This is a genomic window from Shewanella sp. BJSY2023SW007, assembly GCF_047314525.1.
Classification (GTDB): domain Bacteria; phylum Pseudomonadota; class Gammaproteobacteria; order Enterobacterales; family Shewanellaceae; genus Shewanella; species Shewanella chilikensis.
Genome location: NZ_JBKORL010000074.1, coordinates 57,550 through 115,220 on the forward strand (window position 1 = coordinate 57,550; position 57,671 = coordinate 115,220).

The 57,671-nt window shown below is 52.2% G+C and carries 48 protein-coding genes and 6 tRNA genes (1 of these 54 running past the window's edge); 23 read left to right on the plus strand and 31 right to left on the minus strand.

All coding sequences use genetic code 11. The annotated features are described in order from the left end of the window. Positions 1-336 carry the 3' portion of an ankyrin repeat domain-containing protein gene (locus ACMHXE_RS12085; RefSeq protein WP_101057525.1) on the plus strand. 168 nt of this gene lie to the left of the window's left edge, so 336 of the gene's 504 nt are visible here — the last part of the coding sequence; its start codon lies beyond the left edge, outside the window; its stop codon occupies positions 334-336. Between the two features lie 454 nt (positions 337-790). Here ACMHXE_RS12085 and ACMHXE_RS12090 read toward each other — a convergent pair. The 8 genes from ACMHXE_RS12090 to astE all read right to left on the minus strand — a co-directional run bounded on the left by ACMHXE_RS12090 (position 791) and on the right by astE (position 9,729). Continuing rightward, positions 791-881 (minus strand) — tRNA-Ser (locus ACMHXE_RS12090). Positions 882-1,102: 221 nt separating this feature from the next. Continuing rightward, positions 1,103-1,190: transfer RNA gene (locus ACMHXE_RS12095), tRNA-Ser, on the minus strand. A 166-nt stretch (positions 1,191-1,356) separates the two neighbouring features. Beyond that, entirely contained in the window at positions 1,357-3,357 is a 2,001-nt protein-coding gene (locus tag ACMHXE_RS12100; protein ID WP_413732333.1) for a methyl-accepting chemotaxis protein, read from the minus strand. A 162-nt stretch (positions 3,358-3,519) separates the two neighbouring features. Continuing rightward, positions 3,520-4,587, minus strand: a complete 1,068-nt coding sequence (nadA, locus tag ACMHXE_RS12105) for a quinolinate synthase NadA (RefSeq protein ID WP_413732335.1) — start codon at positions 4,585-4,587, stop codon at positions 3,520-3,522. Between the two features lie 167 nt (positions 4,588-4,754). Further along, a complete protein-coding gene (locus tag ACMHXE_RS12110) occupies positions 4,755-6,359 on the minus strand; it encodes a dihydrolipoyllysine-residue acetyltransferase (protein WP_413732337.1) in 1,605 nt (534 codons plus the stop codon). Between the two features lie 10 nt (positions 6,360-6,369). Beyond that, positions 6,370-7,347 carry an alpha-ketoacid dehydrogenase subunit beta gene (locus tag ACMHXE_RS12115; RefSeq protein WP_071476039.1) on the minus strand — a complete coding sequence of 326 codons (978 nt, stop codon included), beginning with the start codon at positions 7,345-7,347 and terminating at the stop codon, positions 6,370-6,372. 2 nt (positions 7,348-7,349) lie between these two features. Continuing rightward, positions 7,350-8,528: a thiamine pyrophosphate-dependent dehydrogenase E1 component subunit alpha gene (locus tag ACMHXE_RS12120; protein WP_101056655.1), complete on the minus strand. Its 1,179-nt coding sequence runs from the start codon at positions 8,526-8,528 to the stop codon at positions 7,350-7,352. Positions 8,529-8,691: 163 nt separating this feature from the next. Then, a complete protein-coding gene (astE, locus tag ACMHXE_RS12125) occupies positions 8,692-9,729 on the minus strand; it encodes a succinylglutamate desuccinylase (RefSeq protein ID WP_413732340.1) in 1,038 nt (345 codons plus the stop codon). Positions 9,730-10,025: 296 nt separating this feature from the next. Here astE and msrA point away from each other — a divergent pair, with 296 nt between their 5' ends. Beyond that, the gene (gene msrA, locus ACMHXE_RS12130) at positions 10,026-10,505 is read left to right on the plus strand and encodes a peptide-methionine (S)-S-oxide reductase MsrA (RefSeq protein WP_224866288.1); all 480 of its coding nucleotides are present in this window, start codon (positions 10,026-10,028) and stop codon (positions 10,503-10,505) included. Between the two features lie 70 nt (positions 10,506-10,575). Here the strand turns inward: msrA and pgm are convergent, their stop codons facing one another. After that, positions 10,576-12,243 carry a phosphoglucomutase (alpha-D-glucose-1,6-bisphosphate-dependent) gene (gene pgm, locus ACMHXE_RS12135; protein ID WP_101056658.1) on the minus strand — a complete coding sequence of 556 codons (1,668 nt, stop codon included), beginning with the start codon at positions 12,241-12,243 and terminating at the stop codon, positions 10,576-10,578. A gap of 37 nt (positions 12,244-12,280) precedes the next feature. Beyond that, entirely contained in the window at positions 12,281-12,835 is a 555-nt protein-coding gene (seqA, locus tag ACMHXE_RS12140) for a replication initiation negative regulator SeqA (protein ID WP_224866290.1), read from the minus strand. 300 nt (positions 12,836-13,135) lie between these two features. Between seqA and ACMHXE_RS12145 the strand changes: the two genes are divergently transcribed. The 6 genes from ACMHXE_RS12145 (at position 13,136) to efp (ending at position 16,982) form a co-directional block, all read left to right on the plus strand. Then, complete coding sequence (locus tag ACMHXE_RS12145) at positions 13,136-13,912, plus strand: alpha/beta fold hydrolase (RefSeq protein ID WP_335922151.1); 777 nt, start codon at positions 13,136-13,138, stop codon at positions 13,910-13,912. Positions 13,913-14,011: 99 nt separating this feature from the next. Further along, positions 14,012-14,233, plus strand: a complete 222-nt coding sequence (locus ACMHXE_RS12150) for a DUF2788 domain-containing protein (protein WP_039033014.1) — start codon at positions 14,012-14,014, stop codon at positions 14,231-14,233. 14 nt (positions 14,234-14,247) lie between these two features. Continuing rightward, the gene (gene ybfE, locus ACMHXE_RS12155; RefSeq protein ID WP_025010403.1) at positions 14,248-14,517 is read left to right on the plus strand and encodes a LexA regulated protein; all 270 of its coding nucleotides are present in this window, start codon (positions 14,248-14,250) and stop codon (positions 14,515-14,517) included. A gap of 54 nt (positions 14,518-14,571) precedes the next feature. Continuing rightward, positions 14,572-15,099, plus strand: coding sequence for a flavodoxin FldA (fldA, locus tag ACMHXE_RS12160; protein ID WP_039033015.1), 528 nt, complete (start codon positions 14,572-14,574; stop codon positions 15,097-15,099). 77 nt (positions 15,100-15,176) lie between these two features. Continuing rightward, positions 15,177-16,373 carry an elongation factor P maturation arginine rhamnosyltransferase EarP gene (earP, locus tag ACMHXE_RS12165; RefSeq protein ID WP_413732343.1) on the plus strand — a complete coding sequence of 399 codons (1,197 nt, stop codon included), beginning with the start codon at positions 15,177-15,179 and terminating at the stop codon, positions 16,371-16,373. Positions 16,374-16,418: 45 nt separating this feature from the next. Then, positions 16,419-16,982 carry an elongation factor P gene (gene efp, locus ACMHXE_RS12170; protein WP_025010405.1) on the plus strand — a complete coding sequence of 188 codons (564 nt, stop codon included), beginning with the start codon at positions 16,419-16,421 and terminating at the stop codon, positions 16,980-16,982. A gap of 79 nt (positions 16,983-17,061) precedes the next feature. On the opposite strand, the gene ACMHXE_RS12175 is transcribed toward efp, so the two are convergent. After that, the gene (locus tag ACMHXE_RS12175) at positions 17,062-17,679 is read right to left on the minus strand and encodes a riboflavin synthase subunit alpha (protein ID WP_224866292.1); all 618 of its coding nucleotides are present in this window, start codon (positions 17,677-17,679) and stop codon (positions 17,062-17,064) included. A 33-nt stretch (positions 17,680-17,712) separates the two neighbouring features. On the opposite strand from ACMHXE_RS12175, the gene ACMHXE_RS12180 reads away from it, so the two are divergent. From ACMHXE_RS12180 to ACMHXE_RS12195, 4 genes are all read left to right on the plus strand, one after another. Next, positions 17,713-19,089: an MATE family efflux transporter gene (locus tag ACMHXE_RS12180; RefSeq protein ID WP_101056663.1), complete on the plus strand. Its 1,377-nt coding sequence runs from the start codon at positions 17,713-17,715 to the stop codon at positions 19,087-19,089. A gap of 138 nt (positions 19,090-19,227) precedes the next feature. Beyond that, positions 19,228-19,304, plus strand: a tRNA-Val gene (locus tag ACMHXE_RS12185). Between the two features lie 38 nt (positions 19,305-19,342). After that, positions 19,343-19,419 (plus strand) — tRNA-Val (locus ACMHXE_RS12190). A gap of 225 nt (positions 19,420-19,644) precedes the next feature. After that, positions 19,645-22,347, plus strand: coding sequence for a bifunctional acetate--CoA ligase family protein/GNAT family N-acetyltransferase (locus ACMHXE_RS12195; RefSeq protein ID WP_413732346.1), 2,703 nt, complete (start codon positions 19,645-19,647; stop codon positions 22,345-22,347). Positions 22,348-22,434: 87 nt separating this feature from the next. Here ACMHXE_RS12195 and ACMHXE_RS12200 read toward each other — a convergent pair whose 3' ends face one another. The 3 genes from ACMHXE_RS12200 to dmeF all read right to left on the minus strand — a co-directional run bounded on the left by ACMHXE_RS12200 (position 22,435) and on the right by dmeF (position 25,927). Continuing rightward, positions 22,435-24,060 (minus strand): phosphoethanolamine transferase, encoded by a 1,626-nt coding sequence (locus ACMHXE_RS12200; protein ID WP_287591095.1) that lies wholly within the window; start codon positions 24,058-24,060, stop codon positions 22,435-22,437. Between the two features lie 357 nt (positions 24,061-24,417). Then, positions 24,418-24,855: a MarR family winged helix-turn-helix transcriptional regulator gene (locus tag ACMHXE_RS12205; protein WP_101056666.1), complete on the minus strand. Its 438-nt coding sequence runs from the start codon at positions 24,853-24,855 to the stop codon at positions 24,418-24,420. A 13-nt stretch (positions 24,856-24,868) separates the two neighbouring features. Next, entirely contained in the window at positions 24,869-25,927 is a 1,059-nt protein-coding gene (gene dmeF / locus ACMHXE_RS12210; protein ID WP_413732349.1) for a CDF family Co(II)/Ni(II) efflux transporter DmeF, read from the minus strand. A 253-nt stretch (positions 25,928-26,180) separates the two neighbouring features. Between dmeF and ACMHXE_RS12215 the strand changes: the two genes are divergently transcribed. The 3 genes from ACMHXE_RS12215 (at position 26,181) to ACMHXE_RS12225 (ending at position 29,905) form a co-directional block, all read left to right on the plus strand. Then, positions 26,181-28,244, plus strand: coding sequence for a PhoX family protein (locus ACMHXE_RS12215; RefSeq protein WP_413732351.1), 2,064 nt, complete (start codon positions 26,181-26,183; stop codon positions 28,242-28,244). Between the two features lie 283 nt (positions 28,245-28,527). Beyond that, complete coding sequence (gene eco, locus ACMHXE_RS12220; RefSeq protein WP_413732353.1) at positions 28,528-29,073, plus strand: serine protease inhibitor ecotin; 546 nt, start codon at positions 28,528-28,530, stop codon at positions 29,071-29,073. Between the two features lie 136 nt (positions 29,074-29,209). After that, on the plus strand, positions 29,210-29,905 hold the full coding sequence (locus ACMHXE_RS12225; protein ID WP_413732355.1) for a tRNA/rRNA methyltransferase: 696 nt from the start codon (positions 29,210-29,212) through the stop codon (positions 29,903-29,905). 19 nt (positions 29,906-29,924) lie between these two features. Here the strand turns inward: ACMHXE_RS12225 and ACMHXE_RS12230 are convergent, their stop codons facing one another. The 4 genes from ACMHXE_RS12230 to ACMHXE_RS12245 form a co-directional block, all read right to left on the minus strand. Further along, positions 29,925-31,379 carry an efflux transporter outer membrane subunit gene (locus ACMHXE_RS12230; RefSeq protein WP_413732357.1) on the minus strand — a complete coding sequence of 485 codons (1,455 nt, stop codon included), beginning with the start codon at positions 31,377-31,379 and terminating at the stop codon, positions 29,925-29,927. Continuing rightward, positions 31,376-34,516, minus strand: a complete 3,141-nt coding sequence (locus tag ACMHXE_RS12235) for an efflux RND transporter permease subunit (protein ID WP_413732359.1) — start codon at positions 34,514-34,516, stop codon at positions 31,376-31,378. The genes ACMHXE_RS12230 and ACMHXE_RS12235 overlap by 4 nt, the downstream gene beginning before the upstream one ends. Further along, positions 34,517-35,800 carry an efflux RND transporter periplasmic adaptor subunit gene (locus ACMHXE_RS12240; protein ID WP_335917477.1) on the minus strand — a complete coding sequence of 428 codons (1,284 nt, stop codon included), beginning with the start codon at positions 35,798-35,800 and terminating at the stop codon, positions 34,517-34,519. 102 nt (positions 35,801-35,902) lie between these two features. Continuing rightward, entirely contained in the window at positions 35,903-36,697 is a 795-nt protein-coding gene (locus ACMHXE_RS12245) for a tRNA-uridine aminocarboxypropyltransferase (RefSeq protein WP_101056673.1), read from the minus strand. Between the two features lie 566 nt (positions 36,698-37,263). On the opposite strand from ACMHXE_RS12245, the gene emrD reads away from it, so the two are divergent. Next, positions 37,264-38,484, plus strand: a complete 1,221-nt coding sequence (emrD, locus tag ACMHXE_RS12250) for a multidrug efflux MFS transporter EmrD (RefSeq protein ID WP_268249201.1) — start codon at positions 37,264-37,266, stop codon at positions 38,482-38,484. A 147-nt stretch (positions 38,485-38,631) separates the two neighbouring features. Here emrD and ACMHXE_RS12255 read toward each other — a convergent pair. From ACMHXE_RS12255 to dnaQ, 4 genes are all read right to left on the minus strand, one after another. Continuing rightward, positions 38,632-38,708, minus strand: a tRNA-Asp gene (locus ACMHXE_RS12255). Between the two features lie 51 nt (positions 38,709-38,759). Beyond that, a tRNA-Asp gene (locus tag ACMHXE_RS12260) sits at positions 38,760-38,836 on the minus strand. A 101-nt stretch (positions 38,837-38,937) separates the two neighbouring features. Beyond that, on the minus strand, positions 38,938-40,257 hold the full coding sequence (locus ACMHXE_RS12265; RefSeq protein WP_165565119.1) for a TIGR03503 family protein: 1,320 nt from the start codon (positions 40,255-40,257) through the stop codon (positions 38,938-38,940). An 8-nt stretch (positions 40,258-40,265) separates the two neighbouring features. Further along, on the minus strand, positions 40,266-41,012 hold the full coding sequence (gene dnaQ / locus ACMHXE_RS12270; protein WP_039033209.1) for a DNA polymerase III subunit epsilon: 747 nt from the start codon (positions 41,010-41,012) through the stop codon (positions 40,266-40,268). Between the two features lie 72 nt (positions 41,013-41,084). Here dnaQ and rnhA point away from each other — a divergent pair, with 72 nt between their 5' ends. Beyond that, positions 41,085-41,561 (plus strand): ribonuclease HI, encoded by a 477-nt coding sequence (rnhA, locus tag ACMHXE_RS12275; protein WP_100143809.1) that lies wholly within the window; start codon positions 41,085-41,087, stop codon positions 41,559-41,561. Here the strand turns inward: rnhA and ACMHXE_RS12280 are convergent. After that, complete coding sequence (locus ACMHXE_RS12280) at positions 41,558-42,472, minus strand: LysR substrate-binding domain-containing protein (protein WP_413732363.1); 915 nt, start codon at positions 42,470-42,472, stop codon at positions 41,558-41,560. The genes rnhA and ACMHXE_RS12280 overlap by 4 nt on opposite strands. Positions 42,473-42,477: 5 nt before the next feature. Beyond that, complete coding sequence (locus tag ACMHXE_RS12285) at positions 42,478-43,221, minus strand: class I SAM-dependent methyltransferase (protein WP_101056891.1); 744 nt, start codon at positions 43,219-43,221, stop codon at positions 42,478-42,480. A 116-nt stretch (positions 43,222-43,337) separates the two neighbouring features. Between ACMHXE_RS12285 and gloB the strand changes: the two genes are divergently transcribed. From gloB to ACMHXE_RS12300, 3 genes are all read left to right on the plus strand, one after another. After that, positions 43,338-44,150, plus strand: a complete 813-nt coding sequence (gloB, locus tag ACMHXE_RS12290) for a hydroxyacylglutathione hydrolase (protein ID WP_335921662.1) — start codon at positions 43,338-43,340, stop codon at positions 44,148-44,150. Positions 44,151-44,402: 252 nt separating this feature from the next. Continuing rightward, entirely contained in the window at positions 44,403-45,956 is a 1,554-nt protein-coding gene (locus ACMHXE_RS12295) for a LysM peptidoglycan-binding domain-containing protein (RefSeq protein WP_240904962.1), read from the plus strand. 166 nt (positions 45,957-46,122) lie between these two features. Further along, the gene (locus tag ACMHXE_RS12300; protein ID WP_101056894.1) at positions 46,123-47,673 is read left to right on the plus strand and encodes a methyl-accepting chemotaxis protein; all 1,551 of its coding nucleotides are present in this window, start codon (positions 46,123-46,125) and stop codon (positions 47,671-47,673) included. Positions 47,674-47,860: 187 nt separating this feature from the next. Here ACMHXE_RS12300 and rnd read toward each other — a convergent pair whose 3' ends face one another. From rnd to tsaB, 7 genes are all read right to left on the minus strand, one after another. Continuing rightward, a complete protein-coding gene (gene rnd, locus ACMHXE_RS12305) occupies positions 47,861-48,970 on the minus strand; it encodes a ribonuclease D (protein WP_101056911.1) in 1,110 nt (369 codons plus the stop codon). A gap of 71 nt (positions 48,971-49,041) precedes the next feature. Continuing rightward, positions 49,042-50,715, minus strand: coding sequence for a long-chain-fatty-acid--CoA ligase FadD (fadD, locus tag ACMHXE_RS12310; RefSeq protein ID WP_101056895.1), 1,674 nt, complete (start codon positions 50,713-50,715; stop codon positions 49,042-49,044). A gap of 206 nt (positions 50,716-50,921) precedes the next feature. Continuing rightward, complete coding sequence (locus ACMHXE_RS12315; protein ID WP_413732367.1) at positions 50,922-51,815, minus strand: alpha/beta fold hydrolase; 894 nt, start codon at positions 51,813-51,815, stop codon at positions 50,922-50,924. 21 nt (positions 51,816-51,836) lie between these two features. Beyond that, positions 51,837-52,682, minus strand: a complete 846-nt coding sequence (locus ACMHXE_RS12320) for a class I SAM-dependent methyltransferase (RefSeq protein WP_404830171.1) — start codon at positions 52,680-52,682, stop codon at positions 51,837-51,839. A 126-nt stretch (positions 52,683-52,808) separates the two neighbouring features. Beyond that, positions 52,809-53,516 (minus strand): M50 family metallopeptidase, encoded by a 708-nt coding sequence (locus tag ACMHXE_RS12325; RefSeq protein ID WP_413732369.1) that lies wholly within the window; start codon positions 53,514-53,516, stop codon positions 52,809-52,811. Continuing rightward, positions 53,503-53,805, minus strand: coding sequence for a hypothetical protein (locus ACMHXE_RS12330; RefSeq protein ID WP_101056898.1), 303 nt, complete (start codon positions 53,803-53,805; stop codon positions 53,503-53,505). Before ACMHXE_RS12330 ends, ACMHXE_RS12325 begins: the two co-directional genes overlap by 14 nt. Before the next feature lie 59 nt (positions 53,806-53,864). Continuing rightward, positions 53,865-54,581, minus strand: a complete 717-nt coding sequence (gene tsaB / locus ACMHXE_RS12335; protein ID WP_071476593.1) for a tRNA (adenosine(37)-N6)-threonylcarbamoyltransferase complex dimerization subunit type 1 TsaB — start codon at positions 54,579-54,581, stop codon at positions 53,865-53,867. A 169-nt stretch (positions 54,582-54,750) separates the two neighbouring features. Here tsaB and ACMHXE_RS12340 point away from each other — a divergent pair, with 169 nt between their 5' ends. From ACMHXE_RS12340 to ACMHXE_RS12350, 3 genes are all read left to right on the plus strand, one after another. Continuing rightward, positions 54,751-56,046 carry a hypothetical protein gene (locus ACMHXE_RS12340; RefSeq protein ID WP_101056899.1) on the plus strand — a complete coding sequence of 432 codons (1,296 nt, stop codon included), beginning with the start codon at positions 54,751-54,753 and terminating at the stop codon, positions 56,044-56,046. 175 nt (positions 56,047-56,221) lie between these two features. Then, positions 56,222-57,151 carry a zinc dependent phospholipase C family protein gene (locus ACMHXE_RS12345; protein ID WP_413732371.1) on the plus strand — a complete coding sequence of 310 codons (930 nt, stop codon included), beginning with the start codon at positions 56,222-56,224 and terminating at the stop codon, positions 57,149-57,151. 50 nt (positions 57,152-57,201) lie between these two features. Further along, on the plus strand, positions 57,202-57,636 hold the full coding sequence (locus ACMHXE_RS12350; protein WP_248952780.1) for a hypothetical protein: 435 nt from the start codon (positions 57,202-57,204) through the stop codon (positions 57,634-57,636). Positions 57,637-57,671: the final 35 nt, after the last annotated feature.

Consider the following 57,671-nt stretch of genomic DNA (forward strand, 5'->3'; position numbering starts at 1 on the left):
TGCCAGGCTTTGGTCAAGCTGGGAGCCGATATAGATAGCGGAGACAGTATCAGTGGCAGCAGTCCAATCCATAGAGCTGCGTCGAATGGCAACCAAGATATTTTGAACTACTTCATCGGCCTTGGAGCAAGACTCGATATTTCTGAGCCAGACCGTAATCCCCTTTTTACTGCAATTCATTATGGCCACTTCCATATTGTAAAGCGGTTAGTTGAGGCGGGTATAGATACCCAAATCCGTTATACCGGCCAGACGATGAAGGACATGGGAGCCCTTGAGTTTGCCCTTGAATGGGGGCGTACTGACATTGCTGATTATATCCAATCCGTTAGCTAACTTACCTCCGCCACTATTTTATTTTTATTGACAGTAAGCTCTACAGATTAGTGACAACCATATTTTACAGGCACCACCAGAGCGTTAATTCAACAAGGCCACAGTCAAAGGGAATCATCCAAATAAAACGCCCGTTTACAAAGCGGGCTTCTCTGAATATGGCAAAGGAGCAGGGATTTGAACCCTGCATGACGGCGCTATAAACCCAGCAATCCTCAAAGCAGTGCCAAGCCAATCCGTATCATCAAAACTGATGATACGAAAAAGCCCGCCTATTGCACAAGCGGGCTTCTCTGAATATGCCAAAGGAGCAGGGATTTGAACCCTGCATGACGGCGCTATAAACCCAGCAATCCGCTAACCGCCTATACCAGGCTATACCAGGCTAATCGCTATCATCAAAACTGAGATGCGAAAAAGCNCGCCTGTTTACACAAGCGGGCTTCTCTGAATATGGCGGAGGAGCAGGGATTTGAACCCTGGATGGGCTATAAACCCATGCCGGTTTTCAAGACCGGTGCATTCAACCACTCTGCCACCCCTCCGGAACGAGGCGAATAATATATCCAACATAAAGGCGTGTAAACCTTTAATAAATCATTTCGCTCCAACTGCTTATTCGTTAGGCAAAGCGGTTTTTAGTTGAACAATCCAGCTTTGTAAGCCCTTGAAAATGTGCTGACGATATAGAGTTCCCAGTTTTGCCGCTCTAATGAATATGCTTAAAAAAGCAAAAACCCGACCATAAGGTCGGGTTTTTTTAATCTGGCGGTGAAGGAGGGATTCGAACCCTCGATACGTTGCCGTATACACACTTTCCAGGCGTGCTCCTTCAGCCACTCGGACACCTCACCGCATCGATACTATTTACTGTGTGTATCAACACATTCACCAAGAGACATATCTCTATCCCCTTGATGGAGCGGTACTTTACGCAAAAGGCGAATGCCGGTCAAGCAAAAATCCTCCTTAATCTCCGTTTGCGCGTTTGCTGAGCAGCACGGTTCATAAATGGTTCAATCAATGTTCATTGAGCCTGAATTTACTCACTTCATCGCTCATCTTGTTGGCGTCTTTAATCAACAGCTCATTGAGTTTGCCAAGCTCATTGGCAATATCCTGGGTATTGCGGTAGATATCGCTGATCTGCATCGCATTGCGATTCACCTCTTCTGATACGGCAGACTGCTCGTGGGTCGCAGCAGCTATCTGTTCATTCATGCTATCGATAACTTCCACGTGCTCAACTATGCGCCTGAGCTCCTCACCGGCGCGGTTTGCCTCATCAACACTGATACCAGCCTGAGCCTTGCCTTTGGCAATAGCGGCTACCGCCACTTCGGCGCCCTGTTTGAGCCTTTCTGTCATATTCCGGATATCTTCGGTGGAAGATTGTGCCCGCTGCGCCAGATTGCGCACCTCATCGGCCACCACGGCAAAACCGCGGCCCATTTCGCCGGCCCTGGCGGCTTCGATGGCGGCATTCAAAGCCAGGAGATTGGTCTGCTCAGCTATGCCACTGATGACCTCCAACACACTGACAATGCCGTGAATATCTTTATCCAGTTTGGAGATGGTCTCTGCGGCATAACTGATTTCTTCAGCCAGTTCATTGATAGCCGATGCCGTGCGCCCCACTTCCAGGCTCCCTTCCCTGGCCTCAGTGCTGGCTTGATTGGAGGCTTCAGAGGCCCGTACTGCATTGGAGGCAATTTCCTGTACTGTGGAACTCATCTCTGTCATCGCCGATGCCACTTGCTCTGTCTCGCTGTAGCCAACCGCTACATCAGCCTGCATCTGGGTCGAGTGCTGTTCCATCTGTTGTACCACTCCCAGCAAGGTCTTGCTGCTGGAGCGAACCCGCAGTATCACCTGCTCAAAGTCGGTCATCATACTGTTGAAGGACTCGGCCAGCTCGCCAAACTCATCTTTGCCCGTATGGGGCAAGCGCACACTCAAATCATAATCTGCCCGAGCTCGGGTCACCCCCTGGTGCAATTCCCGCAAACTGCCGTGTAGATACTTAAGAATAATGCTGGAAACAAGACTGACAATGATTAAACCAAACACCATAATCCCAAGTACTATCCAGGTCTGGTTAGTAGCATTTTGCTGTTTGCTCAAGGTCTCGGCCAGGAGTTTATTCGACAGTTTCCGCTCAAATTCATGTAACAGATTGATGCGTGCTGTCGACTGATTAAACCAAGTTTCCGGAGACTGGGACTTGAGATCCTCGGCTTTCTGGCCATAAGCCAAGTCCCTCAAACGAGCGACTTCGGCAACAGCAGCTTGCGCTTGCAATGCCTGTAAATCCTTGAGTGCGGTTTCATCAGCCAAGGCCACAAACCTTTCCTGGTAAGCATTTTGCTCGGAGACCAGAGTGATAAATTTACGGTAGACACCGGGTTTGAACTCACTTTGACCGAAGGTAGAGCTGAGAACTGCCCGCTCGATACCGGCACGTTCCTTCATCTGCAAAAACGCCGAGAATGCTGCAGCTTGCATGGCAATTTGTTGATCGCCGCCCTTCTGCACACTGAGATCGACTATCGAAAGCAGTAATCTATTCAGCTCAGTGTAAAATGCCACTTCTTCAGCAACGCTTATCCCTTGTCTATCAACCTGGCTGCGAATTTCTCTCAAGCGGGCAATGCTGCTTCTGACCTGTGCTAAATCCGTAGCAAAATCGGCGGGAAGCTGATGACTATTCAGAAATTCATTAAATTGTTGTAACTGTTTGTCGGTCAGTTGCCGCTGGCCAGGCAACTTGTCGGCAAAACTTTTGCCCTTGGAACCAAGATAACCTGCGCTCATGCCGCGCTCTTTTTGCAGTTCATGTACCAGCGCCGAGTTGACCGCTGCAAGCTCACTGAGATCCAGCACTTCTTCCAGGCCATTGGCGAGCGACAATCGATCGCTGAACAATAAAATACCAAATAGAGTTGCCGCGATAAAAGGCGGCAGGATAACCAAGAGAAATTTGTGTTTCAGAGGGAGATTTTCAATCCATTGCCATTTCATTGATGCATCCTTTAAGCAGCTAACTTACTCATTTATTACTATGAAATTCAATTTTCAGCATACGTTGGCAAGTATAGTCGATGCTAATGGATGTCAATGGAAAAAGAGCCTACAAATGTAGGCTCTTTATTGGCTTGTCGAATAAAAAACAGTTTGAGCTATTCAGGCGTTGCCTTTGACCTGCATATTGAGGGTTTTGGCAAAATCCAGCATCCGGGTCAGAGGCACCAGAGCGCCTTTACGCAGCGCTTCATCGACGAAGATCTCATGTTGGCTGCTGTCCTGGTTTTCCAGCGCGCTGGCAATCGCCTTGAGACCATTCATTGCCATCCAGGGGCAGTGAGCACAGCTGCGGCAAGTGGCACCTTCACCGCCGGTTGGGGCTTCAATCAGGGTCTTGCCCGGCGCGGCCTGTTGCATCTTGTAGAAGATGCCTCTATCGGTGGCCACGATAAAGGTATCATTGTCCATGGTCTGGGCAGCTTTGATCAACTGACTGGTTGAACCTACGGCATCGGCCATTTCCACAACACTCGCCGGAGATTCAGGGTGAACCAGAATAGCGGCGTTCGGATGCTGCGCTTTTAATTGACGCAAGGCCCTGGCCTTGAATTCATCGTGAACGATACACTCGCCCTGCCACATCAACATCTCGGCACCGGTTTGCTTGGCAATATAACTGCCCAAGTGACGGTCTGGCCCCCAGATGATCTTCTTGCCTTCGCCGTCCAGGTGTTCCACGATTTCCAACGCTATGCTGGAAGTCACTACCCAATCGGCCCGGGCTTTGACCGCAGCCGAAGTATTGGCATAAACCACTACCGTGTGATCCGGATGCGCGTCGCAAAAGGCACTGAACTGCTCATTAGGACAACCAACATCCAAAGAACAGGTGGCTTCCAGAGTCGGCATCAGAATGGTTTTTTCCGGGCTCAGGATCTTGGCGGTTTCCCCCATAAACTTAACCCCGGCAACGATGAGCGTTTTGGCGGGATGATCACGCCCAAAACGCGCCATTTCCAGCGAGTCGGAAACGCAGCCACCGGTTTCCTCGGCCAGAGCCTGAATTTCAGGGTCCGTATAGTAGTGGGCAACCAGCACGGCATTCTGCTCTTTGAGCAGTTGCTTGATCCTGGCTTTGTATTCGCTTTTTTCCTGTTCAGACAAGGGAACCGGTTTGGGCGGGAACGGATATTGAATATTTTCTATGCTTGGTGCTACCTGACTCATAACAGACCCAATGCGACTAATACTGTTGGCAATTATACGAAATCTGCCATCAAATCGTAACCACTTTGTGCTCGGGATCAAATAAAGCCACTGCCTTAAGAAGGCAAGAAGAGTGCAGCTCCCGAAACACACCTAAAACAAGGCCCCGCATTGCGGGGCCTTCAAGCTTATCTCATCGCCAACAGCATTTCCTGCGGCTGCTCGAGATACTGTTTCCACAGATTACAGAAGCGGGCAATGGTGCCGCCATCTATCACTCTGTGGTCACCTGACCAACTGACTTGCATCAGTTTACGGGCTTCTACCTTACCCTTGGCATTGAAACGCGGCAGGGTTTGCACCTTACCCAAGGCCACAATCGCCACTTCGGGTTTATTGATAATAGGTGTTGCCACAGTGCCGCCCAGCGCGCCTATATTGGAGATAGAGATGCTGCCATCTTTAAGATCGGCAGGTGCCACTCTACCTGAGCGCGCGGCCTGGGTCAGACGAGTGACTTCGGCGGCAACATCCAGAATCGACTTATCCTGCACATCCTTGACGTTGGGCACCAACAAACCGACCTTGGAGTCAACGGCCATACCTATGTTATGACGGCCAAGATAGGTGAGCTCAGTGCAATCGGCGTTCACTCGGCTGTTGATCACCGGAAACTCGGTCAGCGCCAGCGACATGGCCTTCATAAAGAAAGGCATCATGGTCAGCTTGAGCTCGTCATTGGAGTACTTGGCCTTCATCGCTTCACGAAGGGCGATAAGCTCGGTCAAGTCCAGCTCTTCGCAGTAAGTAAAGTGCGGAATGCTGGAAACTGATTCCGTCATCATCCGCGCCATCACAGCGCGAACGCCCTTGATAGGCTCTACCCTGTCGTTTGCGGTTGCCGCTGCGCCGGTTTGCACTTGGCCCTGTGGCAAAGTTTGGGGTTGGGCTTGCGCCTGAGGAGTCGCCCCCTTAAGGAAACGCTCGATATCCTCTTTGTAGACCCGGCCGTTTTTGCCGCTGCCGGGCACTTTGGCGATATCGACATCCAGGCTGCGAGCCATACGTCTTACCGCTGGGCTCGCCAGTGCCTTGCCTTGGGGCACCATACTGCTGCCAGCAGTTTGCGAGCCGCTCTGGGCTTGAGTCTGGGCTTGAGAGACGGCAGATGCTGAGCCTGATGGAGCACTTGCTGCAGCGGTTTGAGCCACAGGTGCACTGCCTGATTCTGCGGCAACTTCAATGGCAAACAGTGGCTGATGCACTTGGGCCAACTGCCCCTTACGGTAGTGCAGCTTGACGATTTTACCGGCCTTCATCGCCGGGATTTGCACCAGTGCCTTGTCTGTCATTACATCGCAGATGGGTTGATCTTCAACCACAGTGTCGCCTTCTGCGACCAGCCACTCCACCAGTTCGCACTCGACTATGCCCTCGCCGATATCCGGCAGCATAAAGTCTTCCACCTGCCTGTCGGCGCTAGCCGTAGTGTTAGTGCTAGACGATGCGGCAGTATCGGCGCTGGCTGCAGGTACAGGCGATTCGCTGTCTGCAGCGTCCACTTCCACGGCATACAAAGGCTCATGCACCTTGGCAATTTCACCCTTGGCGTAATAAAGCTTACTGATAACACCGGGGAAAGGCGCTGGAATTTGCACCAGTGCCTTGTCTGTCATCACATCACAAACAGGTTGATCTTCGGCGACGGTATCGCCCTCAGCCACCAACCATTCCACCAGTTCACACTCAACAACACCTTCGCCTATGTCGGGCAAAATAAAATCTTTAATCATCCTGGCTCTCCTAAAAATTCACCGAGGCCTTGATGGCTTCAAAGGTTTTAAGCGCATCCGGCATATATTCTTTTTCGTGGATCAGGGGATATGGTGTATCCAGACCACAAACCCGGCTGATGGGCGACTCCAGGTACAGGAAACATTCCTGTTGGATGGTAGCGGCAATTTCACCGGCAAAACCACCGGTCAGCGGCGCTTCGTGGTTGATAAGCAATCTGCCGGTCTTTTTCACCGACTCGGCCACGGTTTCCACATCCCAAGGCGCGAGAGTACGAAGGTCGATGACTTCACAGTCGATGCCTTCCTCCTTGGCCATATCGGCCGCCTTCTCAATGATTTCCATCTGCGCGCCCCAGGCGAGCAGAGTAATATCTTTACCTTCACGAACCACTTCGGCTTTACCCAGCTCCAATTGATAATCGCCTTCCGGCACATCGCCGACAGAGGCGCGGTACAGGCGCTTGGGCTCGAAAAAGACCACTGGGTTGTTATCGCGAATGGCGGCCAGCAGCAAACCCTTGGCTTGGTAGGGGTTACGGGGAACCACCACCTTAAGACCGGGTGTTTGGGTAAAGTAGGCTTCCGGTGACTGGGAGTGATAATGACCGCCGGCAATGCCGCCGCCATAGGGGGTTCTGAAAGTCAGGCCGCCGACATCAAACTCGTTGCCGCTACGGTATCTGAACTTGGCCGCTTCGTTGACGATTTGATCGAACGCCGGGAAGATGTAGTCGGCAAACTGGATTTCCGCTACCGGCGTCATGCCGTTGGAAGCCAGGCCGTTGGCAAAGCCGGCAATCCCCTGCTCGGTAAGTGGAGTATTGAAACAGCGCTCACGGCCAAACTTTTCCTGCAAACCGGAAGTTGCCCGGAACACACCGCCGAAATGGCCTACGTCTTCACCGAAAACCAGCATCTTGTCGTCGGCTTCCATCGCTATGGTCAGGGCATTATTGATGGCCTGTAACATATTCATCTGTGCCACGCTTATGATCTCCCTGCTGTTTTAGGATAGGCTTTCGGATACTTGGCAACGTGGGCCTTAAGCTCGGTTAATTGCTGCTTGAGCGCCGCTGTCGGCTGATCAAAAACATCTTCTATGATGGCTTCTATAGTTGGTGCCGGAACCTTTTCGGCCACTTTTACCGCGGCCAGCACTTCCTCGCGATACTTCTCATACAGCTCGGTCTCGTCGCTTTCCTTGAGCCAGCCTTTGTTGATCAGCCACAACTTGAAGCGTTTCACAGGGTCGTGCTGTTGCCACTTGGCTTCTTCTTCTTTAGAGCGATAACCGGATGGATCGTCGGAAGATGAGTGGGCGCCCAGGCGGTAGGTCATGGCTTCAATCAGCACAGGCGCGTTGTTTTCAAGCGCGAAGGCTCTGGCTTGCTGCGTTGCGGCCAGAACCGCCAGCATATCGTTACCGTCGACTCTGATGGTGTGCATGCCATAACCAACGCCGCGGCTGGCTATGCCGTTACCGGCGTACTGCTCTTCCGTAGGGGTTGAGATGGCGTAGCCGTTGTTGCGGCAGAAGAAGATGACCGGCGCTTTGTGAACTGCGGCCATATTAAGACCGGCATGGAAATCACCTTCAGAGGCGGCACCTTCACCGAAGTAACAGATAGCGACATTACGCTTGCCCTGCATCTTCAGCGAGTAACCTACACCGGATGCCTGCGGGATCTGAGTCGCCAGCGGTGAAGAGATGGTTTGATAGTTGAGTTCACGGCTGCCGTAGTGAATAGGCATCTGCCGACCTTTGCCCAGATCTTTCTCATTGCTGAACATCTGGTTCATAAACTGCTCAGTGGTAAAGCCGCGATAACGCAGTGCGGCATGTTCGCGGTACTGGGCAAGGATCACATCCTTGTCATCCAGCGCGGCGGCACTGCCGATAACGGCGGCTTCTTCACCGATACAGGTCATGTAAAAACTGATCCTTCCCTGACGCTGGGCGCCCAACATACGTTCGTCCAGGACACGGGTGAAGACACAGGTATCGAATATCTTGCGTGACAGGGCTTCATCTATGACGGGCAATACTGCCTCTTCATAGGTGGTGCCGTCGGCCTGAAGTATTTTGAGTACAGGGATATGCAGCGAGTCCTTGTTCAAAAAACTCACCCGGTGCACAGTCTCATTCATCTTTGTTGCGTTGCTCATAGTGTGCTCTTGTTATCTCTGGGTTTGTCCGGCTCGAAACCGGCCCTACCGATTTTTTCAGTACGCGCCCCGAACATTACGTTAACGTAAACTAGCAAGCAACTCCCACCTTGGATGCTTTGCCAACTAGCATGGGAGCGGCGCGTATATATTGGTTTACAATTCAGGCCAATGGCACCTCTGTGGCCTGAACCAGGCAGATCACCGTTCGTTGGCCAATGGGCACCTTGGCGTTGGGAAACACCACGGCTTCCGAGTCCTGCTCTACTCGAATATCCCGGCCCGCTTCCCGCGCCAGCACATATCCCTTGGGGAAAGCGGTGAAGTTTTCCACATCGCTGGCAAAGGTAAATTCAAAGTCGTCGGCCTGCTTATTGATGACCCTACAGACCTGATAGATATTGACCCGCTCAAGCGCCTGCTCCTCGAGTTCGAGCGATTGCTTGCAGATCAAACGACTCAGCATCTCCCGGGTGGCGATAAAACGTGTCATATCGTTTTGTCCCATGGGGTAAACCTTGCCAAGTTCAATGGTAAAGGCGTCGGCGTCAAACTGATTTGACGAGAAATAGCTGAAAGTGGTTGTGGGTTCGTGATGGAGCAACAGGGTATCGACTCCGGCCGCCTCCAGGAACATCAATTGTTCACGGCTGTAAGCCCTACCTGGTCGATAGGGATAGATGGCAAACTTTTCATGCTTGGAGCCGCGAATGGCGGTGTGCAGATCGTAATGGATCCTCTGTCTTGCCCCTTGTGGTGCGTCTTCGAAGAAACGTGTGACATAAGTTTCCAGTTTCTTGGCGCGGATCCGCTCCGGGTTCACCAGCCCGGGCGGATTGGAATGTTCGCCACTGAACAGCCGGTTGAGGTTTTCATCGACAATACGAGTGCCACGGTTAATTGCCGCCGGGTTACCGAACATGAAAAGTACTCGCTGCCCTACCCGTATCTCTTGCTTTAACAGCGACTTGATAATGCCATTACACAGTTCGATAGGTGCAGTTTCATTGCCGTGTACCCCGGATGACAACACGATATCTTTATCACTCTGGTTGTTCAGAGGTTCAAACAGCAAGACTCCTGTGTCCCAAATCGCTATCCGGGTGTGGTCGCCAAGCGTGCCACTGATACTCTCCAATGAATTGGGGTTATTCAGAGTCAATGACAGGAAGTCAGGATTATCCTTCAGGGCTTGTAACACGAAATACTCCTTCTTATTGCCGATTTGGCTGTTGTTTCCATTAACGCTGTCTCCTGGGAACTTGTTGCAATGCGTTTGCTTGTTGAGACCAGCGCCAGAGAGCAAGATTTCATAGTACCACAGCTTATTAAATTGGTGATGTGACTAAAGCTATCCAATGCCAGGCTCGCGAACTGGTTTCAGATAGTTCTTATCTAACTAAGGAGCAAAAAAGCCACTCCGACAAATACACCACTTGCGCCGGAAAAACTTATCACGCATAATTTTGGCCATCTGGACATCTAGAGGTAAATTCAATGGCGATAGCAACATTCGGTGGCGGTTGTTTTTGGGGGGTAGAGTATTTCTTTCGCCAAGTGCCCGGGGTATTAAACGCCAGCAGTGGTTATATGGGCGGTGATGATAGAATCAACCGCTATGAAGAGGTAAAACAGGGAAACAGCGGCCATGCCGAAGTGGTTCAGGTGGAGTTCGATGAAGCCCAGGTTTCATTTACCGAGCTGCTGCAAGTTTTCTGGCGTAATCACAACCCCACCAGTCTCAATCGCCAAGGAGGCGATATCGGCACTCAGTATCGGAGCGTGATTTTTTTTCATAGCAAAGAGCAGAAAGAGCAGGCTGAGGCCTCAAAGCTGGCGTTAGCTCGTAGTGGTAAGTGGGGAAGTCGGCACATAGTGACGGAAATTGTTCCAGTGAAACAGTTTCATCGCGCAGAAGAATATCATCAGGATTATATCCAGAAGAATAACCTGCCCAGTTGCCATCTTGAATATTGATCCCCGGGAATAAAAAAGCGCAGCTGTGTTCACGGCTGCGCTTTTTTACTCAGCAGGCAATCTCTTAAGCTCAGTTCGGCTTGCCTTTTAGGGCGCTGGTTATCAGAGCTCTCGCCTGTTCCAGTATCTGCTGCAGATGCTGCTCACTGACAAAGCTTTCGGCGTAGATTTTATAGAGTGCCTCAGTGCCTGATGGTCTTGCGGCAAACCAGCCGTTGTCGGTTAGCACCTTGATACCGCCAATGGCACCATCATTGCCGGGGGCCTTGGTCAGTACCGCCTCAATCTTGTCTCCGGCCAAAGTCTCTGCCCCCAAGGTCTCTGCATTGAGGGTGGCAAAACGCGCCTTTTGCTTGGCATTGATGGGGCTGTCTATCCGTTTGTAGAAGCAATGACCGTGTATCGCAGCCAGTTCTGCATAACGCTCGGCTGGGTTTTTGCCGGTTACGGCGAGGATTTCAGCGGCCAGCAGCCCGAGAATAAAACCGTCCTTGTCCGTGCACCAGGTTGTGCCGTCACGCCGAAGGAAGGCGGCACCTGCGCTCTCCTCGCCACCAAAGGCCAGACTGGCGTCACTCAAGCCACTGACAAACCACTTGAAACCAACCGGCACTTCACAAAGCTTGCGACCATGTGAGGCAACTATCTTGTCTATCATGCCACTGGAAACCAAGGTCTTGCCGATTTGCAGCGTCTGCGGCCAATCGGGTCTATGCTCCAGCAGGTAATCTATCGCCACCGCCAAAAAGTGATTGGGATCCATCAGCCCTGTCTCTGGGCAGACTATCCCGTGTCTGTCGTAGTCGGGATCATTGCCAAGGCAGATATCGAACTCATCCATGTGCTTAAGCAGGCCTGCCATCGCAAAAGGCGATGAGCAGTCCATGCGGATTTTGCCGTCTTTATCCAATGGCATAAAGCCGAAGCTGGGATCGACCCGGTCGTTGACCACTGTGATATTCACGCCATAACGGTGGGCAATATGTGGCCAGTAATGGATGCCTGAGCCGCCCAGGGGGTCGACACCTATGCGAATGCCGGCATCTTTGATGGCTTGCATATTCACCACAGAGGCGAGATCGCCAACATAGGGTTCAATAAGATCGGTTTCTTTGATGAGTCCGATACTGGCGGCTACGCCGTAGTTGAGTTTCCTGACCCCTTCCAGCTGCGCCTTGAGATAATCATTGGCTCGCTGCTCAATCCAGGCAGTAATCTCACCTTCTGCCGGCCCACCATGGGGCGGGTTGTACTTAATTCCGCCATCCTGAGGCGGATTGTGGGACGGAGTAATAATAATGCCATCACTGAGCTCAGCGGCTTTTCGGTTTGCGGTAACATTTCGGTTTGCGCTAACTATGGCATGGGAGATGACAGGCGTAGGCGTAAAGCCTTGGCTCTCTTGCACCACCACTTTAACATTGTTGGCCAGCAAGACTTCGATGGCTGATATATAAGCAGCCTCGGACAAAGCGTGAGTGTCCATGCCCAGATAGAGCGAACCTTCAATCCCCTGAGATTGGCGATAATCTACCACTGCCTGGGTAATGGCCCAGATATGGTTTTGATTGAAGCTGCCATTGAAGGAGCAGCCCCTGTGTCCTGAGGTGCCAAAACACACCCTTTGGGCAGGATCATCACAGTTGGGGACAATCCTATAATAATGGCTCATCAGCCGCGGAATATTAACCAGATCCTTCTGCATGGCCCTTTTACCGGCCCGCTCATGAATAGCCAAAATAGTGCTCCTTGATGACAGATGTTGATAAACAGATTTACGCTTTAAGCGGCAGCGCCAGATCGGCTATCGTTTTGGCCTTGTCGCCATCGCAGCCCATCTTTTCCAGTACTTCGGTCAAAATAGTGTGCTTCTTGGCAGTGTTGTTATTGGTAGTTACCCAAAAACCACTGCTGCCGACTTCTTTGGGGTTGGCTGATTTACTGGCCTTGAGCAGCGCTTCCTTCGAGGTGGCAAAGTAAAGACGGTCGCGCCCTTGAACCTGAAGTACCTGCTCAAACCCATGTTGATCCTGGTTATACAGGCATTCAAGGGCAAACAGAAAACGGCCAACAGCACCCTTTTGGGCTTCGATAGCCGCACTGGTGAATAGATTGTCAAAGTCCAGGGTTGACTCGGCCTCGGGTAATGTATTGGGACGATAACCCTGCTCCATGCTTGGCTGGCTAATGTCAGCCGGAGCCTTGGGTTCAACAGCAGTCGCATCCAAGCCCAGCAGTCGACGAAGAATGTCCGATGCACTTTCACCTATCCTTTCGGTTTTCCCGGCAATAAAGCGATACAGTTCCTCATCCACCTCAATATATTTCATGGCCCGATTCCTTTAGTTTCAACTTGTTCTATGTAGCCATTATGACATTGCCGTCACAGCACTCGTGGGCATGGCTACGAGATTTGGCTCAAAGTATGCCATAACTCGCCTGCGGGGGAAGGCTGAATCGCGCCAAAATGAGATAATTGGCTTACAAACCTAAGACTTGCACTGCAATTTGTTGAAAAAGCAACCAAAGCGATGTTTAATCCGCATCCATCCTTGTCAAATACCGGCCTTTGTCGCAGAATTTGCCCCCTGCTGAAATACTGGCAACAAACTCACTGTGAAGGGGGCTGTATGCACTTTATCTCGACCGGAAGCGGTAGTCCGGTATTGCTGATCCACGGCTTATTCGGTGATTTGGATAATCTCAAATCGCTCGGGGCCCTGCTTGAGCAAAATCACCAAGTGATAAGAGTCGATTGCCCCAATCATGGTCAGAGCGAGCATTGGCCGCAAATGGATTATCCCGGGCTTGCAAACGCGCTTGTGTCCCTGCTTGATGAACTGGCAATAGACAAGGTGCATCTGGTCGGCCATTCCATGGGCGGCAAGATTGCCATGGCAACGGCGCTGGCTTATCCGCAGCGGGTACAATCCCTGACCGCCGCCGATATTGCGCCTGTGGCCTACTCGCCGAGACATGAAACAGTGTTTGCCGGCCTGAGCAGTATGCCGCTGGATATAAAAGACAGACGTCAGGCGCTGGCACATCTTTTAAATCATGAGATCGACGAGGCGACGGCGCAGTTTCTGCTCAAGAGCTTACGCCGCAGCGAATCCGGCTTTGAGTGGAAGATGAATCTGCCGGGGCTGATTGCCAGTTATCCGGCTATCATAGGTTGGCATAATGGTTCTGAACGCTGCGGCGGCCAACTTAGCTATCACGGGCCCACCTTGATGATCCGGGGCAGTGAGTCAAACTATGTGACCGCCGCCTACAAAGAAGATATTGTGGCTCAGTTTCCTAAGGTCAAAGCCAAAACCTTGGAAGGGTGCGGACACTGGTTGCACGCCCAAAAACCGGCGATATTCAACCGTATTGTGTCTGAATTCATTGACAGTAACGATTAATATCCAAGCCCTTGCTGAGGGTAAATGCGGTAGCAGCCCCTGAACCAATATGCTATATTCGCGCCTCTTTTTGGCTAGGGGACACCGGGAGGCTGCAGCGTGTTGAACCAGTATATGCAACAGATAGAAGCCGTTGGACTGGATCTGTTTTTCGCAGCAATTTTCTTTTTTATCGGTATGGCCATCAGGGATGTACTCAATCAGGGTAACGTGCCTAAGTTTGGTCGCTTTATTGTTTGGTTGGTACTCTTCCTTGGCTGTGCAGGCTTTGTCGTCAAGGGGATAATTCAAATGACCTGGGAAGGCTCAGGTATAGGTTAAACATCAGATTTCAAATGGCAAAAGAAGCAACAGATAGAACAACCATAGACCTTTTTGCCACTGAAAAGCGCCGCGGACGGCCCAGAAGCAATCCTCTGCCCCGCGAGCAGCAGCTCAAGGTGAATAAACGTAACCAGATCATGCGGGATCGGGCGAAGGGTCTGAAACGAATAGAGTTAAAAGTGTCACAAGATTTATATGACGCCTTGAATGAGAAGGCTTTGGCCAGTAACATCAGCCGCAGCCAGTTAATAGAATTGATCCTTCAGGAGCAGCTAGGTTAGCCCCTGTCAGGAAAGATCGAAGTAAATAGCGAACTAGACATTAAAGGAAAGACAATGGCAACTGTAGGTCTTTTTTTCGGTAGCGATACAGGTAACACCGAAGCTGTAGCCAAGATGATCCAGAAGAAACTGGGCAAGAAGATGGTTGAGGTGAAAGATATCGCCAAGAGCACCAAAGAGCAGATCGCCGAATACGACCTGCTGATCTTCGGGATCCCAACCTGGTACTATGGTGAAGCTCAATGTGACTGGGATGACTTCTTCCCTGAGCTGGAGCAGATTGATTTTACCGATAAGCTGGTAGCCATTTTCGGTTGCGGCGATCAGGAAGACTACGCCGAGTACTTCCTTGATGCCATGGGCATGATCCGCGATATCGTTGAAGAGCGCGGCGCGATAGTCATTGGCCACTGGCCGACTGACAGCTATAATTTCGAAGCTTCTAAAGGGCTGGTTGATGATAAGCACTTTGTCGGTCTGGGTATAGATGAAGACCGCCAGCCTGAATTGACCGAAGAGCGTGTCGACGCCTGGGTTAAGCAGATTTACGAAGAGATGTGCCTGGCCGAGCTGGAAGACTGATATTCGCTCCCCGGTAACTCTCCGGCGGCCTATATGGCCGCCTTTTTATTGGCTATTACTCAGGAAACAGAAACAAGATGCAAGCCGATAATCTGCGTCATTGGGATATCTTCTGTACTGTGGTGGACAACTATGGCGACATAGGCGTGACCTGGCGCCTGGCGCGACAGCTGGCCGGCGAATATGGCATTGAAGTACGTTTGTGGGTCGATGACCTCAATAGCTTCGCGCACATTTTACCCGAATTAAACCCGGCACTTGTCAGTCAACACTTTGGTGGTGTTGAAGTCATCCACTGGCGCGCTCCCCTCCCCCAAATCTGGCAACCTGGCGAAGTATTGATAGAAGCCTTTGCCTGCGACTTACCCTCGGAAGTGCTGACAAGCTTGCCAGAGCTCGCCAAGGCGCCGAAATGGATAAATCTGGACTATCTCAGCGCCGAGAGCTGGATAGATGATTGCCACGGGCTCAGTTCGCCGGCACTCAAAGGGGTCAAGAAGACCTTTTTCTTCCCGGGCTTTACCCCAAAGTCAGGCGGACTCATCTGCGAGCAGTCCCTGTTTAGCGAGCGTGATGCCTGGCAAGCAAAGCCTGAACATGCCATGGCACACTTGGCAAAGATGGGGCTTAGTGATATTGGCACTGATGATTATCTCATCAGCCTGTTCAGCTACGAGACCCAAGCCTTACCTGCGCTGCTTGAGCTTTGGCAACAGAGTGAGCGACGGGTTCAATTGTTAGTCCCCAAAGGGCGCAGCCTGAGTTGTATCGCGCCTTTACTTGAGCAATTTAACCAAGATTCAGGACCCAAGGTCGACTGGCAAAATCCTGCCAGTTGGCAAGCGGGCCAGAGTTTCAGCCGCGGTGCACTCAAGGTGCAAGTCCTGCCGATGACAGATCAAAACGGCTATGATCGCCTGTTGTGGAGTTGCGATTTCAACATAGTTCGCGGGGAAGACTCTTTTTTAAGAGCTCAGTGGGCCGCCAAACCTTTTATCTGGCATATCTATCAGCAGGAAGAACAAGCACATCTGCTAAAATTGGATGCTTTTATGGCACGATACTGCGATAATCTGCCTCCCCTTGCCGCCCAAGTCTGGCAAACGCTGAATACCGCGTTCAACTGCGGCCAGGGAGCCCAAGCCAGCCAAAGCTGGCTGGCACTGAATTCTGCCATGCCGACATTGATGCAACACGCAAAAAAATGGCCGGCTGAAGCAATAAATGAAGCAGATCTGGCAAACAGGCTAGTGCTAATGGCCAAAACCCGCTAAGATTCTGCGCTGAATTGAAAAACCGCTTATATAGGAACATACGTAATGAAGACTGCTCAGGAAGTCCGCGCAGGTAACGTTATCATGGTTGACGGCAACCCTATGGTTGTACTCAAGACCGAGTTCAACAAATCCGGCCGTAACGCTGCTGTGGTAAAGATGAAGCTGAAGAACCTGCTGCAAGGTTCCGGCACTGAAACTGTATTCAAGGCTGACGACAAGCTGGAAGATATTCAGCTCGAGCGCCTGGAGTGCACCTACTCTTACTTTGCTGATCCTATGTATGTCTTTATGGACTCAGACTTCAACCAGTATGACGTTGAAGCCGAAAACATGGGTGATGCCATCAACTACATAGTTGATGGAATGGAAGAGATCTGTCAGGTCACTTTCTACGAAGGCAAAGCCATCTCTGTAGAACTGCCTACCACTATCATTCGCGAAGTAGGTTACACTGAACCTGCCGCCCGTGGTGATACCTCTGGTAAGGTAATGAAGCCTGCTTCTATCGTAGGTACAGATCTGAAGGTGATGGTTGCCGACTTCGTTAAAGAAGGCGACAAGATCGAAATCGATACCCGCACCGGTGAATTCAAGAAACGCGTCTAATTAAAGACTTTCTTTAAAAAAGCCAGCATTAAAGCTGGCTTTTTGTATTTGAGTTATTTCTCACTTCATCTAGAGTAACTCAATTATCCAGGCTACGCTGAGCCAGTACGCGCTCAACCGTATCGACTATGGTTTGAGTCTGACTGTCGATTTCAATATTCAGCCAATCCCCTTCCCGATAATCCTGCAGATTGGTCAGTCTGAGGGTCTCGGGAATTAGATGCAACATAAAGCGATTGCCTTGGACCTCGCCGATAGTCAGACTGCAACCATTGATACCGATAAAACCTTTATAGAAAATGTATTTCAACCAGGCTTCAGCCACTTCCAATTGCATATTGTAATGGCTGTCACTGACGTCCAGTTGCACCAACTGCGCTTGGGTATGCACGTGGCCAGAGAGAATATGGCCTCCCAGCTCGGCGCCAAATTTGAGTGACCTCTCTATATTAACCTTGTCACCCACCTTAAGGCCGACCAGATTAGTCACTGCCAGAGTCTCTTCCATTACGTCGAAAAACGCCCTATCATCAGCAAGCTGGGTTACCGTCAGACAAACGCCGTTATTGGCGACACTCGCTCCTATTTCCAATCCCTCGCGCAAGGCAGGAGGCAGAGCGACTTCGAGGGTATTTAACCCCGGCTTTTTCTCGATCGCCAGGATTTCACACTTGGCTTGAACAATACCTGTAAACATTTTCTCACTCGCTTAGTTGTTAGGGCTGCTTTCATGAATCACACCGGCTTTCAGGCCAAACGCTTAGTTCAACTGGCTTTGCCTGTGCTTATAGCACAGCTTACCCAGACAATGATGGGGTTTATCGATACCCTGATGGCCGGCAGAGTCAGTGCTGTCGACATGGCAGCCGTCGCTGTCGGAACCAGTCTCTGGCTACCTGCCATTTTATTCGTTCAAGGCCTGTTACTGGCATTTACTCCCATGTTCGCCCATCATCATGGCGCAAACAACCAAAAGGCGATTCAGCCACTTGCCTTTCAGGCTGCCTATATTGCCATAACAGGTGCCTTGGGTGTGATGCTGTTTCTGGCATCTGCGCCACATATTTTGGATTGGATGGAACTGGAGCCCGAACTCAAGCGCCTGACCATAGGTTATCTTGATGGCATTCTCTGGGGTGCACCGGCCTTTGTGCTCTATCAAGTGCTTAGGGGCTGCAGCGAAGGGATTTCCTATACACTGCCGACCATGGTCATCGGCTTTGTCGGTCTGGCGGTGAATATCCCGGCCAACTATATCTTTATCAATGGTCACTTCGGCATGCCCGCAATGGGCGGCGCGGGCTGTGGTGTCGCTACCGCTTTGGTATTTTGGGCCATGTTGTTTGCCATGGCCATCTATATGCAGTGGCATAAACGCTTTGCCGAACTGGCACCTTTCAAAGCATTTCATAAGCCTCATTTACACACCATTGTTGAGATGACCAAACTGGGCATGCCTATTGCCATGGCGCTGTTCTTTGAAGTCAGTCTGTTTGCGGTGATAGCCCTCTTACTGGCACCTCTTGGTGCTACTGTCGTGGCCGGGCACCAAATTGCACTGAACTTCTCCTCAATTGTGTTTATGTTGCCACTCTCAATTGGGATTGCCGTTTCAATTCGGGTCGGTTATTACCTTGGGCGTGGCCAGAGCGATGTGTCGGCACTGGTGACCAAGGTGGGATTGTCCATCGCCTTCTCTCTGGCCATGCTCACCGCAGTGGCGACTGTGGTATTCAGGTATGAGATAGCCCTGCTCTATAACGACAACCCCGAAGTAGTTGCTCTGGCTGGAAGCCTTATGCTGATGGCCGCCCTGTATCAACTGTCCGATTCAATTCAGGTGGTTGCCGCCGGTGCCCTACGCGGCTACAAGGATACCCGCAGCGCCTTTTTCATCACCTTATTTGCCTATTGGGCTGTAGGGATGACCCTGGGTTATGTATTGGCGTATACCGATTTTCTGGTACCCGCCATGGGGGCCCACGGATTTTGGATTGGGCTTATCGCTGGTTTAACCGTAGCGGCCATACTCTTTGCCATTCGCTTGAGATATATACAGAAAAGCGGCAAACAGTTTGACGTCATCTCAGATGAGGCGACGAATTAAACCAAATGCGATCAAAGCCTCGGCAAGTTGTGCAGCAATTCGCCACTCAATAAAAAAATGTGTTTTTTTACTTGCAACTAGCGGCTGCTCGCCCTTAATATAGCGCTCGTTCGAGGGCGACAGCCTAAAAAACACAGTACACCCGTAGCTCAGCTGGTTAGAGCACTACCTTGACATGGTAGGGGTCGGTGGTTCGAGTCCACTCGGGTGTACCACTATCTTCAGATTTTCAAAAAAATGAAAATCATGCGATACACCCGTAGCTCAGCTGGTTAGAGCACTACCTTGACATGGTAGGGGTCGGTGGTTCGAGTCCACTCGGGTGTACCAAACAACCTGCTTAAAGCAGGTTTTTTTATGTCCGAAATTCCCCCTTACCTTCCATGCCAGTTTACTTTTCCTTCGACTCTGACCTTTCATTGCCGCTGAGAGAGTAACCACCTCTACTGAATGATATTTTTTGTAAATCAAGCCCGACTTTTTGCATATTGCTTACTTGCTCAGGCCATGGAATCATGGGGCATAGACCAAAGTCCTTTGTCGACAGGGAAATCCATGAGCCAACGTACTCTGCACACGCTGTTCAAACCCGGTTCCATCGCCGTCATTGGTGCATCTAATCGCGACAAGCGAGCAGGTAATGTAGTAATGAAAAACCTGCTCTCGGGAGGCTTTGCCGGGCCGATTATGCCGGTCACCCCCAAGTATCACGCTGTCATGGGCGTGCTGGCCTACCCCAATATTGAATCTTTGCCAATCAAACCAGACTTGGCCATCATCTGCACCCGCGCCTCCAGCGTACCTGCAATAGTGGAAACCCTAGCCCAATTTGGCTGCAAAGTGGCGATCATCATGGCCTCCGGCATGGCCGATGAATTAAACGAACAAGGCGAAAACCTGCTTGAACTGACCCAAGGTAACGCCAAACGTTACGGCATGCGACTCCTCGGTCCCAACAGTTTAGGAATGATGTTGCCACCTCTGGGCCTCAATGCCAGTTTGGCCCACGCAGGCGCGCTGCCCGGCAAGATAGCCTTTGTGTCTCAGTCTGCAGCCATCTGCACCACAGTGCTCGACTGGGCCAACAACAAAGGGATTGGCTTCTCTTCCTTTATTTCGCTTGGCGATGCCACTGACATAGACTTCGATGAATTGCTGGATTTTCTCGGCCGTGATTCCCGTACCAGCGCCATCATGCTCTATATAGATTCGGTCAATGAGAAACGTCACTTCCTGTCGGCAGCCAGAGCTGCAGCCCGGCATAAACCTATTCTGGTGATCAAATCGGGTCGCAGCGCCGAGGGCGGTAACGCTGCCAAACTGCACACCGGAGGTATAGCCGGTAATGACGCAGTCTACGAGGCCGCCTTTCGCCGCGCCGGTATGCTACGAGTCACCGACTTGGTTGAACTGTTTGCCGCACTCGAGAGCCTGGCTCACCTCAACCCACTCAATGGCGAGCGTCTGTGTATTCTTTCCAACGGTGGCGGCCCCGCCGTGCTGGCGGTGGATGAACTGGTACTCAAAGGTGGCAAGTTGGCGCAGTTGTCCGATACCACTGTGGAGAAACTCTCTCAGCTGTTGCCCTCTACCTGGTCCGGACAAAACCCGGTGGACATCATAGGCGATGCCGGTGCCGAGCGTTACAGCCAGGCGCTGTCTGTGTTGATGGACAGTGATGAGCTGGACGCCATCTTGGTGCTGCACTCCCCTTCGGCCCTTGGCGAAAGCGTCACCATAGCCGATGCCTTGATTGACACTGTCAAACAACACCCTAAACGTAATCGGGTAAGTATACTTACCAACTGGAGCGGGGAAGATGCCGCTTATCGGGCCCGAAAACACTTTTCCAAGGCCGGGATCCCAACATATCGCACACCCGAAGGCGCGGTGCGCGCCTTTATGCATATGGTGGAATATCGCCGCAACCAAAAACTACTGCAGGAAGTCCCACAATCGATACCGGATTCGATTCCCGCGGATAGCGCTACCGCCAGAAGTTTACTGCAACAAGCCATTGCCAAAGGCAAACGGGTACTGGAAACCCATGATGCCCGCAACATACTCAACGCTTATGGCTTGGATACCATAGATACCTGGTATGCCAAAGATGCCGCCGAGGCTGTCGCTATTGCCGATAAGGCGGGCTACCCTGTGGCATTAAAAGTGCAATCACCGGATATCTTGCATAAATCAGACGTTCACGGTGTGATGCTGAATCTGACATCAGCGAATGAGGTCAATCAAGCTGCAGCGGCCATTGTCGAACGGGTCCACACAGCTAACCCTGCCGCTTCGGTCGAGGGCATGATAGTGCAGAAAATGGCACTTACCGCAGGCGCACAGGAGCTCAGAGTTGCGGTAATAAGCGATCCTGTATTTGGCCCTGCCATCATGCTCGGTGAAGGCGGCTCCGAATGGGAACCGACCCGGGATGCCGCCGTCGCTTTGCCGCCACTGAATATGGCGCTGGCTCGCTATATGGTAATCCAGGCACTCAAGACCCAAAAGATCCGCGATCGCCACTTACCCCAAGGCTTGGATATGCGCGCCTTGTGCCAGATGTTGACTCAGATCTCGCAGCTTATTATCGATTGCCCCGAAATCGAAAGCCTGGATCTCAATCCTGTATTGGCGGCGGGCGATAAAATTACTCTCTTGGATGTCAATCTGCGTCTGAATCCGGAAGTCACGGATAATGCCGGCCGACTGGCAATTTTACCCTACCCCAAAGAGCTGGAAGAAAAAGCCAAACTGCGTAATGGCCTTGAGGTGATGTTGCGGCCGATATTGCCGGAAGATGAACCCAAGCATCTGGACTTTGACAACTCGCTGACTGATGAAGACAGATACAAGCGCTATTTCGGGGTGCGCTCGCGTATGACCCACGAAGAGATGGCGGTACTGACCCAGATAGATTACGCCCGTGAAATGGCGTTTATCGCCACCATAAGAGATGACAATGGCGAAGAGGAAACCTTGGGTGCCGTGCGAGCCTCCATCGATCCGGACAACACAGAAGCGGAATTTGCCATGGCGGTTCGCAGCTCCCATCAGGGTATCGGCATAGGCAAGTTGCTGCTGGAGAAGCTGATTAACTACTACCGCACCACGGGCACTCAGGTGTTAACCGGCTTCACCATGTTCGAAAACCGCAATATGGCCAGTCTCGCCAAGAGCCTTGGCTTTACTGTCACCTTTGATATGGAAGAACACCTGATCAAGATGCACATGGAACTGACCGGCAAGGACACCTAACCCTTCTATATTGAAGGTGAACAAGCACACCTCAAAACCAAGAACCCGGCGAATGCCGGGTTCTTTTGATAATTTGAGCAGACTCGCTCAACGGCGACAAAGGGCTATCAAGTCCAACTCAGGCTGGTAAACCTTGCTGCTGACATCGAATAGCCCCAACAGCGTATCGAACAGGTTGTCATGAGAAACACTCTTGGCGGCGGCTTCCCTTGCCAGGCAGTCATCATTCAGCCCCAGTTGCTGCTTGAATTGCTTGGAAAACCAAGCCAACCAAGGCACCCTGGTTTGTTCACTTGGCGCTATGGCGTAGGGAGAGCCGTGCAGATACATGCCCTTCTCCCCCAAGGATTCACCGTGATCGGACAGATACATCATTGCCGTATCATAATCGCCACTGCTGCCTTTGAGCTGCTCGACCACCTGAGAGACGATATAGTCGGTATACAGAATTGTGTTGTCATAGGTATTGGTGAGCTGCTCGCGGCTGCAGTTTTGAATGTCACTGCGCTGGCAATCCGGGGTAAAACGGCGATATTGCTCCGGATAGCGCAGATAATAGGTAGGTCCGTGACTGCCGATGATATGCAACACTATCAGGCGATCCTGGCCATTGTTCGGCTGCAACAAGGCTTGTTTGAGTTCATCAAGCAGTACCTGATCCTGACAAAACTGCCCATCACACAGCTTAGGGTCGGCGTTCAATGCTATCAACCTGTTTTCCACCCTGTCACACGCCCCTTTACAGCCGCTGTCGTTATCAAACCATTGCACTTTCACACCGGCATGGTTGAGCACATCCACAGCGGTATCCTGAGCCTTGGCAGCGCGGGAGTCATAATCTTCCCGGCTCATTCGGGAAAACATACAGGGTAAGGACACCGCAGTGGCCGTGCCACAAGAGCTGACATCTTTAAATACCAGTGGTGAAATCGCCTTGGTGTAGACATTGGTTGGCCTGTCATAACCATAGTATTGGTAATTTTGTGCCCGTGCGGTTTCACCGACCACCAGCACCATCAGTCTGGGTTTAGTTTCACCGGCTGGTTTTACCTGCTTGGCATCTGTACCCAACTTTTGATATTCGAGCGGCTTTTGCAGGTAGTGCTGATTGATGTATTTGGCCGCCGAGCCGACAAAATAGGTGGGCACTATGTAGCGTTTGATTTCATCATTATTGCGACCAAAAGCCAGATAGTTCTGCATATAGAAAAAGGCTATCACCACTATGATGAGGAGGTTCGCTATGATGTACAGCGCCTTATATACCAGCTCCTTGCCTAGGGGCTTATAGTCAACCTGAATACGATACAAGAGTAGTGCAGGCAGCGCCCCGGTCAACAGCAGGTTTAATATTGATGCCCAGTTCACATAAGTCATGGCTTCGGCACTGTTGGTTTGAAAAGTGTTTTCAATCATGCCGGTATCAAATACCACGCCATACTTGAATGTGGCAAAAAATACCCCAGATGAACACAGCAGCAACACAATAAAGAAAGGTTTGAGAATATATTTAAAACTGAACAGGGAAAACAGTATCCCCAAGATTGAAATTAAGAAGATGGGAATGGTCGCCACAAACAAAGGGTCCACATGCGCTTGGTTCTCGAGTCCCTGTTTGACTATAGTAAAAAAAGGCACATTGAACACGGCCACAAAAAACAGTGCCAGTACAAAGGTCAGGCGATTGACAGAGATGGGATTCAATACACTCATTCCTAAATGACGGTTAAAATTGACGCAAGACCCAACAATTTCAACTTGTGGTTAACTAAATGTTAATCTAACAATTTTATCTTAAGGTTCCCTTATCGGTTCCGACTTCGCGCATGGGGCCGAATTAAGCTTTCAGACTCTGTGCCAATAGGAAAGTTCGCGATGCACCATACGCTAAAACTGCGGGATAAAAGGTTAAAAGAATCATTTGACAACTCAACAACCGCTTTGCATGCAAATGTCCCGCAATTGTAAGTTGCGCAAGCTCTATCAGTGTTCGGCGATTATTAATATCCTAAAAAAGAAAGCGCCCAGAAAAGGCGCTTTGTGGTTTTATATCAGGGTAAACAGTCGCAATTAAAATTCGCTGTTGAGCCGCTTGAAGAATCCAAGCAGTTGCTCCAGCTCAGCATCACTGAATTTCGCCGTCATCTCACGGGTTAATTGCAGATGCAAGGCATCATGCTCCTTAAACATCTGCTCGCCTTTTTCGGTTAAGGATACCTGGATGGCGCGTCTGTCATTTTCCAAGGGCTGACGCTCGGCCAGGCCCGCCTTAACCAAACGCTCTACCTGCACAGTCAAGGTGCCTGTGGTAATACCGAGCTTTTCCGCCAGTTCCTTCATCTTCATAGGGCCGTGAGCGCCCAGGATCTCCACTGTGTGGATCTGCGCCAATGAAGCGCCTTGGTCTCTGACTACGCTCTGCTCCCAGGAGGATAGACGCTCATAAAACTCTATGATGGCGTGGTTGATTGACTGTTGCAGCGAATCCTGCCGCTGTTGCTGTTTCATCTATTTTTGCACCTCAATGATGATGGTGGTGATGTCCTGCCTCCGTGTGGCTCACTTGCTCACGCTCATTGGCTCTCGGCGTTGCCGCCTTATTGCAGTCAGCACACTGATTAACTTCAATGGTTAAATGATCTATGCGGTTAAAGTCCGCCAGCAACTCATGATAATAGTCGGTACTGTGAGGAGCGTGGCTCACCAAAGAGATCATGGCGGCGTGATGATCGGCACTTACCGGCCACACATGAATATCGGTTACCTTGTGATCTTTTTCGGTTTCTATCCGTTCCACCAACTTGCGACTGAACTCGGCTTCAACACCTGCATCGAGCAACACGGGACTGGTCTGACTGATAAGTCCCCAAGCCCAGCGGCTGATGATAACAGCTCCGACAATTCCCATCACGGGATCGAGCCAATTCAATCCAAAATATTTACCGGCCAACAGCGCGCCAATTGCCAACAAGGAGGTCAAGGCATCGGCTAATACATGGAAATAGGCTGCGCGCAGATTATGATCTTTGTGGCCGTGGCAATTCCCATGGTCGTGGTTATGGGCGTGAGTATGTCCATGGTTATGCCCATGACTGTGGCTGTGGCCATGATCATGACCGTGGTGATCCTTGAGCAAAAACACACTGACGATATTGACAGTTAAACCTATGATGGCCACCAAAATCGCCTGGTCAAAATGAATATCTTCCGGATACAGGAGTCTGGAGCCGGACTCTATCAGCATTAACAATGCCACTAACCCCAGAGCTATAGCACTGGTAAAACCGCCGAGCACACTGACTTTACCTGTACCGAAAGCAAATCTGGGGTTGTTGGCATGTTTCCTGGCGTAAGAATAAGCAAACAGTGTCAGCATGAATGCCGCAGCATGAGTTCCCATATGCCAACCATCAGCCAGCAGCGCCATAGAGCCATATATGGTACCGGCAACGATCTCGGCCACCATGGTAACCACAGTCAGCAAGAGCACCCACTTGGTACTCTTCTCTCCCTGCTCATTATGGTGGGTAAAATCATGCTTATGCTGCCAGCGCGTGGTGGTGTGAAACTCTGAACTCATAGTAAGCCACTCTTATATTTTGACACTCAAACTATTTGATGAGCAAAGCATCTCCTTTTCCCTTCCCAATTTCAAGCCTTGAGACTGAAAAACTCACAAATACAACCAGAGAACTAACAATTTAATCCCCAAAATGGGGGCTATGTCTTATTTGTGTCACCTTTCAGTTATCTGGCTGTCATATGCCGTCATTAGTCTTTGCGTCGCATTTGCAATTCCTATAATGAAATAGAAGATCACGGAGTGAAATCTTATGAGCAAGGCGACTTTCGATCCGACGCGTTATAACAAGAGTCAGAACGAACCTTTTGCCCAGGTACTGGATAAGCACCTTTCCCGTCGTAACTTTGTAAAAAGTGGCTTGGGCGTCAGTGCCTTGACTGCATTTGGCGGCTTCGGCCTTGCCGGCTGTGGTTCCGACGACAATAACGCCTCTAGCACACCGGATCCTGTCCCCCCGACTCAGGTTCCGCCCAGCCAATCCAACGTCACACTCGGTTTTGAGTCGGTAGCAGGTTCTCGCCTTGATGCAGTGGTTATCCCTGAGGGTTACCGCGCTCAGGTCCTGGCACCCTGGGGGACTCCGCTGAACAGTAAAGCCGGCGAATGGCAGGCTGACGGCAGTAATACCGCCCAGGATCAGGCTAACTCTGTGGGTCAAAACCACGACGGCATGCATTTCTTTCCGCTCAATGAGGCCGGAACCGATGGCCTCTTGTGTATCAACCATGAATACATTGAGCCAGATGCCCTGCACCCCAACGGCCCAACTGTGGATGCCGATACTGGCTTGAGAACCCTGGTCGATGAAGTTCGTAAAGAGATTAATGCTCACGGCATGACTGTAGTGCGTATCAAACTTAACGGCGGCAACTGGGAAGTAGTCAAGGATGACAAGCATAATCGCCGCTTCACCGGTGCTTCCACCATGGATTTCAGCGGCCCGGTAGCCTACACAGACAAAGTCGTAACCGCCTTCTCGCCCGATGGCAGCCAGACCCGCGGCACCTTGAACAACTGTGGTAACGGTTATACCCCTTGGGGAACTTACCTCACCTGTGAAGAGAACTGGCCCGGCTACTTCGTCAATAAGGGTGAGATGACCCAAGCACAACGCCGTATCGGTGTCAGCAGTAGTTCTACCCGCTATGGCTGGGCCGATCTGGCCGGTCATGCCGAAGAGCGCCTGGACGAATTTGCCCGTTTCGATGTCACCCCCAAGGCCAGCGATGCAATATACGACTATCGCAATGAAGACAACGGCTATGGTTATATCGTCGAAGTCGACCCTTACAACCCTAATTCCCGCGCGGTCAAACGCACAGCGCTTGGGCGTTTCCGTCACGAAGGCTGCGCTTTTGGCAAGCTGACTGAAGGCGAACCACTGGTATTCTATTCGGGCCATGACTCGCGCTTCGAATATATGTACAAGTTTGTTTCGGCGGCGCTTTGGGATCCCAAGGATGCCGACAGCAGTAACCGCCTGGCAACCGGCGCCAAATACATGGATGAAGGAACCCTTTATGTGGCCAAGTTCAACGAAGGTGGTCTAGGTGAATGGTTGCCGCTGACCCTTGATGCCATGACAAAGGACGGTAAGACCCTGGCCGATACTTTTGCCAGCCAGGCAGATATCATCATCAACACCGCAGGTGCTGCCGATTTGGTTGGCGCGACACCAATGGACAGACCCGAGTGGTGTGTGGTGGATCCTTTCACCGGCAGTGTCTATCTAACCCTGACCAACAACTCCAAGCGGACAGAAGCCAACGCCGCCAACCCAAGGCTTAAAAACAACTTTGGCCATATCATCCGCTGGGATGAAGGTGCCAGTGATACCGAGTTTAGCTGGGATATCTTCCTGTTCGGTTCTCCGGCCGACGGTGACGATGCCACCAACCTCTCCGGTCTGACTGAGCTTAACCAGCTGGCCAGCCCGGATGGCCTGGCGTTCGATGCCCGCGGTATTCTGTGGATCCAGACAGATAATGGCGCCAAAGAGGTGACTGAGCACACCAACGACCAGATGCTGGCAATAGTGCCATCCAAGATGATCGATGGCGACGGCAAGCCTCTGACAGTTACCGCCGACAATCAAACCGAGCTGAAGCGCTTCTTCGTCGGTCCCAATGGCTGTGAAGTCACAGGCTTTGCTATCTCGCCGGACTACACTTCGGTGTTTGCCAATATCCAGCACCCGGGGAATTGGCCGGTCTCTGCCAATGCCGCCGAGGAAACACCGATCGGCACCAGCATTCGCCCAAGAGCAGCGACCGTGGTGCTGCGCAAAGTCGATGGTGGTGAAGTTGGCATTTAAATAAATAGCTGCGTTAAATAAAACGTACAGCCGGTTCACACTAACCGGCCTAAACTGACGACGCCCGCCAGGCTACACCTGGCGGGCGTTTTAGCTCTCAATTACCTGAATTTAGCTCGGGTACTATTTTGATTTGTATGGCAATACAAAATTATTTATGATTTTTTGAAAATAAATAACCCTTTCTCAGCCGCTGGCCGTTTAACTCTACAAAGCGCAATCATACATAGCGCCAATCCAATAGTTGATTTCAGCCCATAGCGGGCCCATAAGGAGAAAACCTATGCTTAAGTCCGGCAAACTGAAACTGGCACTTATCGCTTCCGCTTTGTTATCTGCCCAGGTTTTGGCAGTCAGCCCGCCGCATCCACAGGGATACAATCAGAACATGATTACTGCAAACCAATTTGATGCCAACAGCTATCAGCCGCAGGATAGCAGCAAGATGTTCCCCGCTCCCAAAGAAGGCATGGTGCAACACATACTGACCCTGCCCCAATTGGAAAACGAAGACGACTACATGGTTGAAATTCAGGTGGGCCAAACCCAGATGGTTGACTGCAACAAGCACGGCCTGATGGGCGAGCTAAAGCAGCTGGATCTCAAAGGTTGGGGTTACACCTATTGGGAGCTGGATGAAATTGGTCCGGGGCGCTCGACCATGATGGCCTGTTTCGATAAGGCCAAGCATGAGGAGTTTGTTCGCATTCCGGGTGAATACAAGCTGAGATATAACAGCAAGTTGCCTATGGTTATCTATCTGCCTAAAGATGCCGAGCTGCGCTACCGGGTGTGGCGGGCCGACACTGTGTTCAACTATTCCAAGTAACACAGCGACTTACCCCCTCTGACTGAACCAATAAAGCTGCAACAGACCTTTTCCCGGCCGGTTACAGCTTTTTTGCTTTATTCTCGATTGCAGAACCTTATAATCGCTGCAGTTTTCCTTTAGAGCCTTTTTTCGGATGAAACTCAGCTTTGTACTCGTCTCCCCTGCTCGCGCCGCCAATGTTGGCGCCGCAGCCCGCGCCATCAAAACCCAAGGGTTCAGTGAACTCATTGTGGTGAATTCGCAAGCTCACCGGGAAGAGGAAGCGGCCTGGGTCGCCTGCGGCGCCGAGGACATACTGGCCAACATCCGTGAAGTGGCCAGCCTGGAGGAGCTCAGAGAAGAGTTTGAGCTTATGGTGGCCACCACGGCAAGAGAGCGCGGCAGCCCAAGACACTATTTAAGCCCGGCAGAACTCGGCGAGCAACTGAGTAACCAGCAGGAACAGGTGCAACACGTAGCCATCGTCTTTGGCTGTGAGGCCAGCGGTTTGAGTAACGCCGACTTGGCGATTTGTGACTTGCTCAGCTACGTACCACTGGCTACCGAATACCCTTCCCTCAATCTGGCGCAAGCCGTAATGGTCTATTCCTACGCTCTGGGTCAAGCTTTGGCTTGTGCCGATGGCAACCTGGGGCTGAAAGATGCTCAATCGCCGTTACCGCAACTCAGCGCCCTCAAACAAAAAGCCGCCACTCTGCTGGAAAGAGTCGATGCCGCCGATGATGCCAAGTTAAGCCTGTGGTTAAATGAAAGCCTATCTCGCTTAAGTGACAGAGACGCCAAAATGGCCCACCAACTGCTGGGCGATATCCTCAAGAAACTCGACTGAGGTTACTGTGTTCCCTGGGTTAACTCTTCACCGGCGCGCCGCCACGCAGGGCGCGGTAGAGGGCTATCATAGCCAGCAACTTATCGCGTTTTGACTCGCTCAACGAAAGCTCGGCGCTGAAGCGTTGGCGCTGAGCATCCATCAAGTCAAGCGAAGTGGCGACACCGTTCTTGTATCTGAGCCGCGCCAGGCGTACGTATTCAGAGGAAGCATCGAGCAAGCGTTGCTGCTCTATCAGAGCCTGCTGCGTTCTCTGATAATCATTCATCGCATTGCGCACTTCCATATAGGCGTTCAATACCGTGCTGCGATAAGCAAGCATGGCCTGCAGCTGCGCCTCGTTGGCTATCTCATATTCGGCGCTTATCTTGCCGGCATTGAAAATTGGCGCCGTGATCCCACCGAGCAGCGACCAGGTGAGTCCCTTGGAGCTGAAAAGGTTATCCAGGCTATCGGATCCGCGGCCATATTCGGCGGTAATGGTAAACCCGGGGAAAAACGCACTCTTGGCCACCCCGACCTCCGCCGTGGCGGCTACCAAAGCCAGCTCGCTGGCGCGAACATCCGGGCGGCGCGACAGTAACTGTGATGGCACTCCAACCGCCAGAGATTCGGGAAATTCACGGCTCACCAATTTAGGAAGCTCTGGCAAGGGGTGATCGTAAGCCCCCAGTAAGATAAGCAGCTGATTGCGCTTGGCCTTGCTGTCATATTCGAGCTGAGGCAAGGTCACCATGGCGGTTTGATATTCCACTTCCGCCTGGCGTACATCAAGACCCGAGATCATCCCGTTGGCTCGCCTGAGTTTAGCCAGTTGCAGTTCCTTGGCGCGGATCTCGGCCGTTTCCCGGGAGATCTTAAGTCTTTGCTCTATATCGGTCAGCTCGTAAAAGGCAGTAGCGATATCACTGATAAGGCTGATTTTGGACGCCTCAAGCAGCTCTGCCTGCGACAGAGTATTGGCCAGTGCCGCCTCACTGGCCCGGCGGTTGGCGCCCCAAACATCCAGCTCCCATGAAGCGACCCCATTGAAATTAACATCTGTCTCGGCACTGGGATCTTTATTGGTAATGGCGCTGCTGAGTGACCGTTCGGCTTCAAACTCCAATCCAAGTTCGGGCCACAGGGCCGCGTCAACCACCCGCCCTTCGGCTCTGGCGGCTCGCAGTCTACTCTGCATCATCGCCAGGTTGATATTGTTATTCAGCGCCTGACGAATAAGTATCTGCAGCTCGGGATTGAGGAAAAACGCCTGCCACTCATCTGCAACGGCTTCATTGGACTCTACTTGCGGCAGCGCCTTATCAAACTGCGTCGGCATGTTGAGCTCGGGGCGCTGATAATCCGGCCCCAGAGTGCAGCCCCAAAGGCCCGAGGAAAGTATCAAAGCGACTAGCGCCGGTCTAGTGCGTTTGCAGCTGACAAGGCTCTTGTTCGGCTTCTCTTGGCTCATGGCTAATACTCCGGTCATCATAAGCCTTCCTCCGTTGCCGGCTTTTGCCTTCCCGAGTCACCCTTAACCTTGGCGCGTACCCAAGCGGCTGTGGTCACAAAGAACAATGGCACCAGTACAATCCCTATGCTGGTGGCCAGCACCATGCCGCCGAGGATAGGAATAGATACCGAGTGGCGACTGACTGAGCCGGGTCCGGCCGATAACACCAGTGGCAAGACACCGAGAATAAAGGCCATGGAGGTCATCAAAATCGGCCTGAAGCGCATCGCGGCGGCTTCCATTGCAGCCTCAAGCCGTGAACGGCCCTCTCGGTGCAGTTGATTGGCGAACTCGACAATCAAAATCGAGTTTTTAGCTGCCATCCCGATAAGCGCAATAAAGGCGACCTGGAAGAAGAGATTGCTCTGCATACCACTGAGCAGTGTCGCCAACGAGGCTCCCAGCATGGCGATGGGCGCAATAAGCAGCACGGCCACAGGAATGGTCCAACTCTCGTACAGCGCCGCCAAAAACAGGAACACGAACACCAAGGCCAGCGTAATGGCGATACTGGTCTGGTTGGCCGAGCGCACTTCCTGGAAAGTGAGCCCGGTCCATTCATACTTGAACTCGGGCGGCAACATGGGCTTGGCCACCCTGTCGATAGCTTTTATCACATCGCCGGTCGCATATCCGGGCGCCGGAGTGACATTGATGGACGCACTGGAGAACAGGTTGTAATGGGTCACAGCCGCCGGCCCCACAGTATATTCATAGTCGGCCAGAACTCCGATGGGCACCATGGCACCATTGGATGACCGGACATAGTAATCTTTAATCTGCTGGGGAAACTGACGATAACTGTCTTCGGCCTGTACCCTGACCCGATACACCCGGCCAAACAGATTAAAATCATTGACCGTGGCCGAATCGGTAAAGGTCTTAATAGTGCTGTAGAGATTGGCCACATCTACCCCGATAGCCATCGCCTTGGCTTCATTGACCGAGAGGTACAGCTGTGGAATAGAACCCTGCAGCGACATGGCCGCTGTCGCAATCTCAGGTTGCTGCTTGAGCAGCTCCACCAACTCGTTACTGGTTTCCATCAACCCCTTGAAGTTGGTTCCCGAAGTATCCTGCAACACCATCTCCACCCCGGAGCCGTTACCCAGACCGGGCACGGCCGATGGCAGGTAGAGGTTGAACTCGGCCTGCAACACTTGGTTGAGCTGATATTTAAGCTCTTTCATCACCTTCTGCACAGTGGCTTGATTTTGTTCTCGCTCGGCCCAGGGTTTGAGGATCACTTCAAACTGGCCATTGGCCTGATTCGACCCAGAGCGGCGGTTTTCCCCCGCCAGGGTAAAAGACCAGGCGACAGCAGGATGAGCCAGCACATGGCGCTCGGCAATCTTGAGCACCTCTTGGGTGCGGTTGACCGTCGCTCCGGCCGGCAGCGTCATATCGATGAAGAAACGGCCCTGATCCTCATCCGGCATAAAGCTCGATGGCAAATGGCTCATGATGTACCAAACCGCCACCACCATGGCGCCAAACACCAGGTAACTGCGCCGCGCATGCTTGTTGGCTAAGCCTACCAGGGACACATATTTGTCGGTCAATTTGGAGAGGCGGTTGTTGAGCCAGAAGAAAAAACCGCTGTTGGCCGCATCGCCCGGGCGCAGCAGCAAGGCGCAAAGTGCCGGACTCAGGGTCAATGCCACCACAGTGGAGAGCAGCACCGCCACGGCAATGGCGACGGCAAATTCGCGGTACATAATGCCGGTGATCCCGGCAAGAAAAGACACAGGTACAAACACGGCGCACAGCACTAAACTGGTTGCTATCAAGGCACCGGATAACTCTTTCATGGCGCTGCGGGTGGCCGCCATCGGGCTCATACCCTTTTCATTGATAAGTCGCTCGACGTTTTCCACCACCACAATCGCATCGTCGACCACAATCCCAATGGCCAAAACCAGTGCCAGCAGGCTGACGGTATTGATGGTAAAACCGAAGGCCAACATAGCGGCCAATGTCCCAATCAGGGAGACAGGTACCGCAATCGCCGGGATCAGAGTCGCCCGCCAATTCTGCAAGAACAGGTATACCACCAGTACCACCAACACCAGGGCTTCGATCAGGGTTTGCACCACCTCATCGATGGATTCTTCAATAAACACAGAAGCATCGTAAAACACCTGCCATTCCATACCGCTGGGAAACTTGGTCGCCAGCTCAGCCATGGTTTCCTTGACCTTACGGGTCACCTCAAGCGCGTTGGCTCCGGGCAACAGATACACCTGCAAGATGGTGGCATTCTGGCCATTGAGTTGGGATTGCAAGGTATAAGCCGAGGAGCCGAGCTCCACCCTAGCAATATCGCGCAGGCGAATGATGGATCCATCCGAATTGGCGCGAACTATGATCTCTTCAAATTCCCTGACACTGGACAAACGCCCACTGGCGGTTATCGGTAAGGTCTGGCTCAAGGCATCACTATTGGGCTGGGTACCCACAGTACCGGCCGGGGTTTCCTTGTTTTGTGCCTTGATGGCGTCAGTAACATCTGTCGTGGTCAGGCTATGTCCCGCCATGGCATCCGGACGCAGCCACACCCGCATGGCATAACTGCGGGAGCCGGTGTTCCGGGTACGACCAACGCCTGGGATCCGTCTCAGTGCCGATTCGATATTAATGGAGGCGTAGTTGGAGAGGTAAATTTCATCGAAACGGGGATCTTTGGAGGTCAATGCCAGCTTGAGCAGTTCCACCGAGGAATCCTTGGAGACAGAAACACCTTCGGTTTGCACATTGATTGGCAAATTACCCAGAGCCTGCTGCGTAGCATTCTGCACATCCACTGCCGCCAGATCCGGGCTTGTGCCTACATCAAAGGTAATGGTGACATTGGTGCCGCCGGAATTGGTGCTCTTGGAGCTCATATAGATCATATTGGGCACACCATTGACCTCCTGTTCCAGCGGTGTTGCCACGGACTCGGCGGCGGTTGTGGAGGCTGCTCCCGGATAGGAAGCCGAGATACTCACCTGCGGCGGCGTGATATAGGGATATTGATCCACCGGCAGCTGGAACATGGCGATCAAGCCCAAGAGCACAATAACAATACTAATAACAGCCGAGAATACAGGTCGGCCGATAAAGAACTGAGCCATCTAGTTACGCTCCTGTTCTTTTGATTGCTGCTCCAGCGCCTCTTTCTTTTCCTGCTCGTCGAGACGCTTTTGATACTCTTTGGCATCCAGCGGCTCAGCCAGTTGGCCATGACGCACACGATGCATGCCTTCGACTATCACACGCTCACCGGCGTTGAGACCACTCTTGACCACCACACCCTCCGGCCCCTGATGCTCAATCACAATAAAGCGCCGTTCTACCTTATTGTCCGGCATCACCACCATCACATACACGCCGCCCTGATCAACCTGGGTCGAACGCTGCGGGATCACTATGGCATTGTCTATCTCACTGAGTTTGATTCTGACATTGGTGTACTGACCCGGCAGCAACTCTTTGTCCGGATTGGGCAAAACCGCCCTCACCTCGAAAGTACCTGTGCTGGAATTAACCTGGGGGTCGGTGAAACTGACGTTACCCAGATAGCGATATTCACTGTTGTCCGGCAAAGTGATACGTACAAACCCCTCTACCGCCTTGCCTTCGGTTTCTGCTTCCTGTTGCTGGTTATAACTGGTCATACGACGTCTGGCATTGAGGTAATCCAGCGCCGACATATTGAAATTGACATAGATGGGATTCACCTGCTTCACCCGTGTCAGCAAGGATTGCCCCTGGCTACCGACCAAGGCGCCGATATCCACCTCGGAGCGGCTGACTAAACCTGCGATCGGTGCCTTTATCTCAGTGTAACTAAGCTCCAGCAGCGCTTCTTCCAGCTCAGCATGACCGGCGGCCAAGGCCGACTTGGCCTGAGCCAACGCCGACAGCGCATTGTCATAATCCAACTGACTGGCGGCATCCTGTTCATAGAGAGGTTTCAGACGCTTCACATCCCGCTGCGCCTTTTCCAATATCGCCTGCTGCGACTCGACATTGGCCTTGAGTCGGTTAACCACAGCGTTATAGGGCTTGTTATCTATCTTGTATAAGATATCGCCGGCATTGACCGCACTGCCCTCGGTAAAGAGTCGCTCCTCGACAAAGCCGTCGACTCGGGCCCTGACCTCCACATCCAATGAAGCTTTGGTGATACCGACATAATTACCGTAAACAGGCACAGTCGCCTGCTCGACCTCTTCCACCACCACCAATTTGGGAGTGATGGCCACGGGTTCAGGTTCACAGCCGAGCAACAAAAAGCCACTGACAATAAGCAGTGGCAAGACAAAAAGTGGGACAGTCGAGTGATTAAAACAACCCTTGCGGGCAAACACGGGTTTTAGTGCAGTAACAACAAAGGACATGGCAGCTTCCAACATTCAATGGGCGGTCCTGATGGCTCAACAACCCGGCGTTTGGCGCCAGGTTGTTTTATTTCCCAGTGTAAGTGCTTGAAGCTACTTGTCAATTATCATCCCTGGTTAGGGATGATAAGTTATCTGTTCAGAATACAAATCGGTGACCTGGCGGGCAAACTGCTGTTTGAGTAATTGAATTTGTTCTGGCTTGTGTTTTACCAAGCGACTGCGGGTTGCCAGACTGCTGCTGATAAAGAGCTTAAACCAGGTATCCAAAGCGTCGGCGCAGCCTTCTTCTCCTAAAGACTGCAGAGTTAATATCGCCACTTCGGCGGTGCCCATCTGAAAGTCGCGACTACCCTTTCTGAGCTGATAGCGAGCCAAGGTTTCGGCGCTGAATGACAGCATAGGTAATTGATGCAAATAACTACTCTTGCGGAACATCTTCACCGCCTCACGCCAACTGCCGTCGAGCAAAATAAACAGCGGCCGCTTGGCTTGCTCTGGCTCTCCCTGATTAGCGAGCACCTCACTCAAAGCCTCAGTCACCACCTCTTGCCCGGGTAAGGCATATTCCCCGGGGAACACCAAATAAGGCTGATAATCCGGGTTTTCCAACAAGGCCAAGAGTTGAGGGTCCGGCTGAGTTCGCGACCAGAGAAAGGCATGGGTATCCGGAATGAGATCTGCTATCAAACGCCCACTGTTGCTGGGTTTCAATACCTCGGCATCATACATAACCAGAGCAAATGCCGCCTTGGAAGGCAACAGGCGCCTGTGCTCACAGGTACAAAAGCTTTGCTCCAACAGACAGCGACCGCAGCGAATAAGATTCTTACCCCTTGATGCATAAGGCTTGGTCGACAACGACTGACGGTATTCATACAAGCGGTGAACCGCGTGAGATTGAATTGACATGAATTTTCCGAATAACAATGACTTAATAGCTAGTTTGTGCCACGGGATTAGGTGCGGTGTTAAGGCTGTGACAGCCGAACCCAATGGCCGGCGCAGTTTACTGCCGCATCCTGGTTGCAGCAAGCGCTTTAACCTCACTCTTTCCAGGATGGAACACTTGCCGCTTGCCGATAACACGAATAACAGTGCTGAGTTCCAAAAATTAATTTGCCAAAGCAGAATGTAAACTTATTATTCCAAACCAATATTCAACTGCTGACTTCAAAACCAATAAAGCCGGGGAAAACAGGGGGCGCAGAGGTGACTTGTTGTTGGCCTTGCCCAAGAATCAACCCAACAAGTGTAAACTATTAATTACATACTGTTGTGCCAGATAAAAAGTTATCAATAATTCTAGTTTTTTCTTGTTTAACAGCGACTTCTGTCATTGAAATTGCAAAATTGCCGAGTATGATAGCGCCCGTCTCGGGGAGACCCCGAGCAGGAAGATGCGCTTCCTTATCCGGCACCCGTCTTTGCGTATCTTCCCAAACGATCTTTTAGTTCTGTATCAAGGTTGTGGAGTATTGACTGTGGTACCTGATGAGAATGTTTCCGGCGTATCCTTGAGCCCCCTGTTAATCATGCTGGTGATGATGGTCGCCTGCGGCCAGATAGCCCAAACCATTTTTGTACCGGCTCTGCCTATGATGGGTGAGCAATTTAGTGTCGGCGCCGGTCAGTTGCAGGCGATTATGGGCACTTATCTGTTGGCCTATGGCCTGCTGCAATTTGTTTATGGCCCGGTATCGGACAGATTCGGCCGCAAGCCACTGCTGCTTATCGGTCTCAGTCTGTTCGTCGTTGGCGCTATCATTGCCGCCTGCGCCGAGAGCTTTAACACCTTGTTGCTTGCCAGTGCCATTCAAGGCTGCGGCACCGCCAGTGCCGGCGCCCTTTGCCGTTCTATTCCAAGAGATTTCTTCTTCGGTGACAAACTGGTGCGCTTCAACAGTTATGTGTCCATGGCCGTGGTGTTCTCACCGCTGCTGGCTCCTTTTATTGGCGGGGTGTTGAGTATGCATTATGGCTGGCATGCCGTGTATTGGTTCCTGGCATTTTTCGGTGTCTGCGTGGTAATCACCCTGGCGCTGAAATTCAAGGAATCCCTGCCCAAAGAAAAACGCCAGCCGCAATCTGTGCTCAAGTCTTATGCCTTGGTGCTCAAACACAGAGCCTTTCGCGGTTATCTGCTGTCTTTGGTGGCTACCTTCGCCGGGATTGCCGCCTTTGAGGCCATCGCAGGTATTCTCTATGGTCAGGTGCTGGCCATGAGCCCCATGATGGTCAGTTGCTATTTCGTGGCGCCTATTCCGGGTTATCTTTTGGGCGCCTGGTATGCCGGCAGGCAGGCCTCACTGCATAAACTGTTTCACCACGGCGTAGCTCTGCTGGGCGCCGGGGCGTTATTTTTACTGCTGCCCGGCCTGTCAACTCTGGTGATAGGCTGGTGCCTACTGATTGGCTCTGTGCTCTTCTTTACCGGAGCCGGCATACTGTTTCCGGCACTGACATCGGCTGCGCTCGAGCCCTTCCCGCGCCAAGCCGGGGTTGCCGGCGCCCTGCTCGGCGGCCTGCAGAACTTTGCCGCCGGTCTCGCGGCCATGTTGATGTCGCTGGTGCCCATGATGGGGCAACTCAGCATAGGGCTTTTAACTTCTTCCATGGTGGTGCTGGTGGTGTTGGCACTTAACTATGCCAGAACCCATCCGGATATTGATGTACATACAGCTGGAGATCCACTCTAAACACGGCCACAACAAGGCGGGCTATCCGTCTTGTTGTAATGCGTTCAACAACAAGAAGCAGCTCTGGCTCACTAAGAGTTTGATGAAAAATGTTAAAAGGCGACAACAAAAAAGCCCAAGCTATTTATAAGCTTGGGCTTCTATGTTTGGCGGAGCGGACGGGACTCGAACCCGCGACCCCCGGCGTGACAGGCCGGTATTCTAACCAACTGAACTACCGCTCCAATATTTTACTTTATCGCCTGGGCAATAAAGTTTTAACTGGCTGACTTGATTGGCGGAGCGGACGGGACTCGAACCCGCGACCCCCGGCGTGACAGGCCGGTATTCTAACCAACTGAACTACCGCTCCACTCAAGTTGCCGGGAATAATACGTAGAGCCTATGCCAGCGTCAACAACTTTTTCTTTAATCGGCTCTCAACCAGCCAAAAAATCAGCAAACCACTAATAATCAAAGTGTTCTGTTTGATTTTTGCTCATCCTCATCCGGCAGCGTCAAATCGATTTCCTGTAACGTATTAACCTCGGGAGTGGGCTGTTGCTGAACCAGCATTTGGGCCTCAGCCGCAGCCAAGGCCTGTTTCAAACTTTGGCGCTTGCGCCAAAATAGAATGGCGCCGATCCCAAACAGCAGCAGCAAGACGTTACCGCCTATTATCAGGTAAAGGGCACTTTGTTTGGCAGCCGCCTCTTCTTTGGCTGCTATTGCTGCAGCCCTGGCGGCCATCTCTTCGGCGCTCGGTGGCGGCTTGGGAGGCTCGACGAAATTGAAGAAACGCTCCGGCAAACTCAATACCAGCTCCCTTCCCTGCTTGTCTGTGCTGAATACAGTGCCCTTGATACGGTAACTGCCAAAATCACTCACCTGGGGCAACACAAGCTGTGTGGTACCTTCCTTGGGCTGACGCACGGTAAAAGGCAATTGCAACCCAGCCGGTCCCAAGAGTTCTAGATCAAAATAGGTTTCCTCAAGGCGCAGAATATCAGGGTTGGCACTCAGCGACAGGCCCCATGGCTGAGTCAAAGGGTCGTCCGGCTCCAGCACCTTGATGTCCACGGGAGTAGGCTCCAATCTAAATACCTGTTTAAACTCACGTTCAAACACATCGTTTTGCACATTGACCTGCAGGGTGTAATTCCCCCAGGGCTGGTTGAGGTTAATGTTTGCAGTGAAAGTGCCGTCATCTGGCCTTTCATCCAGCGCTTCACCGTTATCCTGATAACTGCCGACAATCAGGGTGCCGGCAGCAAAGTTTTCATCACCTGGTTGATGGGATGAGGCAAAACGCGCGGTCCATCTCAATAAATATTCAAGCCCAGGCAGCCGCATTCTCAGCGAGTCACCGGTGAGATGGGCTGTCAATTTAAGCCGTTCGCCTTGATAAAGAGGCTGAGGCAGCTCATCCACCTCAATCCCCAGCTCGGAAACCCGGGTAATTTGCGAGCCGGGCACCACTTTACCAATGAGCTGCCAAGGCCCCGGCACAGGGTTTTCAACCGAAATCATGTCGCCTGTAACCCCATCGGTCCATTTGACATTCTCCGGGTGGCGCGAGGCATACCATTTACTGCCATCGGGCAAGACCACCACCACAGGGGCGGAGCCATATTCTCGCTGCACCAGCAGTACGATTCTGTCGACCATATGGTCGACCCGAAAACGGTTTTTAAGCTCAGAGGCCTGTTCCTTGGGGACTATCTCGGCAGCTATCGCCCCCCCAAGGCCAAGCAGCAGGCACACTATGAGGCCCAGCACTGATCTCAATCCCATTATTTGCTTCAATCCATAGGTTGTGGCTCGTCACGCCAGAGGCACTTGCCTGATTTTGCGACTAAATCGAGCCTTTGCTCATGCATATTCAGTTCATCGGCCGATGCGGCGATCACTTTAAGTTTTGCGCGATTGGTATCGAGACGCATGATGCCACCGGCTTCCTGACCGGCTTGATCGCTGGAGAGGTTGAACTTGGTCTGGCCACCTGTCATCGCCAGATATACGTCGGCGAGGATCTCGGCATCGAGCAAAGCGCCGTGATATTCACGGCGGGAGTTGTCTATATGGTAGCGCTTACACAGGGCGTCCAGATTGTTCTTTTGCCCTGGGTGCAAAAACTTGGCGATGGCCAAGGAGTCAAGGATCTGGCAAATATCCGCCGTCACCGGTCCCCTGGGGTTGGTCATGGAAAACTCATGATCCATAAAGCTCACGTCAAACGAGGCGTTGTGAGCCACAATCTCAGCCCCTTGAATAAAAGCGATAAAGTCGGCGGCAATTTCATGGAATCTGGGTTCGTTGGCCACTCTCTCATTGGTAATACCGTGAACCGCGATCGCTTCTTCATCAATGGGTTGCCCCGGATTAATGTATTGATGGAAAGTGCGGCCGGTCAGGCGGCGGTTAATCACTTCCACACAGCCGATTTCAATGATCCTGTGGCCTTGATAGACGGGGCCAGCGCCCTGGTTCATACCTGTGGTTTCGGTATCCAGAATGATCTGCCGACTGGCATTCGATATGATATTCATCTATTTTTTGCAGCTTCCTGAGTGAATTTACGGGTATACTCGCCCGCATTTGCCGGATATGGTAACAACTTGATGAGCGAACTGAAACAGATCCAGATATACACCGATGGCTCTTGCCTGGGCAACCCCGGACCCGGCGGCTATGGTGTCGTCATGCGCTATAAACAACATACCAAAGAACTCTCCGGTGGCTTTGCCCTGACAACCAACAACCGCATGGAGCTGCTGGCCCCCATTATCGCGCTGGAAAGCCTGAAAGAACCTTGCAAAATCGTGCTGACCAGCGATAGCCAATATATGCGTCAGGGGATCACCCAATGGATCCACGGCTGGAAGAAAAAAGGCTGGGTCACTTCCAACAAGACGCCGGTGAAAAATGTCGATCTCTGGCAGCGGCTGGATAAGGCCACGCAACAACACCAGATAGACTGGCGCTGGGTCAAGGGCCACGCCGGACACCCGGAGAACGAGCGTTGCGACGCCCTGGCAAGAGAAGCCGCCGAGGCCAACCCTGCCACAGTCGATCAGGGTTATCAGGCCAGTCTCTAAACACCTTTGTCCGCGACAGTCTTGAGTTTCAAAAATTTGCCGCAAAAGTCGATAAAGGCCTGCGCCAACGGCGTCAGGCTGTGGCTCTTGTGGCGAATAAGGTAAAACGGCCGTTCGAGCGCCAGCCCCTCCACCTCCACCAATGCCAGCTCTCTACGGGCCAGCTCTTTATCCAATGTCAGTTCGGACAAAACCCCAAGCCCGGCGCCCTGCTTCACCGCCTGTTTGATGGCATCAGGAGTTGGGAAGCAGAAACGGGCCTCGGGCTGCAAGTCCAAGCGGTTGGCGGCATCGACAAAGTACTCCCGGGTACCCGAGCCCTCTTCTCTCAATACCCAGGAGAGCCCCTTGAGCTCACTTGGCGTGACCTTACGTCCCGCCAACGGGTGCGCCGGATGGCAGAACACCTTGAGGCAGTCCTGATGCCAGGGCAGCACGACGATTCGACTATCGAGACAATAACCTTCAATGAAGCCTAACTCGGCGCGAAACTCGGCCACATCACGGATAACCTTACGGGTATTGTCTATCGCCAGATCCACCTGGGTCTGAACGTGCTGCTGGCTGAATGCAACCGCTGCTTTGGCCAGCAGAAAATTGCCTATGGTGGAACTGGCACTGACATTCAACATACCGGCCAGCTCGTGGTTGCTCGGAGTAAAAGCCTGCTCTATACGCTCGATGCGTTGCAGCACATCGCTGGCCAGCGGTAACAGCAAGCTGCCTTGGGAGTTAAGCTGCAAACGGTTGCCAATACGCTCAAATAAACGGGCATCGAGTTGCTTTTCAAGCTCTGACAGTGCCATCGAGGTAGCCGGCGCGGAAAGATTAATCCGCTCTGCCGCTTTGGCCACCTGGCCTGTACGGGCTACGGCTTCAAAAATCATCAGCTGTTTCAGGGTGATACGCATTAAAATTATTGCTCTTCTTTAGTGTGGCGCTCCAATTGCCTGCCGGAGAATCCCGGCGTTGGCGTGGGTTGCCAACCAGGGATCCGCTGGCGGCGCTTATCCCCCAAAGGGGTTAAAGGCGAATCCAGCTTGCGGGCCACCAACAGATACAGCGAACCGGTACCCGGTAGCCATTTTTGCTGCCAATGATGCCATATCCTCAAGGGCGCCGCCTCGCTGAGCAGCGAGTGATACAAGAGCCGCTCATCGTGCACCAACTGATACCCTAAAAGCCCCAGCCAGTCCTTGACCCTGGCCGGCATAAAGAACTGACCACTCCAGGGTAAGGCCTGCTGAAACCTGGGCAGCAGCTTGCCGAAAAAGGCGCAACTGAATGGATTAATTCCTACTATAAAAAGATAACCGCCGCTGACCAGCACCCGGTCGGCTTCACGCAAAATCCGATAAGGATCCGCCTCAAACTCCAGCACCAGGTTCATCACTACTGCATCTATGCTGGCCGGGGCCAGCGGCAGCTCGGCAAAATCGGCAACTATCGAAGCACCTTTATCTGGATAAAGGGAAAATTGATGCCCGACCGGGCAATTTTTGATCTCGAGTTCGCGGCTTAAGGCACCCAGGCGCAACAAATGATAACCAAACACCCTGGGCCACCAATAGGTCAGTTTGCTTTCCAGCTCACGTTTGATAGTCTCACCGGCAGGCAAACTGTCCCAGGAACTGGGTCTGGACTCAGACGAGAGAGGCATAGATACTCCGGTTAAGCCATTCTAGGCTCAGCTTAATAACGAATCCCCTATACAAGCAAGTATGAGGCTCAGTAAAATTGAAACTGATCCCGCCGACTTAAAGGAGCTTTGAGCTTATGTCCAACGTCCATGTCACCCGTGCCCGGCCTCAGATAACGCCGATAGCTGCCTTCGATGACAACTATATCTGGGCCATAGTCGCCCCCAAAGGTGATAGTTGTTGGGTGGTAGACCCGGGTGATGCCGCGCCCGTATTGGCATTTTTGGCACAAAATGACCTGACTTTGGCCGGAGTACTGATAACTCACCACCACAGCGACCATACCGGCGGCATCCTGGCCTTGAAGGAAGCTTTCGACTCGCTCCCGGTTTACGGGCCAGCCAATCCGGCCATCAAAGGCATTACCCAGCCACTAACAGAGGAAGGCGGATATCGGCTTGAGCCAGGAAATGGCCAGTTTGCTCTTGAGTGCCGAGTGTTTAAGGTTCCCGGGCACACGCTGGATCATATCGCTTATTTGATTGACGATGCACTCTTTTGCGGCGATACCCTGTTCTGCGCCGGCTGCGGCCGCCTGTTTGAAGGCAGCGCCGAGCAGATGTACCACTCTTTGGGTCAGTTTGCCGCCCTCGATGACAGCACCAAGGTGTATTGCACCCATGAGTACACTTTGGCCAATCTGCGTTTTGCCAAAGCTGTTGAGCCGGACAACCAAGCGCTTGCAGATTACATGCTTACCGCAGAAGCGCTGCGTGAGCAGCAACAACCCACACTCCCCTCCACTATTGGCCGTGAAAAGGCCATCAACCCCTTTATGCGCTGCCAAAAGAACACATTGCAGAGCAGGCTCGAATCCCACAGCGGTCAGCCCTGCAATGATCCCGTGAGCCGCTTTGCAGTTCTCAGGCAATGGAAAGACAATTTCTGAAAACCGGGTTACAATAAGCCGCTTTTTTGTGTCGTTATTATGACAACGTTCGGCCAAGATATATTTATCTAATTGTTTTAAATGACAATATTGGCTTTCAGTGACGACGCTTCTTTTTCACCACGGAAACCAAACCAGGGTAAAAATACCACCCAAGGTACTATCCCGGGCCAAGGGACCAGGCCTATCCCGGGTTTCCGTTTGATGTGCGTTTGCCTGTCTGTTCAGGCCATCATTCGAGGATTGCTGTTTTTGAAGCAAATCAGATTTTTTATATTGGCGGGGAGCCTATCCCTGCTTGGCGGCTGTCAGCTGCTATCTCAAGCGCCGGAGTCTACTGCCGAAGCGCCGGTTAAGGCCACCCCGGCTCCGATCATTACTCAGGCTCCACAAGTCATCAGCGAGCCGGAAGTTGTTGTCACTGACGTGTGGCAGCGGATCCGCAACCAACTCAATATGTCGGTTCCCGATGAAAAGCTGGTGCGCCAATACCGTCAATGGTACATAGATAATCCAAGACACCTGGAGCAGATCTCCGAGCGAGCCGCTCCCTTCATGTATCTGATTGTCGAGCAGATAGAAGAGCGCAAACTGCCGATGGAGCTGGCACTGCTGCCGATAGTGGAAAGTGCCTTCGATCCTTTCGCCTACTCCCATGGTGCCGCCTCAGGATTATGGCAGTTTACCTCGCCAATGGCGTTGCATTTTGGCCTGGAGATCAACTGGTGGTATGACGGACGCCGCGACGTTCCCGCAGCTACCACTGCCGCTCTGAATATGATGGAATACCTTTACGAAAAAACGGGCGAGAACTGGCTCTATGCCATTGCCGCATATAACACTGGCGAAGGTCGGGTGTTGAACGCGGTCAAGCGTAACCGTCAAAAGGGACAACCTACAGACTTCTGGTCCCTGTCGCTGCCCAAGGAAACCGAGCGTTATGTGCCGCAACTGCTGGCACTGGCCGATGTGATCAAAAACGCCGACAAATACGGCATTAACCTGACACCAATTGCCAACGAGCAGAAACTGGAAGTTGTCGATGTCGGTAGCCAGATAGACTTGGCCCTGGCGGCGCGTCTTGCCGGCATGGAGGTCAATGAGTTGCAACAGTTCAACCCAGGTTTTAATCGCTGGGCCACTGCACCGGAAGGGCCACACAAGCTGGTACTGCCGCTGGACAAAGCGAAAGAGTTTGAAATTGCCCTGGCCAGTACGGAACCAAGCGAGCGCCTCAACTGGCTCAGATACAAGATCCGCAAGGGTGACTCTCTTGGCATGATAGCCAAGAAGCATCATACCAGTATCGATGTTATTCGTTCTGTCAATGGCATCAGTGGCAACAATATTGTCGCCGGTAAGCACCTGTTGATCCCGGTCGCCCTCAAGGATGCATCGGCCTACCCGCTCTCCAAGGAGCAACGTCTGGGTCAGAATAAGTCCGGCAAGAGCAAACGCAGCTACCAGGTCAAGTCCGGTGACTCCCTGTGGCAGATAGCCAAGGATAACGGCGTCAGTGTCAATGAACTGGTGAAATGGAACGGGATCTCCGCCAAGACGCCGCTGCGTCCCGGCAAACAGCTGACCATCTGGACTAAAGCCTCTGGGCAATCCCAGAGTGCCAATGCCGTAATGCGCACAGTGAAATACAAGGTTCGCTCCGGTGATTCGCTGGCTCGAATCGCCAGCAAGTTCAATGTCAGTGTGGATGATCTGCTGGAATGGAACCAGCTCAAGGCCAGTAAGTACCTGCAACCCGGACAGATGTTGACCCTGTTCGTGGATGTGACCCGCGTCAAGACCTGATAAAAACTCCTACTCAAGCGGCACCCAAGGTGCCGCTTATGATCCCGTTCAAACTTTTGCAAGTTATTATATTACAATCATAATCCATTCGTGCGCTGTCACAAATTTGACACTCCTCTTTGTTGATAATCGTCCGCTGAATTAATCCAGCCTAAACAAAATCACGATGAACAGAGATTTGCCCATTACCGACATTGAAACACCTGTGACGGAAAATGCCCGCATTCTATCCACCACAGATCTCAAAGGGCGCATCACCCATATCAATCAGGAGTTTATTGATCTTTGCGGCTTTTCTCGTGAGGAACTCTTGGGGCATGGTCACAACATAGTGCGCCATCCTCATATGCCCAAGGAGGCGTTTGCCGATCTCTGGCATCAGGTCAAGAGTGGCAACAGCTGGATGGGCTTGGTTAAAAACCGCCGCAAGGACGGCGGTCACTACTGGGTCAACGCCTACGTCACCCCGATTCGCCGCAAGGGTAAAATAGTTGAATATCAATCTGTACGTACCAAGGCTAGCCCTGAGCTGATTGCCAGAGCCGAGACCTGCTATCAGGCTATCAATCAAGGGAAATCGATACTGCCACGCTTTCGAATAGGGCTAACGGCAAAGCTGGCGCTCTGTTGGGGTGCATCACTGCTATCCTTGGTGCCCCTGCCCTGGCTAAGCGGTCTCTGGCAACTTGCACCGGTCAGCGCAGCGGCAACTTTGATGGGCTGGAGTCTTTTCAGGCTCAAACAAAGGTTAAATAAAGTCAGTCAATTCAGCCGCGGAGTACAGAATAACCCACTAATGCAGGCTATTTACTGCAACAGCACAGATGAACTCGCCGAACTGGAATTGAGTTTGAGAATGCAGCAGGCCGAGATATTCGCCATCACAGGACGAATAAAAGACAGTGGTGAGATCCTCGATAACAGTTTGAGTGCCCATCAGGCTGCCGTCGATGCCAACTACCGCGAACTGGCACAGCAAACCGGCGCCCTGAAACAGCAAGGTGATGCCATCAACGAACTCAGAGGAGCCGTGACCGAGATTGCTGATACATCAGCCGAAACGGCCAACGAAGTGACTGAGCTTGAGCAAAGCAACCGGCACACTCTAGAAGCTCTGGTCGCCAGCCGCGCCGCCAACAGCGAAGTCACCGCTCTGCTTGCGAAGGTTGAAGCACAGTTGCTGGCATTGGACAAACGCTGCAGTAGTATAAACACTGTGTTGGAAGTGATTGAGCAACTTTCCGATCAAACCAATCTGCTGGCGCTCAATGCGGCTATCGAAGCGGCCCGAGCCGGTGAAGCCGGCCGCGGATTTGCCGTAGTGGCAGATGAGGTGCGAAACCTAGCCAAACGCTCCTCTGAATCCGCCGGTGAAATACATCAAATTATTGCCGAGCTCAGTCTGCAAAGTCGCCAGACAGTGACCGAGATGGAGCGCAGCCAGCAACTGACCAAAGAAAGTCTGCAACTGGAGCAAAAGTTGGCGCAACGGTTGGACGAAGCCACCAGTGCACTGGGCCGAATTGCCGCCCATAGCCAGCAAATAGCCGTTGCCACCGAGCAGCAAGCCTGTGTGGTAGAACAGTTACACCGCCATTCAGAACAGTTGCAACAGGGCGTTGGCTGTTTAACCGATAACAGTGAAGCCGCAAGCCATCACGGAAAGGAGCTCACCAGGCAAAGCGAACGTCAAAAAGAGCTCATCGCCCAGTTCTGACAACAAAGCAACGGCGATATTTTTCCAGGTAGGCGCCATTTGTCAAAGCGTGTAAAAACACCTGTGTTCACCTATGGCATTCCCCATGGAAACCGCGTTAGAACACAACGCGGCTCCCTGAAGGGAATGCCAAAAATTTACCAGTCAAATGTCTCCAAGTTCCAAAGTCATATAAGTCAAACCTGGATCAGAGTGGCAATTTTGCCAATTTATCAGCCACAAGTTGACCGCGCCATCCCTGCAACACCAAGGGCGAGGCCCCTTGTTTGCCATCCCATACCCATTCAAGGTATTCGTGAATATGACGCTTGGAGCCAAGCAACTCCATGGGCACACTTTCGGATTCTGCAACCTCACTCAAGCACTGCTTAATGGTTTTGAAAGCGCTCTTGTATCCGGGCTTGAGCGCCAGCACATCCAAGGGCTCAGGCAGATTGCTCATATCCGCCTTGGCCATAACCTTGAGCACATCTTTGGCGTAAAGACGCTTTTCATGATCTGTCAGCTCTTTCATGGCAAGCACATCATTGATCCCTCTTGGCTGACGCTTAGCCAAGCCGATAAGGGCATGATCTTTCATGACAAAACCCAACGCCATATCCTTTGCTAACGCTTTACGCAAACGCCAGGCCGCCAGCACCTTAAGCACAGCCAATTGTGGTGTACTCAACTGAAAGGCGTTTTTGACTCTAAGATAGGCCGTGTCTTCATCCGGCGGATCCAGACGCCCTTCTGTCATGCGCCGACTTTCTTCCAATGCCCACTCAATCCGGCCCTGTTGCTGTAGTTTCTGCTGCAGCTGAGGATAGAGTTGGTAGAGATAATAGACATCATTGGCGGCATAACTGAGCTGCGCCTCTGATAACGGCCTTTTCAACCAGTCGGTACGGGACTCGCCCTTGTCGAGCTCCACTCCCAGACACTCATGCACCAACTTGGCATAACCCAGGCCATGCCCCATGCCGGCAATGGCCGCTGCCAGTTGACTGTCGAACAAAGGCTTTGGTTGACACTGACCCTGGCGGGCAAACACTTCCAAGTCTTCACTGCAGGAGTGCAACAACTTGGTGATCTTCTCATCGGTCAACAAGGCCCAAAAGCCCGACAGATCCGAGATGGCCAAGGGATCTATCAGAGCCAAGGTCTTGCCGTCATAGGCCTGAATAAGCCCTAAACAAGCATAATAAGTACGGGTGCGTACAAATTCGGTATCTAGCACCAGCAGTTCGGCATCACGGTATTGAGCCACCAGCTGTGCCAGGGTGGCGTCATCTTTTACATACAGGTAATCTTGCAACTTCAACTCCCATCCTGCGCGAGTTTCCAGGTCTCGGAAACACAAGAGCCGGCTGGCGCCGGCTCTCTATATTATGCAGATTTGGCCTCATCTCTGAGTTCTCTGCGCAGGATCTTTCCTACATTGGTTTTCGGCAATTCGTCCCTGAATTCTATCAGCTTCGGCACCTTATATCCTGTTAAATGATGGCGACAGTGTTTGATAAGCTCTTTCTCGGTCAAAGATTTGTCTTTTGCCACCACAAAAATCTTCACCAGTTCGCCACTGACCTCGTGGGGTACCCCTACTGCAGCCACTTCAACCACCTTGGGATGCAAGGCCACTACCTCTTCCACTTCATTGGGGAAGACGTTGAAGCCGGAAACCAGGATCATGTCCTTCTTGCGATCAACAATATAGAAAAAACCTTTTTCATCCATATAGCCGATATCACCTGTGGCCAACCAACCATCTTTGTCGATAACTTTGGTGGTTTCTTCCGGACGTTGCCAGTAGCCCAACATCACCTGAGGCCCCTTGGCAAAAAGTTCACCCGTCTCCCCCTGAGGCAACACCTGACCATCATCGCCACGCACTTGAATTTGCGTCGAAGGCGCAGGTAAGCCGATAGAGCCGTTGTAACCGGCCAGATCGTAAGGGCAACAAGCCACCAGAGGTGAAGCTTCGGTCAGGCCATATCCTTCAAGCAAACGAGTCTTGGTGATGTTCTGCCACTTGTCGGCCACGGCGCGCTGCACCGCCATTCCACCACCAATAGAAAGTTTGAGGCGGGAGAAGTCCAGAGCGGCAAACTCTTCGCTGTTGACCAGAGCATTAAACAGGGTGTTCACCCCAGTGAGAGCAGTGAAAGGTGTTTTCTTCAGTTCCGCCACAAATCCCGGGATATCCCTTGGATTGGTGATCAATAAGTTATTGGCGCCTTTATGCAGGAACAGCAAACAATTCACCGTTAAGGCGAAAATATGGTAAAGCGGCAAGGCGGTTACCACAAACTCCTTGCCATCGTTGAGCAAAGGGGCGTAAGCACCGTTGGCCTGCAATACGTTGGCAACTATGTTGCCATGGCTGAGCATGGCGCCCTTGGAAACGCCAGTGGTACCGCCGGTATACTGCAAAAAGGCGATATCATCACTCTTGACCACAGGCTTGACGTACTGTGCCTTTTTACCGGCCCGAAGCGCCCGGCGCATAGAGATGGCGTGTGGCAAAGAGTATTTGGGCACCAAGCGCTTGATATACTTCACCACAAAATTAACCAAGGTACGCTTGGGCGCACTCAAGAGATCGCCAAGCCCAGTAATAATCACATTCTTGACCGGAGTTTGATCGACCACTTGCTCCAGTGTGCTGGCAAAGTTGGACACTACCACTATCGCCTTGGCGCCGGAGTCGACCAACTGGTGCTTTAGCTCTCTCGGGGTATAAAGCGGATTGACGTTGACCACAACCATACCGGCCCGCAACACACCAAACAGGGCGATGGGGTATTGCAGTAGGTTCGGCATCATGATCGCCACCCGATCGCCCTTTTGCAATTTGAGATCATTTTGCAAATAGGCGGCAAAGGCCCGGCTGCGCTCTTCCAGTTTTCGGTACGTCAGGGTTGCACCCATATTGACGAATGCGGGTTGATCGGCGTAGGTATTGACCGCTGATTCCAACATCTCCAGCAAGGAAGCATAGCGGCTGGTATCAATTTCGGCAGGCACGTCGGCAGGCAAACTGTTAATCCAGGGCTGGTCCACAAATCTCTCCTAAAATTCCGTCTTCAGCGGAAACGACTCTCTATGTCGTTAAAGCCCGCAGCATCTGCGGGCAAAGCACTGAGTATTTTTTATAAAGTTCTTATTAAGGCCTTTGGCCTCGACTCTTGGTAGTTAACTTTCGCGCCGCAAAAAATCATACGAGCGTTTAAAATTTTGATCATCATCACATAAAAGCTTTTATTTGCCTAGTCCCCCGGATTGGATTTTCTACCTTGGAGAAATCCGGCCAGAGTTTGCGCTACCCCATCGGCGTTCGCCATATGCAGATGGTGATCCCCTGGTAGTTGTACTATTTGCAACTCGCTGTACCAGGCACGTGCCTGGGGTAAACTCTGCACCAATCCGGGAAATCCCTGCTCACCCGTGATAAGTAAGCTGGGGATGGCGATCCCCTGCATCAGGGATGCTACCTGCTCAAAACAAAGTCGCATCGGCGAGTCAAGCCGCAGCCTTGGGTCACTGCGCCATCTGGCACCCTGTGCATCAATTTGCATATTGCGTGTCACCAATAATCTGGACCAGGGCTCCGCCAAGCCGGTCAACTGCACTCTGGCTTTGATGGCCGGTTCGATACTGTCATAAACCACTTGGCTACGTTTGCTGGCGAGCATACGCTTGTGGGCAGCAAAGCTCTTTCTCAGCCTGGGTTTGGCCTGCTCCACCGCCTCATAAAGAGGTGCAAAGGCTTCAATCAACAGCAACTTGGCAACTCGCTCGGGAAATGCGGCAGCATAAGCACTGGCAACAATTCCCCCAAGCGAGTGCCCCAACAGAGTGACTGGTGCATCGCCGGCCAAGTAGTCCAGCAGCTGCTCAAGATCATACAGATAGTCAATCCAGTGCAGCGGATAACGCCCTGGCCTGTGTTCCGATAAACCATGCCCCGGCCAATCAATGGCAAGAATACGATAATCATTCATCAACTTCTCGGCCAAAGGAGCAAAGCTGTTACTGTTATCCAGCCATCCATGCAATGCCAGTAACAGCGGCTTATCTTCCGCTCCCCAGCATTGGGCAGCCAGCGTGAGGTGCGGCAGCGGGATCTTCAGTGCTTTTACGGGGGCGGAAGGTTGCCACATAATGCCTCTGTTGTCAGTGTATCAGTTCGCTTTTTTGATAAATTTGAGTGTCATACGGTCACTTTCTCCTATCTTGAGATAAGTGTCCCTGTCCTGCTCACCCAGTCGCAATGTCGGCGGCAAGGTCCAGACGCCTTTGGGGTAATCCTTACTGTCCTTGGCATTGGCGTTGATCTCACTGCTGGCTTCCAAGGTGAAGCCGACCTTTTCTGCCAGTGCTATCATCTCATCCTGCATCATGTAGCCGCTGTCAGGGCCGTTACCGGCTTTGCCCCTGTGCTCAACCACACCAAAGACGCCGCCATCTTTAAGCACATTAAAAGCAGCCTGAAACACGGTTTGCAGTTGCCCCTGACTGGCCCAGTTATGCAGGTTTCTGAAAGTGAGTACAGCATCGGCGCTGGCATCTTCTCCCAGTTTAACCTGTGCGGGAGGATCCAAAACCACCAGTTCGATTTTGCCAAGCTCTTTGGGGTGGGCTTGCAGCCATTCTAGATAACGCTTGCCCGCTTTGGCCCGATAACGGCTGCCCGGGGTGTCTTCCTGCGGCGCTGTGTTAAAACCGGCGGCAATATACTGCCCCTTGTCCGCCAACATAGGCGCCAGGATTTCTGTGTACCAGCCGCCGCCGGGCCAGAGCTCAATCACGGTTTGCTCCGCACTGATCCCGAAAAAAGCCAGTGTCTGCTCTGGATGACGATATTGGTCGCGCTCGACATTGGCTTCCCGGCGAAAGTCACTGTTAACCGCCTCCTGCAACGCCTGTTCGCCGGCCTGCAGCGCACCGCTGCCAAGCAGCATGCCTGCAAACAGCAACGCCTTGCCAAGCGGCGTTGCCAGCTTGCGATTAAATTGCTTGTATTCCATTTCCCTTCTCCTTTGAATGTGGATTTATGCTGCGGCAACAAACCCGCCGAAACGACTTTTTGGCACGCACTGGTGCCAAATAAGATTGGAGTTCAAGCTAACAGTGAGCGGCAGACTTGCCAAGGATCAGTTTGATTTTCCATCTATGCGGCGCCAGCAAAGCAGTAACGCCAATAAGCCGGAAGCGAACCACAGCAATACCCAGACGAACGCAGGCACCCAGCTGTGCTCAGCCAGCAATACCGCATCTCCCCTGTTGTCCAGCCCCAGCAATACTGCTGGGCTGGCGAGCGCGTTGAGCATCACCATCAAGGCCACTAGGCGCAAGCTGCCGCTGAGCAGTCGATTGCCGCCAAATTTCAGCGGCAGCAAAAACAATACACTCAGACTAATGAGGATACTCAGGGTAAGTAAGTCCCGTCCCCACAGCAGTATGGTGAGCAGCACCAAGGCGCCGATAAAGGCGAAACTGACACGGATCCCCCGCGGCCAAGTGGCCAGGTGGTAAAGCAGGCAGCCCCAAAAGGCCGCGCCCAAATAACCACTGAAGCCGATAAGGAGCGGCCAACCGCCCTGACTGAAGCAGAAACCGGCGCCACTCGGAAAGAGTTGGATATGGCTGACAATCCCGCCGCTTAACAGCGTGGCTAGCGCATGAGACAATTCATGGAAATAGCTTTCCAACCATTTAAAAGGTACAGAGACATAGGGCAGATGAGTCAACATCAAGGCCAGCAAGAGTTCCAGCAGAAACTGGCCTCTTCCCGGCAACACCAGAGAATGGGAGGGTTTTACAAACGCGTTATCGGCGGCGGGATTGTCAGGCGTAGACATCTATGCCCACCATGGCTGAGATAGCGTCCCGCTGCGCGGCGTGTTGGGTATGAAGATAGAGGGCGATAGCATCAGAATGACCTGCGGTTTCCCGCTTAAGTTGCTCTCTTTGTTGGTATTTGTCGTTAAGGGCTTGGCTGTCAAACTCGAGCAACTGTCTGGATGGGCTGACAAGGATTTCATCTTGAGTTTCAATGGTTTGCTGGGCACTCTCAGGTGGCCTGTTGCCGGCTACCGCCTGCGACAGACTTTGAACTGCCCCCGGATGTCCCGTCTGCTTGATCATCATGATACTGGTTTGATCCCCGTTTGCCCCAAGCCCTTGAGGCAGTTAACCCGCCTGAAGCCCTATTCCCTTCCCGGCAGTTTCTTCCAGGCAACTGTATCTCGCAAATACACAGGCGCCAGCTCATCGACCGAGGTGGCCTGTCCTTGTTGCCAGCCAAGGCTTGCCAAAGCAAGCATAGCACTGGCTTGAGGATATTTCACCGCATCCAGCAAGGTCAAGTTCTCGGCATGTTGTAACAGTGCCGGGTAGGCGTCAAACCCTGTACCGCAGCAATACACCTTGTCCGCATTGGCAAAGGGCGAGGTCATTGTCTCAGGGGCGCTCACTTGCTCTATACCCACCAGTTTGGCCAGGCCGGATTCCTGTTCAAACGCCGCCCAATAGATTTCGCCCATGCGGGCATCTATGGCACAAATCACCTGCTGCGCACCATGTTCGGTTATCGCTTGCTGCGCCATGGCAGCCAAGGTAGAGATACCGATTACAGGTACATCCAGCCCCAGCGCCAACCCTTGAGTCATAGAAGTGCAGATGCGGATGCCGGTGAAACTGCCTGGCCCTCGGCCATAGGCGATAAGGCCGATATCCTGCATCTTGAGCCCGGATTGGCTCAGCAAGTTCTCTATCATGGGCAGCAATCTTTGGCTATGTTCACGGGGAGCATCGACAGATTCGGCAATACTGCCACCTTGCCATGCCAGCGCCGCTGAGCAGAGTTCGGTACAGGTATCCAGAGCCAGAATAACAGGAGAATTGGCAAGTGTAGTCGATGTCATGGTTTAAACCTTGATAAGCGAAGGTATAGCCTTCGGCGAGTTAATAGCGGCGGGATCATACCATCAAATACGCCGAAACCAAGCCCGGATCTGCCCTTGTGATCCTTATCATGGACAATGAGAACAGTTCTCAACTAATATAGAGTCCCCTTTTCGGTTAGCGTCTGTTATGTCCAGCCTCTCTCAGTCTTCCAATGAAACCGCAGTTTCGCGGTTGAAACGTGCCTTTGTCGCCGGTATTTGGGCCACGCTCATCAGCATAGCAATCGGGTTTTCCTTTAAAGTCTGGCTCGCAAGCTGGGTTCCCAAGGCGGATCTGGCTATCTACCACACAGTTATCGATATCATCTCGCTGTCACTTATCCTGATGACAGGCTTTCGCTCGTCTATGGTGGTGTCATACAGCCAGACCCGCAACGACAGGGATATCATCAATATTTTCCGCTATGTGCTGATACTTGTAGTGCTGCTGACCTGGGGCATTATACTGCCCTATATCAAGCACAAACTCGCCATAGATGTGGAGTACCTGCAACTGGTGGGCATCATAGTCAGCATGGGGCTCAAGGTGTACTTTACCAACCTGGTTGCCATGTATCGTCTCTATGAAATCAGCAACAAGGTAACCTGGATGGAGCCGCTGTCTTTGGTGCTGGCCTTTGCCCTGTGTTACTACGGGCTGAGCATGGCGCCGCTGGGAGCACTCTTTTACGCCACGACGCTGTCGTCTCTGATTATCGCGGTCTTTATGTATCTGAGAAGGCGGCGCCAAATCGCCACCGCGCCGCTCGCCAAGGTCAATCTTGAGCCGGCGCTGAAGAGCTTTATGAAGCGCAGTGTCACCGCCTCGCTCGAGGCCGGTTCAAGCATTCTGATGATCTATATTACCGTACTACTGACCATACGTTATTTCAGTGTCGAAGAGCTGGGGGATTTCCAAGTGGTGGTCAGACCGGTATTCACCTACATGACCTTGCTGTTTGTATTCCCTATCTACCGCTTCGTATTGCCAGAATTGGCGGTCTGTGTTCGCGCCCGGGACAATGAACAAATCCGCGCCATCAAACACTGGCTCTACAAGCTGGCGCTAATTGTCAGCACCAGTTTCTTTGTTGTCATGCTGCTGGGCGGCGATAGTCTGTTCAGAATGCTGTTTCCGCCCCAGTATCACGGCGCCGTCCCGGTACTGCTGCACTATGCCATTTTCTTCATCTTTTTGATGCTCAACGGTTATCAACTGGCCTATATCAAGGCCGAAGGCTACTTTAATGCCAGTTTGCTGATCCGCCTGGCCGGCATCATTACTCTGGTGGGCGCCTTCTTCCTGCTCAGGCAATTGACGGCCAATGTGGTGGCGGTAATCCTCGCCCTCGGCTGCGGTTACCTGATGATGTACCTGATAGGTGCTCTGGTCGAGCGCCATATCCGCCGCAGTAGAGCCCAAGCTTCACCAGCCGTATCCTAACTAAGGAAGGCGGCATGGTGGTTTCCGGGTATCAACCAAGGGAAGCGGCCAGTCTGATTTACTCTTGAGTGAATTGCGCTTGATAGTAGCTTCGGGCTATGGCCGTTGTCACCTTAAGCGGCTAAGGTTAACCCCAAGGAACCGCACGCAATAGCAAAGGATTGGAGGCCAGGGAATGCCAGGCGCCTATGCACACCTCACCATGGTCAACAGCCTCAGACAGCCACTTGAGCTAGAGGCGGTTACCCATATGCCCAAGGACGCTATTCGCGCCTTACTGAAGCACTTCAAATACTGCGAGCTCGGGGCTGTCAGCCCGGATTATCCCTATCTTGCCCTCAATGATCGCCAACAGGCCAAAAGCTGGGCCGACAAGATGCATTACCAGCATAGCGGCGAAATGCTCAAAGCCGGCGTTCGTCATCTGGCCTGCAGTGAAGGGGAAGAACGCGACAAGGGCCTGGCCTGGTTGCTGGGCTATTGTGCCCATGTGATCACAGATATCACTGTCCATCCGGTTATTGAGATGAAAGTAGGCCCCTACAAAGACAACGCCGATGCCCACAGGCATTGTGAAATGCATCAGGATGCCTACATCTATCCCAAGCTCAATCTCGGGGCAATAGGTCTATCCGAACACCTGGATTCCGGCATTGCCGCCTGCTGCGATGCCACAGGCCAGAAACTGGATCCTGTCATAGAGAGATTGTGGGACAACTGCTTCAAAGATGTTTATATCGATGAGTGGGCCAATAATCCGCCGGCCATCAATGACTGGCATAAAGGCTTTATCACTGTGGTGGACAAGATTGCCGAGGAAGGCAACAGACTGCTGCCGTTTGCCCGCCACCTGGGCGTCAAGTTCGCCGTTCTCTACCCAGAGCAGGAGCTGATTGAAAAAGCATATTTAACCCTGACCACCCCTGAGGGCGATATGCACTATGACGCGATTTTTCTGCGCGCCAGAGAAAACGTCAAACACTTTTGGCAACTTATCGCCAGCGGTGTGCTCGAGCAAGATAGCGCCTATCTGGAGAGTATCAAAGATTGGAATTTGGACACGGGCCGGGATGCCGCAGGTAAACTGGCCTTTTGGCAGGAATAGGCCTAACAGGAACTAGCGCTGACCTACTATTTGTAGATAAGGATTCAAGGATGAAATCAATTTTCCATCAAGGCCCAATCGTCTGCCTGTTGCTGGCACTGCTACCGACACTTGGTGGCTGCGGTCTGGGTGACAGGCATGAACAAGACTACCAACAACTGGCACCGGCACTGACCAAGGTGACCAGCGCCGCCGAGGCCACCATACGTTATGAAAATCATCCGGCCAATCTCGACGGCCAAACTTTACTGGCGTTGGCCACAGCCCATGACGCCTCCATGCTCGAGCCATTCAGCCAATACCAACTGCACCTGTTTCGCATCGAGGATCATGCCCTCTTGTTGCTGTGCAGCGCAGACGGTGAGCGGGCCCTGATGGAAGACAGTGGTTGCACCGCCAAGCTCGACAAGCAGCAATGGCAACAGGGAACAAGTCCCTGTGAGACCAGTATTGCACCTGCCAACATCTGCCTGGGTGAACTGTGACCCTCGTCATAGTATCGCGTTTCCTGCAAAGGGTA

Coding starts and splice junctions, on each gene's coding strand:
- ACMHXE_RS12225 (WP_413732355.1), top strand. CDS start 29,210: ATGAAACTCAGCTTTGTACTCGTCTCCCCTGCTCGCGCCGCCAATGTT.
- tsaB (WP_071476593.1), bottom strand. CDS start 54,581: ATGACATCGACTACACTTGCCAATTCTCCTGTTATTCTGGCTCTGGAT.
- ACMHXE_RS12350 (WP_248952780.1), top strand. CDS start 57,202: ATGAAATCAATTTTCCATCAAGGCCCAATCGTCTGCCTGTTGCTGGCA.
- ACMHXE_RS12280 (WP_413732363.1), bottom strand. CDS start 42,472: ATGCGTATCACCCTGAAACAGCTGATGATTTTTGAAGCCGTAGCCCGT.
- ACMHXE_RS12325 (WP_413732369.1), bottom strand. CDS start 53,516: ATGTCTACGCCTGACAATCCCGCCGCCGATAACGCGTTTGTAAAACCC.
- ACMHXE_RS12100 (WP_413732333.1), bottom strand. CDS start 3,357: ATGAAATGGCAATGGATTGAAAATCTCCCTCTGAAACACAAATTTCTC.
- rnhA (WP_100143809.1), top strand. CDS start 41,085: ATGAGCGAACTGAAACAGATCCAGATATACACCGATGGCTCTTGCCTG.
- ACMHXE_RS12235 (WP_413732359.1), bottom strand. CDS start 34,516: ATGGCTCAGTTCTTTATCGGCCGACCTGTATTCTCGGCTGTTATTAGT.
- fldA (WP_039033015.1), top strand. CDS start 14,572: ATGGCAACTGTAGGTCTTTTTTTCGGTAGCGATACAGGTAACACCGAA.
- efp (WP_025010405.1), top strand. CDS start 16,419: ATGAAGACTGCTCAGGAAGTCCGCGCAGGTAACGTTATCATGGTTGAC.
- ACMHXE_RS12215 (WP_413732351.1), top strand. CDS start 26,181: ATGAGCAAGGCGACTTTCGATCCGACGCGTTATAACAAGAGTCAGAAC.
- seqA (WP_224866290.1), bottom strand. CDS start 12,835: ATGAAATATATTGAGGTGGATGAGGAACTGTATCGCTTTATTGCCGGG.
- dnaQ (WP_039033209.1), bottom strand. CDS start 41,012: ATGAATATCATATCGAATGCCAGTCGGCAGATCATTCTGGATACCGAA.
- dmeF (WP_413732349.1), bottom strand. CDS start 25,927: ATGAGTTCAGAGTTTCACACCACCACGCGCTGGCAGCATAAGCATGAT.
- ACMHXE_RS12200 (WP_287591095.1), bottom strand. CDS start 24,060: ATGAGTGTATTGAATCCCATCTCTGTCAATCGCCTGACCTTTGTACTG.
- ACMHXE_RS12265 (WP_165565119.1), bottom strand. CDS start 40,257: ATGGGATTGAGATCAGTGCTGGGCCTCATAGTGTGCCTGCTGCTTGGC.
- msrA (WP_224866288.1), top strand. CDS start 10,026: ATGGCGATAGCAACATTCGGTGGCGGTTGTTTTTGGGGGGTAGAGTAT.
- ACMHXE_RS12285 (WP_101056891.1), bottom strand. CDS start 43,221: ATGCCTCTCTCGTCTGAGTCCAGACCCAGTTCCTGGGACAGTTTGCCT.
- ACMHXE_RS12120 (WP_101056655.1), bottom strand. CDS start 8,528: ATGAGCAACGCAACAAAGATGAATGAGACTGTGCACCGGGTGAGTTTT.
- ACMHXE_RS12320 (WP_404830171.1), bottom strand. CDS start 52,682: ATGGAATACAAGCAATTTAATCGCAAGCTGGCAACGCCGCTTGGCAAG.
- earP (WP_413732343.1), top strand. CDS start 15,177: ATGCAAGCCGATAATCTGCGTCATTGGGATATCTTCTGTACTGTGGTG.
- ACMHXE_RS12195 (WP_413732346.1), top strand. CDS start 19,645: ATGAGCCAACGTACTCTGCACACGCTGTTCAAACCCGGTTCCATCGCC.
- ACMHXE_RS12345 (WP_413732371.1), top strand. CDS start 56,222: ATGCCAGGCGCCTATGCACACCTCACCATGGTCAACAGCCTCAGACAG.
- ACMHXE_RS12340 (WP_101056899.1), top strand. CDS start 54,751: ATGTCCAGCCTCTCTCAGTCTTCCAATGAAACCGCAGTTTCGCGGTTG.
- nadA (WP_413732335.1), bottom strand. CDS start 4,587: ATGAGTCAGGTAGCACCAAGCATAGAAAATATTCAATATCCGTTCCCG.
- ACMHXE_RS12175 (WP_224866292.1), bottom strand. CDS start 17,679: ATGTTTACAGGTATTGTTCAAGCCAAGTGTGAAATCCTGGCGATCGAG.
- ACMHXE_RS12110 (WP_413732337.1), bottom strand. CDS start 6,359: ATGATTAAAGATTTTATTTTGCCCGACATAGGCGAAGGTGTTGTTGAG.
- ACMHXE_RS12180 (WP_101056663.1), top strand. CDS start 17,713: ATGAATCACACCGGCTTTCAGGCCAAACGCTTAGTTCAACTGGCTTTG.
- eco (WP_413732353.1), top strand. CDS start 28,528: ATGCTTAAGTCCGGCAAACTGAAACTGGCACTTATCGCTTCCGCTTTG.
- ACMHXE_RS12230 (WP_413732357.1), bottom strand. CDS start 31,379: ATGATGACCGGAGTATTAGCCATGAGCCAAGAGAAGCCGAACAAGAGC.
- ACMHXE_RS12205 (WP_101056666.1), bottom strand. CDS start 24,855: ATGAAACAGCAACAGCGGCAGGATTCGCTGCAACAGTCAATCAACCAC.
- ACMHXE_RS12240 (WP_335917477.1), bottom strand. CDS start 35,800: ATGTTGGAAGCTGCCATGTCCTTTGTTGTTACTGCACTAAAACCCGTG.
- gloB (WP_335921662.1), top strand. CDS start 43,338: ATGTCCAACGTCCATGTCACCCGTGCCCGGCCTCAGATAACGCCGATA.
- ACMHXE_RS12330 (WP_101056898.1), bottom strand. CDS start 53,805: ATGATGATCAAGCAGACGGGACATCCGGGGGCAGTTCAAAGTCTGTCG.
- ACMHXE_RS12145 (WP_335922151.1), top strand. CDS start 13,136: ATGCACTTTATCTCGACCGGAAGCGGTAGTCCGGTATTGCTGATCCAC.
- ybfE (WP_025010403.1), top strand. CDS start 14,248: ATGGCAAAAGAAGCAACAGATAGAACAACCATAGACCTTTTTGCCACT.
- ACMHXE_RS12245 (WP_101056673.1), bottom strand. CDS start 36,697: ATGTCAATTCAATCTCACGCGGTTCACCGCTTGTATGAATACCGTCAG.
- ACMHXE_RS12315 (WP_413732367.1), bottom strand. CDS start 51,815: ATGTGGCAACCTTCCGCCCCCGTAAAAGCACTGAAGATCCCGCTGCCG.
- ACMHXE_RS12300 (WP_101056894.1), top strand. CDS start 46,123: ATGAACAGAGATTTGCCCATTACCGACATTGAAACACCTGTGACGGAA.